53 protein-coding genes, 1 other RNA gene and 1 riboswitch (1 of these 55 cut by a window edge) are annotated in these 56,393 nt (G+C 70.9%); of the genes, 11 read left to right on the top strand and 43 right to left on the bottom strand.

The features are described from left to right. From C5H89_RS14215 to C5H89_RS14165, 11 genes are all read right to left on the bottom strand, one after another. Positions 1 to 597, bottom strand: partial view of a DUF3048 domain-containing protein gene (locus C5H89_RS14215; protein WP_162799381.1) — the 5' portion only. The gene continues 417 nt to the left of window position 1, outside the view; 597 of the gene's 1,014 nt are visible here — the first part of the coding sequence; it begins with the start codon at positions 595 to 597; its stop codon lies beyond the left edge, outside the window. Positions 598 to 724: 127 nt separating this feature from the next. Next, positions 725 to 1,396: a C40 family peptidase gene (locus C5H89_RS14210; RefSeq protein ID WP_162799380.1), complete on the bottom strand. Its 672-nt coding sequence runs from the start codon at positions 1,394 to 1,396 to the stop codon at positions 725 to 727. A gap of 7 nt (positions 1,397 to 1,403) precedes the next feature. Beyond that, a riboswitch (cyclic di-AMP (ydaO/yuaA leader) is annotated at positions 1,404 to 1,559 on the bottom strand. Positions 1,560 to 1,727: 168 nt separating this feature from the next. Beyond that, a complete protein-coding gene (fabG, locus tag C5H89_RS14205; protein ID WP_104107638.1) occupies positions 1,728 to 2,501 on the bottom strand; it encodes a 3-oxoacyl-ACP reductase FabG in 774 nt (257 codons plus the stop codon). A 104-nt stretch (positions 2,502 to 2,605) separates the two neighbouring features. Further along, positions 2,606 to 3,016: an HIT family protein gene (locus C5H89_RS14200; RefSeq protein ID WP_104107637.1), complete on the bottom strand. Its 411-nt coding sequence runs from the start codon at positions 3,014 to 3,016 to the stop codon at positions 2,606 to 2,608. Positions 3,017 to 3,061: 45 nt separating this feature from the next. Continuing rightward, positions 3,062 to 3,352 (bottom strand): DUF1905 domain-containing protein, encoded by a 291-nt coding sequence (locus C5H89_RS14195; protein WP_240181879.1) that lies wholly within the window; start codon positions 3,350 to 3,352, stop codon positions 3,062 to 3,064. Positions 3,353 to 3,392: 40 nt separating this feature from the next. Beyond that, a complete protein-coding gene (locus tag C5H89_RS14190; protein ID WP_205305037.1) occupies positions 3,393 to 4,655 on the bottom strand; it encodes a DUF6596 domain-containing protein in 1,263 nt (420 codons plus the stop codon). After that, entirely contained in the window at positions 4,652 to 5,077 is a 426-nt protein-coding gene (locus C5H89_RS14185; protein ID WP_104107707.1) for a YciI family protein, read from the bottom strand. The genes C5H89_RS14190 and C5H89_RS14185 overlap by 4 nt, the downstream gene beginning before the upstream one ends. A gap of 207 nt (positions 5,078 to 5,284) precedes the next feature. Next, a complete protein-coding gene (locus tag C5H89_RS14180; RefSeq protein WP_205305036.1) occupies positions 5,285 to 6,043 on the bottom strand; it encodes an alpha/beta hydrolase in 759 nt (252 codons plus the stop codon). 60 nt (positions 6,044 to 6,103) lie between these two features. After that, positions 6,104 to 7,471 (bottom strand): alpha/beta hydrolase domain-containing protein, encoded by a 1,368-nt coding sequence (locus C5H89_RS14175; protein ID WP_104107635.1) that lies wholly within the window; start codon positions 7,469 to 7,471, stop codon positions 6,104 to 6,106. A gap of 173 nt (positions 7,472 to 7,644) precedes the next feature. Then, positions 7,645 to 9,927: a catalase/peroxidase HPI gene (gene katG, locus C5H89_RS14170; protein WP_104107634.1), complete on the bottom strand. Its 2,283-nt coding sequence runs from the start codon at positions 9,925 to 9,927 to the stop codon at positions 7,645 to 7,647. Between the two features lie 49 nt (positions 9,928 to 9,976). Further along, positions 9,977 to 10,417, bottom strand: a complete 441-nt coding sequence (locus C5H89_RS14165; protein ID WP_275887127.1) for a Fur family transcriptional regulator — start codon at positions 10,415 to 10,417, stop codon at positions 9,977 to 9,979. Positions 10,418 to 10,566: 149 nt separating this feature from the next. Between C5H89_RS14165 and C5H89_RS14160 the strand changes: the two genes are divergently transcribed. Further along, positions 10,567 to 14,079, top strand: a complete 3,513-nt coding sequence (locus C5H89_RS14160; protein ID WP_104107633.1) for a reprolysin-like metallopeptidase — start codon at positions 10,567 to 10,569, stop codon at positions 14,077 to 14,079. Positions 14,080 to 14,159: 80 nt separating this feature from the next. On the opposite strand, the gene C5H89_RS14155 is transcribed toward C5H89_RS14160, so the two are convergent. From C5H89_RS14155 to C5H89_RS14140, 4 genes are all read right to left on the bottom strand, one after another. Next, positions 14,160 to 14,366 (bottom strand): twin-arginine translocase TatA/TatE family subunit, encoded by a 207-nt coding sequence (locus C5H89_RS14155; RefSeq protein ID WP_205305050.1) that lies wholly within the window; start codon positions 14,364 to 14,366, stop codon positions 14,160 to 14,162. After that, positions 14,366 to 15,088, bottom strand: coding sequence for a Rid family hydrolase (locus C5H89_RS14150; protein ID WP_240181878.1), 723 nt, complete (start codon positions 15,086 to 15,088; stop codon positions 14,366 to 14,368). The genes C5H89_RS14155 and C5H89_RS14150 overlap by 1 nt, the downstream gene beginning before the upstream one ends. Further along, positions 15,088 to 16,674, bottom strand: coding sequence for an FAD-dependent oxidoreductase (locus tag C5H89_RS14145; RefSeq protein WP_114149428.1), 1,587 nt, complete (start codon positions 16,672 to 16,674; stop codon positions 15,088 to 15,090). Before C5H89_RS14145 ends, C5H89_RS14150 begins: the two co-directional genes overlap by 1 nt. 154 nt (positions 16,675 to 16,828) lie before the next feature. After that, positions 16,829 to 17,245, bottom strand: a complete 417-nt coding sequence (locus C5H89_RS14140; protein ID WP_104107630.1) for an organic hydroperoxide resistance protein — start codon at positions 17,243 to 17,245, stop codon at positions 16,829 to 16,831. A gap of 52 nt (positions 17,246 to 17,297) precedes the next feature. On the opposite strand from C5H89_RS14140, the gene C5H89_RS14135 reads away from it, so the two are divergent. Continuing rightward, positions 17,298 to 17,753 (top strand): MarR family transcriptional regulator, encoded by a 456-nt coding sequence (locus tag C5H89_RS14135; protein ID WP_104107629.1) that lies wholly within the window; start codon positions 17,298 to 17,300, stop codon positions 17,751 to 17,753. Positions 17,754 to 17,757: 4 nt separating this feature from the next. On the opposite strand, the gene C5H89_RS14130 is transcribed toward C5H89_RS14135, so the two are convergent. From C5H89_RS14130 to C5H89_RS14100, 7 genes are all read right to left on the bottom strand, one after another. Beyond that, positions 17,758 to 18,786 (bottom strand): YihY/virulence factor BrkB family protein, encoded by a 1,029-nt coding sequence (locus tag C5H89_RS14130; protein WP_240181877.1) that lies wholly within the window; start codon positions 18,784 to 18,786, stop codon positions 17,758 to 17,760. 67 nt (positions 18,787 to 18,853) lie between these two features. Beyond that, complete coding sequence (locus C5H89_RS14125) at positions 18,854 to 19,363, bottom strand: hypothetical protein (protein WP_104107628.1); 510 nt, start codon at positions 19,361 to 19,363, stop codon at positions 18,854 to 18,856. Between the two features lie 57 nt (positions 19,364 to 19,420). After that, a complete protein-coding gene (locus C5H89_RS14120) occupies positions 19,421 to 19,726 on the bottom strand; it encodes a hypothetical protein (RefSeq protein WP_205305035.1) in 306 nt (101 codons plus the stop codon). Then, the gene (locus C5H89_RS14115; protein ID WP_104107627.1) at positions 19,723 to 20,937 is read right to left on the bottom strand and encodes a hypothetical protein; all 1,215 of its coding nucleotides are present in this window, start codon (positions 20,935 to 20,937) and stop codon (positions 19,723 to 19,725) included. The genes C5H89_RS14120 and C5H89_RS14115 overlap by 4 nt, the downstream gene beginning before the upstream one ends. Next, positions 20,934 to 22,133: an SPFH domain-containing protein gene (locus C5H89_RS14110; protein ID WP_104107626.1), complete on the bottom strand. Its 1,200-nt coding sequence runs from the start codon at positions 22,131 to 22,133 to the stop codon at positions 20,934 to 20,936. The genes C5H89_RS14115 and C5H89_RS14110 overlap by 4 nt, the downstream gene beginning before the upstream one ends. Positions 22,134 to 22,252: 119 nt before the next feature. Continuing rightward, complete coding sequence (locus C5H89_RS14105) at positions 22,253 to 23,311, bottom strand: ABC transporter permease (protein WP_104107625.1); 1,059 nt, start codon at positions 23,309 to 23,311, stop codon at positions 22,253 to 22,255. 211 nt (positions 23,312 to 23,522) lie between these two features. Beyond that, on the bottom strand, positions 23,523 to 24,014 hold the full coding sequence (locus tag C5H89_RS14100; RefSeq protein WP_240181876.1) for a GNAT family N-acetyltransferase: 492 nt from the start codon (positions 24,012 to 24,014) through the stop codon (positions 23,523 to 23,525). A 211-nt stretch (positions 24,015 to 24,225) separates the two neighbouring features. Between C5H89_RS14100 and C5H89_RS14095 the strand changes: the two genes are divergently transcribed. Both C5H89_RS14095 and C5H89_RS14090 read left to right on the top strand, forming a co-directional pair. After that, positions 24,226 to 24,435: a hypothetical protein gene (locus C5H89_RS14095; RefSeq protein ID WP_104107624.1), complete on the top strand. Its 210-nt coding sequence runs from the start codon at positions 24,226 to 24,228 to the stop codon at positions 24,433 to 24,435. Between the two features lie 157 nt (positions 24,436 to 24,592). Continuing rightward, the gene (locus C5H89_RS14090; RefSeq protein ID WP_104107623.1) at positions 24,593 to 25,312 is read left to right on the top strand and encodes a transporter substrate-binding domain-containing protein; all 720 of its coding nucleotides are present in this window, start codon (positions 24,593 to 24,595) and stop codon (positions 25,310 to 25,312) included. A gap of 176 nt (positions 25,313 to 25,488) precedes the next feature. Here the strand turns inward: C5H89_RS14090 and ssrA are convergent. Then, positions 25,489 to 25,858, bottom strand: a transfer-messenger RNA (tmRNA) gene (gene ssrA / locus C5H89_RS14085). A gap of 247 nt (positions 25,859 to 26,105) precedes the next feature. On the opposite strand from ssrA, the gene C5H89_RS14080 reads away from it, so the two are divergent. Further along, entirely contained in the window at positions 26,106 to 27,422 is a 1,317-nt protein-coding gene (locus C5H89_RS14080) for an HNH endonuclease signature motif containing protein (protein ID WP_104107622.1), read from the top strand. On the opposite strand, the gene C5H89_RS14075 is transcribed toward C5H89_RS14080, so the two are convergent. The 5 genes from C5H89_RS14075 to ftsE all read right to left on the bottom strand — a co-directional run bounded on the left by C5H89_RS14075 (position 27,404) and on the right by ftsE (position 31,882). Continuing rightward, the gene (locus C5H89_RS14075) at positions 27,404 to 28,351 is read right to left on the bottom strand and encodes an amidohydrolase family protein (RefSeq protein WP_104107621.1); all 948 of its coding nucleotides are present in this window, start codon (positions 28,349 to 28,351) and stop codon (positions 27,404 to 27,406) included. The genes C5H89_RS14080 and C5H89_RS14075 overlap by 19 nt on opposite strands. Position 28,352: 1 nt before the next feature. Beyond that, on the bottom strand, positions 28,353 to 28,832 hold the full coding sequence (smpB, locus tag C5H89_RS14070; RefSeq protein WP_104107620.1) for an SsrA-binding protein SmpB: 480 nt from the start codon (positions 28,830 to 28,832) through the stop codon (positions 28,353 to 28,355). A gap of 91 nt (positions 28,833 to 28,923) precedes the next feature. Next, complete coding sequence (locus tag C5H89_RS14065; protein WP_162799378.1) at positions 28,924 to 30,207, bottom strand: M23 family metallopeptidase; 1,284 nt, start codon at positions 30,205 to 30,207, stop codon at positions 28,924 to 28,926. Positions 30,208 to 30,261: 54 nt separating this feature from the next. After that, positions 30,262 to 31,173 (bottom strand): permease-like cell division protein FtsX, encoded by a 912-nt coding sequence (gene ftsX, locus C5H89_RS14060; RefSeq protein WP_101523815.1) that lies wholly within the window; start codon positions 31,171 to 31,173, stop codon positions 30,262 to 30,264. Positions 31,174 to 31,192: 19 nt separating this feature from the next. After that, complete coding sequence (gene ftsE / locus C5H89_RS14055; protein ID WP_104107618.1) at positions 31,193 to 31,882, bottom strand: cell division ATP-binding protein FtsE; 690 nt, start codon at positions 31,880 to 31,882, stop codon at positions 31,193 to 31,195. Positions 31,883 to 32,132: 250 nt separating this feature from the next. On the opposite strand from ftsE, the gene C5H89_RS14050 reads away from it, so the two are divergent. Next, complete coding sequence (locus C5H89_RS14050; RefSeq protein WP_104107617.1) at positions 32,133 to 33,164, top strand: aldo/keto reductase; 1,032 nt, start codon at positions 32,133 to 32,135, stop codon at positions 33,162 to 33,164. A gap of 62 nt (positions 33,165 to 33,226) precedes the next feature. Here the strand turns inward: C5H89_RS14050 and prfB are convergent, their stop codons facing one another. The 10 genes from prfB to C5H89_RS19520 all read right to left on the bottom strand — a co-directional run bounded on the left by prfB (position 33,227) and on the right by C5H89_RS19520 (position 39,878). Continuing rightward, a complete protein-coding gene (prfB, locus tag C5H89_RS14045; RefSeq protein ID WP_104107616.1) occupies positions 33,227 to 34,345 on the bottom strand; it encodes a peptide chain release factor 2 in 1,119 nt (372 codons plus the stop codon). Between the two features lie 72 nt (positions 34,346 to 34,417). Next, positions 34,418 to 34,987 (bottom strand): CAP domain-containing protein, encoded by a 570-nt coding sequence (locus C5H89_RS14040; RefSeq protein WP_104107615.1) that lies wholly within the window; start codon positions 34,985 to 34,987, stop codon positions 34,418 to 34,420. 122 nt (positions 34,988 to 35,109) lie between these two features. Then, positions 35,110 to 35,550 (bottom strand): Tad domain-containing protein, encoded by a 441-nt coding sequence (locus C5H89_RS14035; protein WP_104107614.1) that lies wholly within the window; start codon positions 35,548 to 35,550, stop codon positions 35,110 to 35,112. A 17-nt stretch (positions 35,551 to 35,567) separates the two neighbouring features. Further along, entirely contained in the window at positions 35,568 to 36,014 is a 447-nt protein-coding gene (locus C5H89_RS14030; RefSeq protein ID WP_104107613.1) for a hypothetical protein, read from the bottom strand. Beyond that, positions 36,011 to 36,463, bottom strand: coding sequence for a TadE/TadG family type IV pilus assembly protein (locus C5H89_RS14025; RefSeq protein ID WP_104107612.1), 453 nt, complete (start codon positions 36,461 to 36,463; stop codon positions 36,011 to 36,013). The genes C5H89_RS14030 and C5H89_RS14025 overlap by 4 nt, the downstream gene beginning before the upstream one ends. 1 nt (position 36,464) lies before the next feature. Continuing rightward, on the bottom strand, positions 36,465 to 36,659 hold the full coding sequence (locus tag C5H89_RS14020) for a hypothetical protein (protein ID WP_338418211.1): 195 nt from the start codon (positions 36,657 to 36,659) through the stop codon (positions 36,465 to 36,467). A gap of 95 nt (positions 36,660 to 36,754) precedes the next feature. Next, a complete protein-coding gene (locus tag C5H89_RS14015; RefSeq protein WP_104107611.1) occupies positions 36,755 to 37,696 on the bottom strand; it encodes a type II secretion system F family protein in 942 nt (313 codons plus the stop codon). Further along, on the bottom strand, positions 37,693 to 38,508 hold the full coding sequence (locus C5H89_RS14010) for a type II secretion system F family protein (protein WP_240181875.1): 816 nt from the start codon (positions 38,506 to 38,508) through the stop codon (positions 37,693 to 37,695). The genes C5H89_RS14015 and C5H89_RS14010 overlap by 4 nt, the downstream gene beginning before the upstream one ends. Positions 38,509 to 38,546: 38 nt before the next feature. Next, the gene (locus tag C5H89_RS14005) at positions 38,547 to 39,737 is read right to left on the bottom strand and encodes an ATPase, T2SS/T4P/T4SS family (RefSeq protein WP_240181874.1); all 1,191 of its coding nucleotides are present in this window, start codon (positions 39,735 to 39,737) and stop codon (positions 38,547 to 38,549) included. 12 nt (positions 39,738 to 39,749) lie between these two features. After that, the gene (locus tag C5H89_RS19520) at positions 39,750 to 39,878 is read right to left on the bottom strand and encodes a hypothetical protein (protein WP_275887126.1); all 129 of its coding nucleotides are present in this window, start codon (positions 39,876 to 39,878) and stop codon (positions 39,750 to 39,752) included. Between the two features lie 259 nt (positions 39,879 to 40,137). Between C5H89_RS19520 and C5H89_RS14000 the strand changes: the two genes are divergently transcribed. Further along, the gene (locus C5H89_RS14000; protein WP_104107609.1) at positions 40,138 to 41,259 is read left to right on the top strand and encodes a matrixin family metalloprotease; all 1,122 of its coding nucleotides are present in this window, start codon (positions 40,138 to 40,140) and stop codon (positions 41,257 to 41,259) included. A gap of 22 nt (positions 41,260 to 41,281) precedes the next feature. Here C5H89_RS14000 and C5H89_RS13995 read toward each other — a convergent pair whose 3' ends face one another. From C5H89_RS13995 to C5H89_RS13985, 3 genes are read right to left on the bottom strand one after another with little or no spacing between them, the layout of a single operon-like run. Next, entirely contained in the window at positions 41,282 to 41,971 is a 690-nt protein-coding gene (locus C5H89_RS13995) for a response regulator transcription factor (protein WP_104107608.1), read from the bottom strand. Positions 41,972 to 41,996: 25 nt separating this feature from the next. After that, positions 41,997 to 42,827, bottom strand: coding sequence for a hypothetical protein (locus C5H89_RS13990; RefSeq protein ID WP_104107607.1), 831 nt, complete (start codon positions 42,825 to 42,827; stop codon positions 41,997 to 41,999). Positions 42,828 to 42,844: 17 nt separating this feature from the next. Then, the gene (locus tag C5H89_RS13985; RefSeq protein WP_162799377.1) at positions 42,845 to 45,916 is read right to left on the bottom strand and encodes a PKD domain-containing protein; all 3,072 of its coding nucleotides are present in this window, start codon (positions 45,914 to 45,916) and stop codon (positions 42,845 to 42,847) included. Positions 45,917 to 46,109: 193 nt separating this feature from the next. On the opposite strand from C5H89_RS13985, the gene C5H89_RS13980 reads away from it, so the two are divergent. The 4 genes from C5H89_RS13980 (at position 46,110) to C5H89_RS13965 (ending at position 52,375) form a co-directional block, all read left to right on the top strand. Further along, a complete protein-coding gene (locus C5H89_RS13980) occupies positions 46,110 to 48,305 on the top strand; it encodes a hypothetical protein (protein ID WP_104107605.1) in 2,196 nt (731 codons plus the stop codon). After that, positions 48,302 to 49,234, top strand: coding sequence for a glycosyltransferase family A protein (locus C5H89_RS13975; RefSeq protein ID WP_104107604.1), 933 nt, complete (start codon positions 48,302 to 48,304; stop codon positions 49,232 to 49,234). The genes C5H89_RS13980 and C5H89_RS13975 overlap by 4 nt, the downstream gene beginning before the upstream one ends. 306 nt (positions 49,235 to 49,540) lie before the next feature. Continuing rightward, positions 49,541 to 51,076, top strand: a complete 1,536-nt coding sequence (locus tag C5H89_RS13970; protein WP_162799376.1) for a hypothetical protein — start codon at positions 49,541 to 49,543, stop codon at positions 51,074 to 51,076. Positions 51,077 to 51,115: 39 nt separating this feature from the next. Further along, complete coding sequence (locus C5H89_RS13965) at positions 51,116 to 52,375, top strand: phosphotransferase (protein ID WP_104107602.1); 1,260 nt, start codon at positions 51,116 to 51,118, stop codon at positions 52,373 to 52,375. Between the two features lie 6 nt (positions 52,376 to 52,381). Here the strand turns inward: C5H89_RS13965 and C5H89_RS13960 are convergent, their stop codons facing one another. Together C5H89_RS13960 and C5H89_RS13955 are read right to left on the bottom strand one after the other, a co-directional pair. Next, the gene (locus C5H89_RS13960; RefSeq protein ID WP_104107601.1) at positions 52,382 to 54,853 is read right to left on the bottom strand and encodes a polysaccharide biosynthesis C-terminal domain-containing protein; all 2,472 of its coding nucleotides are present in this window, start codon (positions 54,851 to 54,853) and stop codon (positions 52,382 to 52,384) included. Further along, positions 54,846 to 56,288 (bottom strand): hypothetical protein, encoded by a 1,443-nt coding sequence (locus C5H89_RS13955; protein WP_104107600.1) that lies wholly within the window; start codon positions 56,286 to 56,288, stop codon positions 54,846 to 54,848. Before C5H89_RS13955 ends, C5H89_RS13960 begins: the two co-directional genes overlap by 8 nt. Positions 56,289 to 56,393 lie beyond the last annotated feature (105 nt).

Here is a 56,393-nt window from a genome sequence, read left to right as displayed (position 1 = left end):
GAAGTAGTCCTCAGGACGCGAGGAGTCGACCTTGGCCAGGGTCGCGACCTCCTTGGTCCGCGCCATCAGGTTGTACGGCGCGGAGCGGGAGGGCTCCCGGAAGAAGCCCTTGGCCCCTTCCTCGAAGAACTGGATGCCCGCTGCGTTGATGCGGTTCTTGGTGATCTGCGCGGCACCACTGGTGATCACGGTCGCGTCGACGGGCGTGACGATGCCGACGTCGCTGGCCCGCATGGAGCGCACCGGCCCCACCACGTCCGGCAGCTGGCTGTAGAAGAACGCCGCCAGTCGGGTGGTCCCGCCCTCGACGAGCTCCTCGACCACCATGTCGGCCTTGCCCAGGCCCATCTGGGGCGCCGCGCTGGAGGTGTTGTCGATCTTGGTGACCAGTACCGGCAGGTTCTTGGCCGTGGACTTGCCCTCAGCTGCCGTCAGCCCGGTGAGCGGCCACGTCTGCGGCGCCGCCGGTGACTCGGTGGACCCAGCCGCCGAGGGGCTCCCCTCCGGCGTCTCCTCGTCGCCCCCTCCCCCGCAACCGGCGAGGAGCAGGGCTGCGCTGCTGAGGAAGGCGGTGGCCAGCGGGAGGGTGCGACGCACGGTGGGCTCCGATCGGGAGGAACGAGTGACTCGGGAGAAAGTGTGCGGGCGCACCGACCCCTTCGGGGTCAGGCGCGCCCGCACAATTGTCCATCTCTTCAGTTCGGATTGCGCCGGGGGGTGAGACTCAGGCGGCGCGCACCGTGCCGGCGAACCAGCTGCTGGTCCACGGCACCGAGACGCCCACCGGGGTGCCCGGACGGGAGGAGTGCACCATCAGCGGGACACCGCCACGGCCGCGGCCGACGAAGATGCCGACGTGGTAGACGCCGCCGCCGTTGGCGAAGAACATCAGGTCGCCGGGACGCATCGCGCCCTTGGCGATGCGCCGGGTGTGACCCGCCTGGGCGCCGGAGGTGCGGGGCATCCGCGGGAAGCCGGCACGCTTGTAGGCGAACTGCACCAGGCCGGAGCAGTCGAAGGCGTTCGGGCCGGTGGCGCCGTAGACGTAGCGGTCGCCGCGCTGGGCCAGGGCGATGCCCTTGGCCCGGCCGACCTTGCGGAGCACGGCCCGGCGGGCCTGGACCCGGGCCTTGCGGGCCTGGATCCTGCGGGCCTGCACCCGGGCCTTGCGGGCCTGGACGCGCTTGGTGGCCTTCGCGGCCTTGCGGGCCTGGACGGTCTTGGCCGAGTCGGCGGTGTGACCGGAGACCAGGCGGATGTCGGAGGCGGGAGCGGCCTGCGCCGCGGTGGTGGTGCTGGTCCCGGTGAGTCCGAGGCCGAGAACCAGACCGACGGAGAGGGTGCCGAGCATGAGTGAGCGGACGAGAGTGTGGAGCTTGCGAGGGGTCGCAGACATGGAGATGTGTTCCTTTCCCACGCCTGTGAGGTGAGCTGTCGGGTTGGAGCTGGAAAGTGCTCCGCCACCCATTGGGTGACTTCACCCCGAGCCGAGCGCGCAGCGCTCGGCGTGGAACCTGTGGGTCCCCCACTCCTGCCCGACTTTCTGATGAGTCTGGAGCTGCTCCCGGACGGGCAGGACTCGGCGTACCCGGGGCAGTTTCTATTTATTGAGGTCGGTAGTCCGACTAAAAAAAGGTACACACGTCAGGGGTGCACAAGTAAAGACGGGGAGACCCCGTCACGCTCAGGGCGTGACTGAGGTCTCCCCGTCCGGGAGGTTTACCAGGTCAGCTGACCAGCTTGGCGCCACCATCGACGTACAGCGTCTGGCCGGTGATGTACGACGCCTCGTCGCTGCACAGGAACGCGACGGCGGCCGCGATGTCCTCGGGGAAGCCGACCCGCTTGACCGGGTTGTTCTCGGCGTTGAGGCGGCGGAACTCCTCGACGTCCAGACCCAGCCGCGCGGCGGTGGCGTCGGTCATCTCGGTGGCGATGAAGCCGGGGGCCACCGCGTTGGCGTTGATGCCGAAGGGGCCGAGCTCGATGCCCAGGGTGCGGGTGAAGCCCTGGACGCCCATCTTGGCGGCGGAGTAGTTGGCCTGCCCCCGGTTGCCCAGTGCGGATACGCTCGAGAGGTTGACGATCTTGCCGTACTTCTGGGCGACGAAGTGCTTCTGGGCGGCCTTGGTCATCAAGAACGCACCCTTGAGGTGGACGTTCATCACCAGGTCCCAGTCCTGCTCGGTCATCTTGAACAGCAGGTTGTCGCGGGTGATCCCGGCGTTGTTGACCAGGATGTGCACTCCGCCCAGGTCGGCCACGATGCGCTCGAAGGCCGCGTCGACCGAGGCGGCGTCCGTGACGTCGCAGCCGATGCCGATGGCCCGGACCTCGCCGGCCGAGGAGGTGAGTCGGGCGGCGGCCTCGGACGCGGCGGCCTCGTCGAGGTCGATGATGGCGACGCTGGCCCCCTCCTCCGCGAAGCGCTGGGCGGTGCCGAAGCCGATGCCGCGCGCGGCTCCGGTGATGACTGCGACTCGACCGTCGAAACGACCCATGTCAGGGATCCTCCTCTGCTGCCTGCGCAGGGTCGGTCCCTGCGCCGAGGTCACTCTAGGTGCTGAGCGACGCCCTGGCTCCGGGCGGCTAGCACAACGCCGGCTCAGCCCAGGGCTGACCTGATCCGCTCGCCGTACGCCGCCCGATCGGCCTCGTTGGCGTACGTCGTCCGGGGCCAGAAGAAGCCCCGCAGCCCGTCGCCCTTGGTGCGGGGCACCACGTGCAGGTGCAGGTGCGGCACCGACTGGCTCACGGTGTTGTTCATCGCCACGAACGAGCCCTGGGCGCCGAGCCCGGAGACCATGGCACTCGCCAGCCGCTGCGCGACCTCCAGGAAGCCGTCCCGCAGGGGGGCGGGCAGGTCGGGCAGCGTGACCACGTGCTGGCGGGGCACCAGGAGGACGTGGCCCTTGAAGACCGGACGGGTGTCGAGGAAGGCGACGAGCTCGGCGTCGGCGTGCACCACCTCGGCCGGCGCCGCCCCGGAGGCGATGGTGCAGAACAAGCAGTCCATGGGCGGCACCCTAGCCAGGAGGCCCGGTGCAGGACCTGTGCCCGCTCAGACATCGATGCTCAGCCTGAGCCGGACCACGTCGCCCACCGCCACGCCCTCGGCGCGACGCACCAGGTTCTTGACCGGGACGACGTACCCCCCGTCCTTGGGGAACAGCGACGTCGTCCAGCTGGTGCCGCCGAGGCGGGCCGCCACCGGGATCATCCCCCAGCCGTAGGTGACGGCGCCGGCGGCAGCCGCCAACAGGTCGCTGTCCTCCTCGGGCACCGTGACGAAGTGGAACGGCGACGGACCGCGCCAGTGCCACACCTCACCGCTGAACTCGAGCTCCATCATCGCGACCATCATGGCCGCCGGTCCCGATGTGCGGAAGACCTCAGCACAGGTCCTCCAGCTTGCGGCCCAGGAGGGCCCGCTCCCGGTCGTTGCCGCAGCGCCGGAGCGCCTCGGAGAGCTCGGCGCGTGCCTCGCGCATCCGGCCCAGCCGGCGCAGCAGCTCACCGCGCACGCTCGGCAGCAGGTGCGACCCGGCCAGCGCTCCGGCGGCCACCAGCTCGTCGACCAGGACCAGCGCCCGGGCCGGTCCGTGGGCCATCGAGACGGCCACGGCGCGGTTGAGCTCCACCACCGGCGACGGCGCGATCCGGCCGAGTGCCTCGTAGAGCACCACGACCCGCTCCCAGTCGGTCTGCGCCACCGATCCGGCGACCGCGTGGCACTCCGCGATGGCGGCCTGGACGCCGTAGGGGCCCCATCCCCGGCCGGTGCGCGCGGCGCGCTCCAGCGCCGCCCGCCCTCGGCGGATCGCGGCCCGGTCCCAGCGGCGCCGGTCCTGGTCCTCCAGCAGCACCGCGTCGCCCGCGTCGTCCAACCGGGCCGGGAAGCGGGCGGCGGTCAGCTCGAGCAGGGCCAGCAGACCGTGGACCTCCGACTCCTCCGGCACCAGCCGCGACAGGACGCGGGCCAGCCGCACCGCCTCCCGGGCCAGGTCGGTGCGGATCAGCTCACCACCGGAGGTGGCGCTGGACCCCTCGGTGAAGATCACGTAGACCACGCTCAGCACCGCGCCCAGCCGCTCGCGCCTCTCCTCGGCGGCGGGTACGCCGAACGGCACCCGGGCTGCTGCCAGCGTCTTCTTGGCGCGAGTGATCCGGGCCTGCACGGTCGCCGTCGGGACCAGGAAGGCCCGGGCGATCTCGTCACTGCTCAGGCCGCCGAGGACACGCAGGGTCAGCGCCACCCGCGACTCGGGCGAGAGCACCGGGTGGCAGGCGGTGAACATCAGGGCCAGGACGTCGTCGTCGATCCGGTCCGGGTCCCAGGGCAGCTCGTCGGTCGCCGGTGCCGGGTCCTGGTGCGCCATCTCGGCGTACTTGCGCTCCAGCGCCGCCCGCCGCCGGTAGAGGTCCACGGCGCGGCGCCGCCCCACGGCGAGGAGCCAGCCGCCGGGGTTGCCCGGGATCCCCTCGCGGGGCCAGGTCACCAGCGCCTCCGCCAAGGCCTCCTGCGCCAGGTCCTCGGCCAGGGAGAAGTCGCCGGTGTGCCGCGCCAGCGTGCCGACGAGGCGGGCGGACTCGATGCGCCACACCGCCTCGACGGCCTGCCGGCCCTCGGCGGACCCGGAGGACGACTGCGTCACAGCTGGCCGGTCGCCTCCCGCCACGCACGCTCCCGCTTGATCCACTCGTTGTCCTGCGGGAACTCGTCGATGCTGGCCACCCGGCGGATCTCGGCCTTCATCCCCGGCCCCGCCATCGGTGCCCGCTTGGCCCACTCGACGGCCTCCTCCTGGGACGCGACGTCGAGGATCCAGAACCCGCCGAACAGCTCCTTGGTCTCCCCGTAGGGCCCGTCGGTGACCACAGGCGGCTGCGTGGAGTAGTCCACGACGACCCCCTTGGCCGCGTCGTCCAGGCCCTCCGCGGCGACCAGCACCCCGGCGTTGATCATCTCGTCGTTGTACCGGCCCATCACCTCGAGCATCTGGTCGAAGTCGAACTCGACGTCGGCGGCTTGCTCGATCGCCTCGTCGCTGGCCCGCATGATCAGCATGTACTTCATGGTGCTCTCCTCGTCGTCCGGGTCCGGTTCGGACCCTCTCACCATGGAGTCGAACGGGGAACCCTCCGGATCGACATCCTCCGGATCGGAATTCGGCGGGGTGCAGGAAACCCCGCCTGAGCGGGGATCCTGACGCTTCGAGGGGCATGCATGCCCCTCGAAGGTCCAGGACACCCGCCTAAGCGGGTATTCCTGGGGCTGGTGGGGTCAGACCCCGGTGGCCGCAGCGATCACCCGGGCGCACTCCTCGGGGTCGTCGATCATCGGCACGTGGCCCGCACCCGGCATGGTGACGTGCCGGGCCCCCGGGACGAGGCGATGCGCGGTGACCCCGTGCACGTCTGCGGAGAAGATCCGGTCCTGCTCGGGCCAGGCCAGGGTGAGCGGGCAGGGCACCGGGTCCAGGGGCGCGATGGACTCGGTGGTGGACAGCAGGTCGAGACCGGCCGGGCAGGCCAGCAGGTCCGAGGCGGACTTCCTTGCCTCCGCCGGGGTCAGCCGGTCGCCGTGGCTGGCGATGTCGCGCATGCTCAGCCGGCGCACGGTGGCCGACCTCAACGCCAGGGGCTGCACGGGCGCGCTGATCCGGGTCAGCTGCCTGACCCGGCGCAGCTTGCCGGCCCGCTTGGTCTGGTCCGGGGCTCCCGGGGTCCAGAACCCCGCCGGCGAGAGGGCACAGACAGTCAGTGCGCGGCCTCGCCGGGCGAGCTCGATCGCCATCCAGCCGCCGAGGCTGTTGCCGGCCACGTGCACGGCGTCCAGACCGAGGTCGTCGAGGAACCGCTCGGTGTGGTCCGTCAGCTCCGCCACCGTCGCGCGCCCGGTCAGGGCGGGGCCACCGGCGTGCCCGGCCGCTGTCGGTGCGTGTACGTCGTACCGCGGCGCGAGCAGCGGAGTCACCCGCGACCAGGCTGAGCCGGACATCATGACGCCGTGCAGCAGGAGCAGGGGTGGGAGCTGGGTCACAGGGGCATCATGCCGCACCGAACAGGGCGTTCGGTCAGAACCGATGTAGCCGGCTACCGCTCAGGGGACGTCCGCCGCCTGGGCGGCCGCCACCGCCGCGTCGCGGTCGGCCCGCGTCATGAACCCGGCCTTGAGCGCGGCATCGGCCTTCGCCGTGTACGCCGCGACGTAGGCCTCGTGCGTGGGGTAGAGCTCGGCCAGCCGGGCGTCGGTGAAGGGGACGGTGGTGCCGAACAGGACGCATAGGAAGCCACCGGTCAGCCCGGTGTTGCCCTGCCCGCTGTGGGTGGCCACGGGCACGTCGATGTCGGGAAGCCGCAGCCCGCCCTTGGCGTTGCCGTCGGCGTCCCGCTGGATCCAGTCGTCGACGATCTCCAGCGGCGGCGCCGAGGCGGGACGGATGCCTCGACGCACCCACCGCTCCAGTGCGGCGTACGCGGCGTTGGCGGCGTAGTGGAACGGGAAGTCGTTGACCGGTCGGGCACAGCCGAGCAGCTCGGCCACCGCCGTCGAGTTGGTCTCCCACCCGAAGGTGGCCTCGACGGTGTAGACGTCGGCGTGCGCGGCTCCCGCCACCTCCCAGGTGTGCACATTGCCGCGATCGGGCTGGCGCACGGCCTCCCAGCCGCCCAGGTCGCTCTCGGTCTGCAGTTGGAAGACGGGGACATCGATGTCCTGGCGGATGCGCGGGGCCAGGTCGGACATGAGGCCGTCGGCAGCCAGCGGCGCGGCCCTGGCGAAGCGGGAGTGGATCAGGTAGCCGTCGTAGACCCCGGTGGTCGGGGCGAAGGCGTTGACGTAGGTCGTCATCCGGAACGCCGACTGGGACTCCCCCGTGGCGATCACCCGCCGGGGGCGAAGCCCGCCCAGCAGCTGGGGGCGGGTGCGCACCGCCTTGCCGGCCTGGGAGTAGATGTCGTAGCTGAGGGCGTCGCGGGCGATGTCGAGGGCGCCGTAGCGCTCCGGGTTGAGCCTCTTGGCCGCCTCCACCCCCGCCCGTTGCGCGGAGACGCCGACCCAGGCGGCGCCACTGTCCAGGATCCGGTCGCGGGCCTGGGCGAAGCTGGGCGCGACGTCCGCGCCCGTGCTGACGTTGAGCCACTCCACCCACACGGTCCCGTTGAACTTCCTCGGGTCTGCGGGGCGGTTCACGATGAGGCGGGTCTTGTAGGGGAGGCCGCGCTCCACCACCTCCTTGCGCCACCTGCCGTCGGCGGCCCAGGTGCCGGCCGGAGCGTAGGCGTTGGCCTTTCCCGAGATGAAGTGCTCGGTCTCGAGGTAGCCGGCCGGCTCGGTGAGCACCGAGTTCGAGGGCTGCGGCGGCCCCGGGGGGGCGACGCTCACCTGCGGAGTGGGCACGAACAACGCCCAGATGCTCCACACGGTGGTGACTGCGCCGGCGATACGGCGTGCGCTGACGATCGACATGGTGACCCTCCCAAGATCCATGTCACGCGCGAGGCGCAACCCTCCAGTTGTATCGGCCAGCGACGCGGACCGCAACGGCTCCCGCGCACAGGTGCACACGGCGGTGCGCCCGAACGCGAACGAGCCCGGCCCCCGCTCATGCGGGTGCCGGGCTCGTCGTGGAGCGCCTGGGGTCAGGCCAGGTCGAACCGGTCGAGCTCCATCACCTTGGTCCAGGCGGCGACGAAGTCAGACACGAGCTTCTCCCGGGCATCGTCGCTGGCGTAGACCTCGGAGAGGGCGCGCAGCTGCGAGTTCGAGCCGAAGATCAGGTCGACCGGGGTCGCGGTCCACTTCACGTCGCCGGTGGTGACGTCGCGGATCTCGTAGACGCCCTCCTCCGCCTGCGACGCCTTCCACTGGGTGCCGGGGGCAAGCAGGTTGGCGAAGAAGTCGCCGGTCAGCACACCCGGCCGGTCGGTGAGCACACCGTGCTGGGTGCCGCCGACGTTGTTGCCGAGCACCCTCATGCCACCGAGCAGCACCGTCATCTCGGGCGCGGTCAGGTCGAGCATGTACGCGCGGTCCACCAGCAGCATCTCGGGCTGGAGCTTCACCCCGGGGCGCAGGTAGTTGCGGAAGCCGTCGGCACGAGGCTCGAGCACCTTGAAGGACTCGGTGTCGGTCTCCTCCTGCGTGGCGTCGGTGCGACCGGCGTGGAACGGCACCGTCACCTCGACACCCGCGTCGCGGGCGGCCTTCTCGACCGCGGCCGAGCCGGCCAGCACGATCAGGTCCGCCAGGGAGATCTGCGCGCCACCGGCGGCGTTGAACTCCGCCTGGATGCCCTCGAGCTTGTCCAGCACGCTCGCGAGCTGCTCGGGCTGGTTGGCCGCCCAGCTGCGCTGCGGCTCGAGGCGGATGCGAGCGCCGTTGGCGCCGCCCCGCTTGTCGGTGGAGCGGAAGCTCGCCGCCGAGGCCCACGCGGTGGAGACGAGCTCGGAGACGGTGAGACCGGAGTCCAGGACCTTGGCCTTGAGCGCGGCGACGTCGGCGTCGCTGACGAGCGCACCCTCGACGGCCGGCACCGGGTCCTGCCACAGCTGGGCCTCGGGGACCCAGGGGCCCAGGAAGCGCGAGACCGGACCCATGTCGCGGTGCAGCAGCTTGTACCAGGCCTTGGCGAAGGCCAGGCGGAACTCCTCGGGGTTCTCCTTGAAGCGACGCGAGATCTTGTCGTACTCCGGGTCGAAGCGCAGGGCGAGGTCGGAGGTGAGCATCCGCGGCTCGCGACGGGGGTCGCCCTCGTGGGCGCCGGGCACCATGTCGTTGCCCGCACCGTTCTTCGGGCGCCACTGGTTCGCGCCGGCCGGGGACTTGAACAGCTCCCAGTCGTAGGCGTAGAGGATGTGGAAGAACTCGTTGTCCCAGCGGGTGGGGTGGTAGGTCCAGGTGACCTCGAGGCCGGAGGTGATGGTGTCGCCGCCCTTGCCCGAGCCGAACTCGCTCTTCCAGCCCAGGCCCTGCTGCTCGAGCGGAGCAGCCTCGGGCTCGGGGCCGACCAGGTCGGCGTCCCCGGCACCGTGGGTCTTGCCGAAGGTGTGGCCGCCGGCGATCAGCGCGACGGTCTCCTCGTCGTTCATCGCCATCCGGGCGAAGGTGGCACGGATGTCGCGGGCCGAGGCCAGCGGGTCCGGGTTGCCGTTCGGGCCCTCGGGGTTGACGTAGATCAGACCCATCTGGACCGCGCCGAGGGCCTCGTCGAGCTCCCGGTCGCCGGAGTAGCGCTCGTCACCGAGCCAGGTGTCCTCCGGGCCCCAGAAGATCTCCTCGGGCTCCCAGACGTCCTCGCGACCGAAGGCGAACCCGAAGTGCTCGAAGCCCATGTCCTCCATGGCCACGGTGCCGGCCAGGACGAGCAGGTCGGCCCAGGAGATCTTCTGTCCGTACTTCTGCTTCACCGGCCACAGCAGGCGGCGGGCCTTGTCGAGGTTGGCGTTGTCGGGCCAGCTGTTGAGCGGAGCGAAGCGCTGCCCGCCGTCACCGGCGCCGCCGCGGCCGTCGTAGATGCGGTACGTGCCAGCGGCGTGCCAGCTCATCCGGATGAACAGCCCGCCGTAGTGGCCGAAGTCGGCGGGCCACCAGTCCTGCGAGGAGTGCATGAGCTCGACCAGGTCAGCCTTGAGGGCCTCGACGTCGAGCTTCTCGAACTCGCGCTTGTAGTCGAAGTCCTCGCCCAGCGGGTTGCCCTTGGCGGAGTGCGCGTGCAGGACCGAGAGGTCCAGCATGTTGGGCCACCAGTCCTGGAGGCTGTGCGGCCGGCCACCGGTCTTGGGGGTCGGCGAGTCGATCGCCGGGTTCTCGCTCTCGCTGCCCTGGGCGGTCGCCGAGTCGTGCATGACCGGGCAGCCGGCCTCGGCCTTGCGATCAACCCCCTGAGGGCTGGTGGGGGTGTCGTTGTCCTGGTTGTCGGTCATCAGGGCTTCCTTCCGGACTTACTGGTTGCTGGGGATTGCGGGTGGAGGGTCAGGCGGTGCGGACAGCCGCGCACTCGGGGCAGGTGCCCCAGTACACGACCTCCGCCTCGTCGACCACGAAGCCGTGGTCGTCGGAGGCGGTCAGACAAGGGGCATGGCCGACCGCGCAGTCCACGTCGGCGATGGCGCCGCAGGAGCGGCAGACCACGTGGTGGTGGTTGTCCCCCACACGGGCCTCGTAGCGGGCCGTGGCACCGGCCGGCTGGATCCGGCGCAGCAGCCCGGCCTCGGTGAGCGCACGCAGCACGTCGTACACGGCTTGGTGCGAGACGGTCCCGAGGCGGGCCCGGACGTGGCCGATCAGCGCCTCGGTGTCGGCGTGCGGGTGCTCGTGCACGGCGTTCAGCACCGCCAGCCGCGGCTGGGTGACCCGCAGCGACGCCTCGCGCAGGGCGGTGGGGAAGTCGGGTGCGGCCATGGGGAGCAGCATGGTCTCTTCTCTGGAACGAGTCAAGATTGACAAATTCATCGTCCCGGGCATCGCGAGACGCACGCCCACCATGTGAACTCCGTTACCTACCCGAAAAATGGCGTGTTTCACTCACTAAGACCACACAACTTCTTTCCCCGGAGTCACACATGACCCATGCGTCCCGCAGACGCCCCCTCGTCAAGGGGTTGATCTGCTCCTCCATCGCGGCGGCGCTCGGAGTGGGCGGCCTCGTGCTGTTCACCTCCCCTGCCGCCACGGCCAGCCCCGAGCCGGGCGACTACTGGTCGTCCTCGACCGCCAAGCCGGGCGCCAACCGTGAGGGCGACGCTCCGCGCGTCAACCCCTCCGACTACGCGGCCTTCACCCTCGACGGCAGCGCGCTGCGTGGCGAGCTCCGCGACGCGCCGCTCGAGCAGAGCACCGCGGCCGCCGAGACGGTCTGGGTCCCCTCGCCGGACGGCGACCTCGTCGCCTTCGCCGTCAAGGAGTCCCCGGTCATGGAGGCCGAGCTCGCGGCCGAGCACCCCGAGCTCCGCACCTACGCCGGTCGCGGCGTCGAGGACCCCACCGCCACCATCCGGTTCGACGTCACTCCCAACGGCTTCCACGCTGCCGTCCGCGGTGCCGCCGACGAGGCTGCCTGGTACGTCGATCCCGCCTGGAACGGCGACGACAGCCTCTACCTCTCCTACCTGGGCAGCAGCCTTCCCGTGCCGGAGAAGGGTCTGGTCGAGCCCGAGCTCGACGAGGACGTGGTCGAGCAGCTCGACGAGGAGCGCGCCGGCGAGCCCGCGGGCGACGAGGTCTCGCTGCGCACCTACCGCCTGGCACTGGTGACCGACCCGTCGTACGCCGCGTACTTCGGCACCGAGAACGTGCTGGCCGAGAAGGTCACGCTGATGAACCGGGTCAACCAGCTCTACAACGACGACCTGGCCATCCGGATGCTCCTCATCAACGACACCGACAAGCTCAACTTCGACACCGCCGCCAAGGCCACCGAGGCCGGCGGCCCGTGCGGTGACGCACCCTGCTTCACCACCACGCAGCTGGCCAGCTGCACCGGCGCGCTGCTGAACCGCAACCGGATCGTGCTGGGCCAGGTCGTCGGCGCCGGCAACTACGACGTCGGCCACATCGCGCTGGGCACCCCCGGCGGCGGCGTCGCCGGCCTGGGCGTCATCGGCGGCACCGGCAAGGCGCGAGGCTGCACCGGCCTCCCCCAGCCGGAGGGTGACTTCTTCGCGATCGACTACGTCGCCCACGAGATCGGCCACCAGTTCGGCGGCCCGCACACCTTCAACGGCACCGAGTACAACTGCGGCAGCAACATCGGCGGATCGCCGTGGGAGCCCGGCTCCGGCAGCTCGATCATGGCCTACGCCGGCATCTGCCAGCAGGACAACCTGCAGCCGCACAGCGACCCGTACTTCTCGCAGCGCAGCATCACCGACATCACCAACACGGTGCTCGCCGTCCGCCCCGACGAGGACGAGGTGCAGACCGTCTCGCTCCGCGGCTTCGACACCGACGGCGAGTCGTTCACCCTCTCCTTCGATGGCCAGACCACCGCTCCGATCGTGCGTGGCACCGAGTACACCACCGCGGCGATCGACGCGGCCCTCGAGGCCATCGTCGGCACCGACACCGTCACCGTGGCCGCGTTCGGCGGCAGCGGCGCGATCAACGACACCGGCTTCCAGGTGACCTTCAACGGCGGAGCCGTCAACGACGTCGACGTCGAGTCGCTGGTCCTCACGCCGGTCTCGGGCGACGTCACCGGCTTCGTCGGTGAGACCGCGCAGGGCGGCCCGGTCGAGAACGGCGGCCAGACCGTCACCCCGAGCGGCAACCGCACGCCCATCGCCACGGCCCCGGCCGACAAGACCATCCCGCTGCGGACGCCGTTCGCCCTCACCGGCTCGGCGACCGACCCCGACGGGGACGCACTGATCCACATCTGGGAGCAGAACGACCGCGGCGGCTCCACCGGCACCGCCCTGGGCAACCAGGTCAAGACCAACGGTCCGCTCTTCCGGATCTTCGGCACCCACGCGCCGGTCACCCCGGCCGGGACGCTGCAGATCAACTCGCCCGGTGAGAACATCGCCACGTCCGACCCGACCCGGGTCTTCCCGGACATGGGCCAGATCCTGTCCAACAACACCAACGCCAACGCGGCCACCTGCCCGGCGATGCCGGCGAAGCCGGCCACCGGCGGGGCGACCAACGTGTCCGTCCCGGTCGTGGAGTGCTTCGCGGAGTGGCTGCCCACCGCCGACTACGTCGGGGCCAGCCAGGCCGGCAACACCGAGCCGTCGCTGAACTTCCGGTTCACCGCTCGCGACCTCAACCCCGCGGGTGGCGGCTACGCCTACGACGACGTCAAGCTCACCCTCGACAAGGCTGCGGGTCCGTTCCTGGTCAGCTCCAAGAACACCGCAGGCGCGGCGGCCGTGTCCGGCCGTGGCGAGAACCTGACGTGGGCCGTCGCCGGCACCAACACCCCGGCGCTCGCCGAGAACGTGCGGATCACCCTGTCCACCGACGGTGGCCAGACCTTCGACCACGTCCTGGCCGAGAGCACCCTGAACGACGGTAGCCACCGCATCACCTGGCCGAACGTCCCCACGACCAAGGCCCGGATCAAGATCGAGGCGGTGGACAACTACTTCTTCGACGTCAACGACGCCGACTTCGAGATCAACGCCTCGCTCACGGTCACCGGTCCCACCCAGGACGCGGTCAGCGTCCGTACGGGCGACTCGGTCCCCGCGGTCGAGTTGTCGGCTGCGACCCGAGGCGGTGCCGGTGAGGAGCTCACCGCCACGGCGTCGGGCCTGCCCTCGGGCGTCTCGCTCGACCGGGTTGCCGTCTCCGACGTCAACACCCGACCGGGCACCGCCACCTGGCGGCTGACCGGGACCGTGACCGCGGCGCCGGGCAGCTACCCCGTCAGCGTCTCCGTCTCCGACGGACGTGACACGGTCACCGAGGAGCTCACCATCACGGTGACTCCGGCGGCCCAGACCCCCGGCACCCCCGGGACGTCGAAGGCCCCGGAGACGACGATCACCAGCGGCCCCTCCGAGGGCTCGATCGTCATGGACCGCAAGCAGACGCTCGAGTACTCCTCGGACGTGGCCGGCTCCACCTTCGTCTGCACGGTCGACGGTGACCCCGTCGACTGCGCGGCCGGTGACCTGACCAAGCGCTTCAGCAGCGGCACGCACCAGGTCACCGTGGCCGCCGTCGGTCCCGACGGCTCTGCGGACGCCACCCCGGCGACGCGGTCCTTCACCGTGCCGCTGAACGACGCGCAGCTGACCCGCAAGGGCACGTGGAAGCGTGTGAAGAACAAGCACGCCTTCGGTGGTGGCTTCCTGGTCTCCAACGACAAGAACGCCAAGCTGGTGACCCGGGTCCGCAACGCGACCAGCATCTCGCTGGTCGTCGCGCCGACCCCCAAGGCCGGCACCGTCAAGGTGTTCCTGGGCGGCAAGAAGGTGCGCACCTTCAACCTGAAGGGTGCCAACGCCTTCAACGAGCTGCGCACGATCACGTTCAAGAAGGCGCGTACCGGCAACGTCAAGATCGTGGTGGGCAAGCGCAAGCCCATCCGGATCGAAGGCCTCGCCGTGGGCACCGACGTGAGCTGATCGACACCGCACCACCGCACCACAGCACGCGAGAGGGCCCCGACCACAGATGTGGTCGGGGCCCTCTTCGTCGCTCCCGCTCAGGAGGAGCGGACCTCCTCAGGCACCGAGGTCGGGACGGGCGGCGGCGGTGCCAGCTCGTCCGTGTCGCGACTCCTGGTCTCGTCGCGGAAGATCCGCAGCGCCTGACCCGTGCCGCGCGCCAGGTCGGGGAGCTTGCGGGCCCCGAACATCAGCAGGAATACCGCGAACAGGATGGTGAGCTCGGTGGCTCCCAGGTTCGGCATCAGTGCCACCCCCACTTCTTCTTCTTCTTCTCCGGGAAGGCGGCGTCGACCTCCACCTCGACCAGCCAGCCGTTGACCGGCAGGTTCTCGATCTCCAGGGCGAAGCGCGACGGCCGGGCCGGGTTGGCCACCATCGGGGGCGCGGGCAGCGCCGTGCCCAGCGGCACGGGGACCGGCTGGCCGTTCGACAGGCTGGTGTTGGCGAAGAACTGCCGGTAGGCACGGTTCCAGCCGGCGAAGTCCATCTTCTCCTCCCCCGCCGGGTTCTGGAGGAAGACCCGCATCGTGATCACGTCGTCGTAGCTCAGGCCGACCCGGGCCAGGTTCTCCCCGATCCGGCGCAGCACGTTGAGGCCCTGGGCCTCGGTGATCGTCACGCCCGGCGGCAGGGCGCCGCCGACGAGGTCGACCGGGTCGACGTAGCGCTGCTCCGTGCCGGCCGGCGCTGCGGTGTTCAGCGCTCCCGGTCCCAGCCCGCTGGTCTTGTAGATCGCCGTGTCCTTGCCGATGGCGACCCCCTCGGCGATGGAGGGGTTGTCCTGCCCGGCTGGCAGCACCGACACCGTGGTGCCGGGCCGCGGCTCACCCAGCATCGTGCCACCGGCGACAGCGGCGGCCGGGGCCACCACCGCAGCCGTCACCACGACCACCACCGCGGTCCTCGTCCGGTGCCGGGCCCGGGTCGTCCTGCTCGTCCTGCTCGTCCTGGTCATCTCGCTCATCAGGCCATCACCCTCTCGTGGATCTGCGCGACGGTTGCTCGTGCCGACGTCATCGCCCCGTGCTGCCACGCGATGGCGTGGCTGAGGTGGTCGCCGGCGAAGTAGATGTTCGCGGTGGGCCCGAGCAGGCTCTGGTAGCCGGCCCCGGTCTGTCCCCCGACCGCGGAGGGCCAGCCGACCCACGCCGCTTCGGAGAACTTCGCCGACGCCCAGTCCTGGCTGAAGTGGCTGTGCACCTTCTCGCCGTACACGTCGCCGAAGATCTTCTTGCCCTGGGTCACCGCCTCCCGGAAGCGCTGCTCGGGGGTGAGAGCGCCGTAGAAGTTCGCGTTGGCACCGGTGTTGTAGTAGCCGATCATCGTGCCGCGGCGCCCGTTGTAGCCGTAGGAGGGGTGCCAGACGTTGCCGACGTTGGTGTTGGCGTTGGTGATGCCGCCGTAGATGCGGAAGTCCTCCTCCCACCAGCGACGCTCGTACTCGATGCCGATCTTCCCGGCGTTCGTCTTGCTCACCGAGCCCAGCGCGGTGACCACCTCGGCCGGCAGGTTGCTGGGGATGCGCGCGGCGATGTGCGGCGGCATGGTGTTGACCGCGAAGTCGCCGCTGACCTTCCGGGTGCCCTCCGGGCCGCGGTAGAGCACCTCGACCCCGTCGGTGGTGTTGCGGTACTCCACGATCTCGGCGTTGTAGCGGACGTTCCGGATACCGACCGCGGCGGCGAGGGCGTAGGCGATGCGGTCCATGCCGCCCACCGGCTGGAACATCATCATCGCCTGGTCGAAGCCCATCTCGAAGGAGAAGTAGTTCCCCAGCGTGGAGCGGAACAGGTCGGAGATGTCGTACTGCGGCAGCGGCGTTCCCGCCTCCAGGTGCGCCCCCGGCTGCGGGTCGTAGCCACGTCGCCCCCCGCCGACGTACTCGTTCGCGGAGTTGATCGCGCCGAAGCTGCGCAGGTAGGAGATCAGCGCCTCCTTGTCCTCCGGCGTCAGCTCGGCGTCCAGGGCTCCCTGGTCGGTGGCCTTGGCCAGCAGCTCGGCCGTGTAGCCGTAGGCGTCCGCCTTCACCGCCCGCTGCCGCACCGGCACGCCGTTGAGCGCGCCCGGCACGTTCTCCCGGTAGAGGAAGGCGTCGGCGTTCTGGTTGGTGAACACCTCGATCGGGACGCCCAGCTCCCGGCAGTAGTCGATGGTGACGTGCATCTGCGGGATCCGGCCGGGCCCAGCGTTCATGTACTGGTCGCGGGAGAACCGGGCCCGCTGGGTGCGGCCGTTGAGATCGGTGTGGGTGTCACCCCCGCGCACCGTCCAGTTGCGGCCGCCGGGCCGGTTGCGGCCCTCCAGGACCGTGACCGAGTAGCCACCCTTGAGCAGCTCGTAGGCGGTGGTCAGGCCGGCGATCCCGCCGCCCATGACGATGACCTTCTTCCTGCCGTGCCGCTGCAGCCCGCTCCTGTCCAGAGGGGTGAACGGCGGCGTCTCCGCGCTCGCCGCGGGGCTGAGCCCGAGGGCTCCCATGGTGTTGAACATGACGCCTGCGCCGCCGGCAATGCCGACGTTGCGCAGGAATCCACGCCGTGTCTGTGTCAATGGAACCTCCGAGATCGCCCGCTGCGGAGCAGCGTGTGTTCGGGGAGGCTAGGAGTCCACGGTTACCGCCGTGCACCATGAACGGTCACGGGGATGTTTCCGACCGGACGCCGGACGAACAGTTGTGTGTCGCCGATCTCACCGGCTCCGGGGATCAGGCGACGGTGAGGGTGACCTCGATGTTGCCCCGGGTGGCGTTGGAGTAGGGGCAGACCTGGTGGGCCTGCTCGACCAGCTTCTCGGCTTCCTCGCGGGGAACCGAGGGCAGCGTCACCTCGAGCCCGACGGCGAGCTGGAAGCCGCCGTTGCCGTTGTCACCGATGGAGACGTCGGCGACGACCTCGGACTCGGCCACGTCGGCGCCCGCCTGCTGGGCGACCAGCCGCAGCGCGGAGTGGAAGCAGGCGGCATAGCCGGCGGCGAAGAGCTGCTCGGGGTTGGTGGCGCCGCCCGCTCCGCCCATCTCCTTGGGGGTGCGCACGTCGGCGACGAGGATGCCATCGGTGGACTCGATGTGACCGTTGCGGCCGTCTCCGGTGGCGACGGCGCTGGCAGTGTAGAGAGTCTTCATGCCAGGAACTGTATTGTGTGCAATTGATTAGGGCAAGAGGTATTCTCGGGCTGTGGACACCGACTATCCCCAGCTGGAGCTGGACCGCCAGCTCTGCCTCCCCCTGTACGCCGCGTCGCGAGCGGTGACCCGGCGCTACACCGAGCTGCTGGCCGAGGTGGGGCTGACCTACCCGCAGTACCTCTGCCTGCTCGGCCTCTGGGACGCCGACGGCCCGCTGACCGTGGGAGACCTGGGGACGCGACTCCACCTCGACTCCGGCACTCTCACTCCCCTGCTCAAGCGGATGGAGTCGATGGGGTTGGTGACCCGGACCCGCGACGTGGTCGACGAGCGTCGGGTGCTGGTCTCGGTGACCGCTGCGGGCCGGGCGCTGCGGGACCGGGTGGCCGACGTGCCGACCCGACTGGTGGCCGGGATGGGGATGAGCGAGGCCGACGGCCACGCTCTGCGCCGACTGCTCGACCAGCTGCTCGAGCAGCTGGAGCCCGGGCGCACGCGGCGCTGAGGCGTCACCGCGAGGACGCTTCGTCCTCGTCCGGCACGGAAGTCGATGCCTCGTCGGGTTGGGAGCGCTCCTCCCACCAGACGGCCACGTGCTCGAAGCCCTTGTGACGCTGCATCCTGGCGTAGGAGGCGTAGGCGCGGCGGTCGGCGTCGGTGAGCTGCACGTTGTCGGTGAAGGGCGTGAGCAGGGCGCGTGGCCACAGCCGCCGGGCGAGCACGACGTTGATCTCCATCGCCAGCACGGCCATCACCGCCCCGATCCACAGGAAGCCCACGAGCCCCAGGACCAGGCCGAAGGTCTTGGCCATGGAGCTGGCGTCGACCAGCACGTGCTCCACGTACCGGGCCCCCACGATCTGCAGCCCCTGCCACATGATCGCCAGGGCGAAGCCTCCGGGAGCGGCGCGCGTGTAGGAGTGCTGGCCGGTGGCCGCGAACCGGAACAGCACGGTGAGGAAGGCGCCCACCACCACGATCGTGACGAACGGCAGTGAGAGCCTGATCCAGCTGTGGAGCGTCTCGCTCAGGACGTCGGTCGTGCTGGCCACCGTCGCCAGGACCGACACGGTGACCAGGGAGAGCCCGGCGGTGAGGAGCAGCAACAGCGTCTTGACCCGGGCGTAGATCGGGTTCGGCCGGCTGTTGCGGGGCACTCCCCACACCACGTGCTGGGCGTTCTGGAGCGCCTGCCCCAGACCGAGGCTGCCGTAGAGGGCTGTGAGCCCGCCGATCGCGACCCCGGTGAAGGAACCCTGCAGCCCTTCCGGCCGGCCCAGCTCGTCGCCGATGATCGGGAACTGCGCCAGCGCCGAGTCCAGGATCGCCTCCTGCCACTGCGGCTCCCCCCGCAGCACCAGGCCCAGGATCGAGGAGCCCAGCAGCATGAGGGGGAAGATCGCGACGAAGGCGTAGTAGGTCAGCGCGGCGGCCAGGTAGGGGCACTGGTCGTCGAAGTACTTGTAGACGACAGCGAGCGGGAAACCCACCACTCGGTGTCGCCGCTGGAAGTCGTCCATCGCTGACACCGCGCCCACGCTCGCAGGCTACCTGCACTCCCCCGCCATCCGGCGCTCCGCGAGCCTGGGGACCGCGCGGCGCGGATCAGTCCTGGGTGACCGAGAGCTTCTTGGTCAGGTCGGCCTGCTTGGACGAGCTCGCCTTGCCGGAGCCCAGGGACGCCTTGACCTTGAGCGTCCCCGCGTCGGGCACGCACGCCCGGGAGATCGTCGTACGGATGGTTCCGCGCTTGAGGTTCCACGTGGTCGCCGGAGCACAGGCCGCCGGCACCACCATGCCGTTGCTCTGGCGCTCGTACCACTGGTCCTTGACGCCGCCCTTGGCCGCGCGGTGGCTGGTGCCGGCGAACGACGTCGTCGCGCCATAGACGTCGTAGGCGAAGAACTGGGTGTCCCGCTTGCCCAGCGACCTGACCTTGACGGTGATGACCACCTCGGTCGAGGTGTGGGAGACCTTGAGCCGGGTCACGTCGAACCTCGCCGGCGCGTCGCCTGCCTTGTCCTTGATGCTGCCGGTCGCCGCGTGGGCGGACGGCCCGAGCGACACCGTGGCGAGGGCGAGCAGGGCTGCGACGAAGCTGGCGGACTTCTTCATGGGACCTCCGGGTCCAGGGCGGTTGGGAGCCGACACGCTAGCGCAACGGCCGGGGGGTCAGCCTGAGCGCTGCACGCGCTCTCGGTGGTCGGAGACGTTGTCGCCCGGGATCTTGGTCCGGGTTGTCCCGCGCACCGTGTCGACCTTGCGTTCGTCCCCGGTCACGGGCTGCGCCTCGATGAGGGTCTCCCTCTCGAAGCTGTGCGACTTGTCGGTGTTGCGGTAGTAGCGGAAGAGCCCCCAGTAGACGCCGACGGCCCCGGCGGGTCCGAGGAGCAGCAGCGCCATCAACCCTCCGGACTGGGTGGAGGTCTCCAGGGTCCTGATGGCGGGGTACGCCAGCTCCAGGGCGAGGGCGTTCACGAGCCCGCCACGATCGCGACGGCGACGGACTCGAGCACCGTGCCGGTGGTCAGGGCCGCCAGGGTGAGCCGCCAGTGCGAGACCGGAACACTGCCCATGGTCTCGCCGGTGCGTCCGTTGACGGCGATGTAGTGGACCATCGAGCGTTCCCCTGCCTCGTGGTAGTAGGAGTAGAGCCACACCGGGAGGTACATCGAGAGCCACCTCGTCCCGTGCACCACGACGTTCTCCGTCTCCCAGCGCACCCCACGGTCGTACCTGCTCACCGAGTCGCGCACCTGCGACCGGGTGATCGAGAGCAGCTGTTGCTCCAGCACGGGCACCAGCGCCGACACGTCGGTGTCTCGGCGCTCGGAGGTGTAGCCGACCAGGTAGCTGGCGTTCCACTGCACCGCGTTCTTGGTGTCGAACGGCAGGATCGTGTTGATCACGTTGTTGGTGTTGACGAACGCGCTCATGTTGGCGCGCTCGCTCGAGGACTCCAGGGTCAGGTCGTCGGCGGTGAAGTCGACGCGCCGGTCGATCTGGTAGACGTCCGCGTCGTAGACGGTCTTCTTGTTGTCACCGGTGCCGCGGGTGTACCGCCGGGTCTGCACCTCCCCGACACCGTGCACGTCGCCGCTGGCGTTGCTGTCGACGACCATGTAGGGCAGGTAGACGCCGACCACGTTCTCGGGCGTGAACTCCCGGGTGAACCGGCGGAGCGCGAACAGCTTCCGCTTGCCGGCGAACTCCTTGATGCGCTCCACCGCCTGGTCGCGAGTGATGCTGAACGGCAGTACGGCGTCCGGCACGGCACCGTTGGGCAGCTGCTCGTTGACGCTGAGCACGTGCCGGCACCAGTGACAACGCGACGACGTGGCCTCGGCGGTGTTCACGACCACCTCGGCCCCACAGCCGGAGCACTTCATGGTGAGCATGTCGGCGTCCGCGGTGATGTCGGAGGCGCCCGAGGCCACCGTCGTGCCGGCGAGGTCGCGCAGCGCCTGCTCCGCGGAGACCATCGGCTCGATCTTCTCCTCCGCCCACTCGTGACGGCAGAACAGGCAGATCAGCATCGACGTCGAGACCCGCAGCTGGATCTCGGTGGACCCGCACGCCGGGCAGCGGTTGACGCCGTCCTCCAGCTGCTCGTTGGCGGTCTCGATCACCGGGTCGGCAGGGACCACCGGCTCCTCCGGGTCCACACCCACGGACGCCTCGGTGCTCACAGGCCGAGTGCCTTCGCCTTCGCGGCGTCGTAGTCAGCCTGGGTGATCAGGCCGGCGTCGAGCATCTGCTTGGCCTTGGTCAGCGTCGCCATCGGGTCCTCGGCGGAGGCTGCGGGCTGGGCCGCGGGAGCCGCCGGGGCGGGCTGGGCAGGCGTGGACTGGGCGCCCACGCCGGGCACCGGCTGCTGCAGGCCGCCGATACCGGCGCCGCTGGCCGCCATGCCCATCCCGATCAGGCCGCCGGGGCCGGCGTTCTCGCCGGCCGACTCGAAGCCGGCGGCGACGGACGCCTGCAGGTTGGAGTTGCCACGGGCACCGGAGAGGGCGTCGGCACGCTGCACGTTGCGCAGCAGCTCACGGGTGGACTCGTCGTACTCGATGGAGACGATCGCGACCGAGACGATCTCCAGCCCACGGCCGGTGCTCCACCCGTAGTTCCCCTCGACGGCGGCCGACAGGCTCTGGGCGAACCCGATGGAGTCCTGCTGGATCTTGGTGATCCGGTTGCCCTTCGACGGGTCGTTCGTGTACATCGAGAATGCCGGCGCCAAGGAGCCGACGACCTCGTTGAAGAGCTGGGAGGCGGCGTCGTTCTCCACGTCGGTGAAGTCGAAGACCCGGCCGGGCTCCAGGTAGGTCGCCGGCACGAACGCCTTGATGAAGAGGATCGGGTCGGTGATGCGCATCGTGTAGGTGCCGCGGGTGACCGCGCCGACCTGGGCGTTCATGTAGGCGTCGTCCCAGTAGATCTCCGACTGGGTGCCGAACCGGTTGTTCGGCAGCTCCTTGAGCGCGACGAAGTAGGCGCGCTGCTGGGAGCTGGGGCGGCCACCGAACTTGAAGCGCTCCCACGAGGTGGTGACCAGCGGACCCAGGCCGTCGCCGGCGAAGATCGACTGGGAGTCCTGGGCCTCAGAGTTCCACTCGTAGGCCCCGGGCTCGGCGGCGAAGCCGGTGATGGCGCCGTCCTGCATCAGGACCAGGCCGTAGCCCTCGGGCACGATGATCTTGCTGCCGTTGGTGATGACGCCGTCGGAGCCCTTGGTGTTCGAGCCGCGTCCGGCGTTGGTCCCGCTGGCCGCGGCCGCGAAGAGCGCGGCGGTGGGGGCCAGGCCAGCGGGGACCGTGTAGAAGTCCTTCCACTGGTCAGCCAGGGTTCCCCCGAGTGCGCCGGTCGCTGCCTGAATGAGTCCCATGGATCGCCTTCCGCCTGCATCTGGTCAGAACGGCTCACCCTAGCCGCGCGCGAGCGACGCGGAAGCCTATTCAGGGACGAGAGACACGACCGGTCTCGGTGGTCCGGATCCGCCGAAGGTCAGGCGCTCATCAGCAGCTCCGGACGCCGTCCACGACCGGCGATGAGCAGGGTGAGCACGATGCCGACCACGGCGTACGCCCCTAGCACCAGCAGCGGGCGGGTCATCGCGTCGGAGTCGAAGTAGACGATCTGGCGCACCCCGTCCACCCCGGCACCGGTGGGGATCCAGTCTCCGACGACTCGCCAGAAGGTGGGCATCACCCCGGCCTGGAAGGCCCCGCCCGCGCTCGGGTTGCCGATGATGACGATCAGCAGCAGCGTCACTCCGATCCCGATCACGCCGAAGAGCGCCTCGAGTCCGATCGCCACCGCGGCGATCGAGAACGACACGGCGGTTCCGAGCAGGCCGAGTTGCCAGAGATGCCCGGTCTGGGCGTCCAGCAACGGACCGACGATCAGGGCGCCGCCGAAGCCCGACGCCAGGGCGTACGGGACCAGTGCCGCCAGCCGGAGAGCCGCGGTGCGCAGCGACCGGGGTCGGTCACCGCGCGCGAGGGCCACCACGGTCGGGAACAGGTACGCGCCGACCGCCCAGCCGACCACGAGGTAGAAGCCGGTGAGCCCGCGGGCGTCGCCGCTCTGCAGCGGGACCAGGTCGTCCTTCTCCACGGTCCGCTGCTGCTCGGCCACGACCTTGGTGAGCACCGCGCTGGCGGCCTCCTCGATCGAGACGCCTCCTCCGGAGGCGATGAGCAGCAGGTCGCTGCTCTGCTCGGGGCGCAGCACCAGGGCCGCCACCTCGTCGCCGTTGCGGACGTCCTTGCGGGCGTCGGCCTCCGAGTCGGCAAGGGAGGCGTCCAGCGGGTCGTCGGCGAGCTTGTTGAGCTGGTCCACCAGCTGCTGACCCTGGGCCTCGGCGGCCTGTGGTGCCACCACCTGCACCTTGAGCTCATGCGGCTTCGGATCGTGGAAGGCGGCGACGTAGCTGAAGATGAAGGCGAACTGGAGGAACAGCACGCCCAGGACCCAGGCCACCGCCCGGATCATGGACTGCTTCGGGTCGATCGCCAGCGTGTCCTGAGGGTGCTGGGGATCCTGGGTCCGTTCGGCTGTCATGGCCTCTCCTTTGCCGTTGCGCCGGTTCCGCGCGAACGTGGCGCGGAAGCCGTACGGCGAAGCAACTGCCCTGGCCCGAGCCCCACTGCCCTCTTGACTGTAGGGGCGTTCCCGGACGCTGACACGGGCCAGAAGGCCCGGGTACCGATGCCCTGGGGACAACACGAGAGGGCTGGCGAGACTCCGCGGCGGTGCGGGTGGTGGTGAGGTGCTACAGCTCCAGCTTGAAACCCTCATGGGAGGCGGTGAAACCGAGCGCCGAGTAGAAGCGGTGGGCCTCGGGACGCTGCTTGTCGCTCGTGAGCTGAATCAGTGCACAGCCCCGGCGCTCAGCTTCGCCCCTCGCCCACATGAGAAGAGCCCGGCCCAGACCGCTGTTGCGGAGGTCGGCGTGGACGCGGACTCCCTCGACCTGCGCCCGGAGCGCGCCGCGACGAGAGAGCCCCGGGATGAAGCTCAGCTGCATCGTTGCCACGATCCTTCCGCCGGTCTCGGCGACCACCAGGAGGTGGGCATCATCCGCGTCGAGTGACTCGAAGGCTTGGGCATACGGCCGTAGCCCGGCAGCACCTTCGATGCCGTCCCGCGCAGCACCCAGCGGGTCGTCGGCCAACAGCTCCACGATGCTCGGAACGTCCCCAATGACCGCTCGCCGCAAGCTCGCGGTGCCGTCGGTTGTCTGCAGCACTCCTAGTTCGGTCACGTCGTCGATGGTGCCCTACCCGCGGCAGGCACCCGGCGGTGACGGTGAGGGCTGCGCGGGTTTGGCGGAGCCGCACACGGGGCAGACCGCTAGGACGCAGTCCGTCCCAACGACCTCCTGGATGCCCCGATGACCCTTGCCACCCCGCCCCGCACCGGCCTCGGGCGCATCGTGGCCGACCTGCCCACGACCGCGGGCGGGGAGCGCTGACATGGACATCGTTCTGGTGCTCGCCCTCGCAGGCTTGGCCATCATCATCGTTGTCGGGTCCTGCGTGGGCATCTTCCTGTGGGTCTTCGCCAAGATCCGCAGCGGCCAGTACGTGGTTCGCTCGCCGCGCAACTCGCGAGAGTTCGAGACCGACCCCTTCCTGTTCAACAACAGCATCCACACCACGAACGACGGGCCCAGCAACACCTGACTGAGTGTGTCCCTTTCGGGCCATACGGGTTTCCTTGTCTACCGGTTCCGACCCAAAGCCCGGGCGCCTGGACGACCAGACGGATGTCCGCACCCCCGACCGCCGGAACAGCACCCGGACCGGAACGTCACCGGACACGAGCGACAAGGCTGGCACCATGCGGCTCGTGGACATCACCAACGAACTCGCTCCAACCGGCACCCTGCGTGCGTCAATCAACCTCGGCAACCCGGTGCTCGCCCAAGGCACACCAGACGCTCCTGGCGGCGTCACCGTAGACATCGCCTGTGAGCTCGGCTCTCGGCTCGGGATCCCGGTCGAGCTGATCTGTTTCGACGCGGCGCGTGACTCGTTCGAGGCGATGTCTACGGGGCGGGCCGACATCTGTTTCCTTGCCGTCGACCCTGCCCGCGAGGAGACGGTCGCGTTCACCGCGCCGTATGCAGTTATCGAGGGGGTCTTCGCGGTCCCCGACGCTTCACCCCTCACCTCGGCTGACGACGTCGACCGACCGGGCGTCCGGGTCGGGGTCAAGAGGGGGTCCGCCTACGACCTGTTCCTCACCCGCACCCTGGCGCACGCGGAGGTGGTCCGCGGCAGCGAGGGCACCTCGGTGTTCACCGAGCAGCAGCTGGAGGTCGCTGCCGGCATCCGTCAGCCAATCGTCGACTTCGTTGCCACCTATCCCGGGACCCGGCTGCTCGAGCCGTGCTTCATGGAGATCCAGCAGGCCGTGGGCACCACGCGGACCCGCAGCCCCCAGACAGTCGGATTCCTGCACACCTTCGTCGAGGACCTGAAAGCCACCGGCTTCATCGCCGAGGCGCTCGTCCGATCAGGTAGACGCGACGCGACAGTCGCTCCGCCCGCCGCGTGAGGTCGGCGCAGACGGATTGCTTGTGACGGACTGGGCAGAACACGCACGTGAGCCGCTCCGACGGTGTCGAAGCGGCTCACGTTCAAGAGGGCTGCGTCTCGGCGGTGTGACCCACCGGGACCGGCAATTCTGCGAAGATCTGCGCGTTCTTCTGCGAAGACCCCGTGGTGGTGGTGTGGTGGAGCTGCGGGGAATCGAACCCCGGTCCTCGAGCGCCGATCCAGGTCTTCTCCGGGTGCAGTCTGTGTTGTCGCTTTTCTCGGCCCCGGCGCTCGCACAGACACGTCGCCGACAGGCCCAGTCAGGAAAAAGTCCCGATCACCCCTCCTGACAGGAAGCGATCAGCAAGTCTCCTAGATGAGGCCTGGGTCCGGGACGGAGACGGATGCCCGGTCAGACCCTTCGATCACTGCTCAGGCAGCGAGAGCGAAGTCGTTGCGATTAGAGTTGGCAACTGTGTTTTCCAGCGATCGTTTACGAGATGACGCTGGCTTCTCGACCCGCTTCCCCTGGAACTAACGTCCCAAGTCGAAACCGATCAGCCCCTCTTGAGTTGTGTCGTGCAGTCTACGGTGCCCAACCGGCAAAGCACGACCGGTATTCCACCGTGGGCGCGGCAGGGGAACTCTTGTGCATCTATTCGAACATGTGTACGATGAAGTCAGTGCACCGGGATGCCGGTGCCCGACGGGGTGACCACGGTCTCCCGGCATGGATAGGCCCTCGATGATGCGCGGCTCCAGACCGTTGCTGTCGACGGATTCACTGTCGTCGTCATGCCAGGAGCCGGTCCATGGAGCCTTCGTCCTCGAGTGAACACCCCGTGCTGGCGTGCACCGACGCGATCGTGGCGGCGCTGCGAGATGTCGCCGGCGCGGACCCGCTCTTCATGACCGTGGCCCAGAAGCGGCAGGCCCTCCTCGCCCTGGATCAGGCCACGACCCGGCTGCACGCCCTCCAGCTCCGGGTCACCGCTGCGTCTGCCGACGTCGCCGACGCGGAGGGACACCGCGACATCGCGGCTTGGCTCACCGCACGCACCCGCGGCCATCGAGCCACCCACCGGCGCACCCAGTGCCTGGCCAACGCCATCGAGCACCGGTGGCACGCACTCGGCCGAGCGCTGGACGAGGGCCGGGTCAACCCGGACCAGGGGCACGCCATCGCTCGCGCCCTGGACGACCTCCCCACGGACCCCGCCAGCGGAGTCACCTCCGTGATCCGGCACCAGGCCGAATCCCACCTGGTCGCCCAGGCCCGCCACTTCGGTCCTGCGGAGCTGGCGCGCCTCGGCGCCAAGATCCTCGAGGTCGTAGCGCCGGACCTCTTCGAGGACACCGAGCGCAAGAAGCTCCTGGACGAGGAGCGTAGGGCCCGCACCGGATGCACGATGTCGATCCGCGACCTCGGCGACGGCACTGCCCTGATCAAGGCGCGGGTCCCGAAGTCCGTCGCCACCCGACTCCAGAGCACGCTCGAGGCCTTCACCTCCCCGCGCCAGCGGGGCACGGGGTCCTCCAGCACAGGAGCATCCGGCAGCGGAGCGCCCGGCCCAGGATCGTCCAATGCAGGGGCGTCCAGCCTGTTGGGCGAGAAGGTGCCCTATCCCACGCGGCTCGGTCGCGCCTTCTGCGCTCTCCTCGAGGGGCTCGACCCCAGCCGGCTCCCGCTGCACGGTGGCGACGCCACCACGCTGGTCCTCACCATGGACCTGACCGCCCTGCTGGAGGGCCTCGGGACTGCCACCCTGCAGAACGGCGAGCGGATCAGCGCCGGAGAGGCCCGGCGGCTCGCCTGCACCGCGAAGCTGGTGCCCGCCGTCCTCGGCACCGCCTCAGAGCCCCTCGACCTCGGCCGCAGTGCCCGACTCTTCAGCCCCGCGCAACGCCGAGCCCTGGCGGTGCGCGACAAGACCTGCCGAGCGGCGGACTGCGACATCCCCGCCACCTGGTGCGAGGCTCACCACCTCACACCGTGGAGTGCCGGTGGCGCCACCGACCTGGCCGACGGCGTGCTGCTGTGCAGCCACCACCATCACCGCATCCACGATGACCGGTACCTGCACAAACGCCTCCCCAACGGGGACATCCGCTATGCCCGGCGCCGGTAGGAGCGCTGGAACAGTGCTGCGCCGTTCTCCCAGCAGACGGCCCGCAACCAGTCGTCCCCGAGGTCGAGTCGCTCCAGCGACTCGAGCTGGTGCAGGTAGGGGTAGGGGATGTTCGGGAAGTCGGAGCCGAGCAGCACCTTGTCCTCCAGGTCCGCCAGCCGCGGCAGCAGGTCCGGCGGATGCACCCCGCCCATGCCCGCGAAGAAGTCGGTGAACGCCATGGTGGTGTCGAGTCGGACCTGCTCGTACGCCTCGGCCAGCGCCAGGAACTCGGCGTACTCCGGGGCGCCCATGTGGGCGATGACCAGCGCCAGGCGCGGGTGCCGCGCCAGCAGCTCGGCGACCGGTCCCGGCCCCGTGTACGGCGTGGCGATAGGGCCGGAGCCCGCGTGCAGCACCACCGGCGTCCCGGCCTCGGCCAGCACGCCCCACGCCTGGTCCAGCAGCGGGTCCGTGACGTGGAAGGCGCCCACCTGCACGTGGACCTTGAAGACCTCCGCGCCGGACTCGATGCGCCTGCGCACGTAGTCGGCCGCTTCCGGCTCGGGGAAGAACGTGGCGCAGTGCAGCGCTTCCGGGGTGCGGCTGGCGAACCCCGCCGCCCAGTCGTTGAGGAACTCCGCCATGTCGGGCTTGTGGGCGTAGGGCAGCGCGCTGAAGTGCCGCAACCCGAAGGAGCGCAGCACCTCGACCAGCGCCTCCTCGGTGTCCCGGTAGCGCAGCGGCCACGGTCGCCCGATCAGCGGACCGGCACTGTCGAACTGCGCCCGGACCTTCTCGATCACCCGCGGCGGCAGGAAGTGGGTGTGGACGTCGAACAGTCCAGGGAGGCCCTGACGGCGGATCCAGTCCCGTACCTGCGCGGCCTCGGCGGCGAGCACCGCCCCCGTGGCTGGCGGGGTGGGACCAGCAGGAGCCTCGTGCGCCACGTCAGTCCTTGAACCCCTTGAGGCGACGCTGGACCGCCTGCTCCTTCTCGCGGTTCGCCTGGCGCTCCGCGAGAGAGTGCCGCTTGTCGTAGGCCTTCTTGCCCTTGGCCAGGGCGATCTCGACCTTGGCGCGCCCGTCCTTGAAGTACAGCTGCAGCGGGACCAGCGTGTAGCCGGAGTCGGAGACCTTGCGCTCGATCTTGGCGATCTCGGCGCGGTTCAGCAACAGCTTGCGCTTGCGGCGCGAGGCGTGGTTGGTCCAGGTGCCCTGGGTGTACTCGGGGATGTGGATCTGGTGGAGCCACACCTCTCCCCCGTCGACCTCGGCGAACCCGTCGACCAGCGAGGCTCGACCCTGCCGCAGGGACTTGACCTCGGTCCCGACCAGGACGATGCCCGCTTCCCACGTGTCATCGATGTGGTAGTCGTGACGCGCCTTCTTGTTCTGCGCGATCGGCTTGGTGCCCTGCTCCTTGGCCATGGGGACATCCTCTCAAGCGCGTCCAGGGGATTGGCGGTGGGCGGCTACCTTCGCCCAGGACCCACAGCCGAAGACCTCACCGCCGAGGCCCTCACAGCCAGTTGCGCGGGTCGACGGTGCTGCCGTTGGCCATCACCGTGAAGTGCAGGTGGCAGCCGGTGGACCAGCCGGAGTCACCGACGTACCCGATGACCTGGCCGCGGGTCACCCGGGCGCCGACTCCGACGGTGTAGCTGGTGGCGTGGTTGTAGATCGTGGCGAGACCGACCCCGGAGACCGCGCCGTGGTCGACCACCAGGCGGCGGCCGTAGACGGTGCTGGAGTAGGAGGAGACCACCCGGCCGTCGGCTCCGGCGTACAGCGGCTGCCCGCAGCCGGCTGCCCAGTCCTGGCCGTCGTGCAGTCCCCAGTAGCCGTAGATCGGGTGGCTCCGGTAGCCGTACGGCGAGGAGAGGGTCCCGCTGACCGGGGAATCGAGGAAGCCGCCGGAGTTGCCCGGCGACGCCGGGCCCTGGTCGCGCTGCTTGGCACGCTGAGCCCGGAGCGCGGCGAGAGCACGACGACGCAGCATGTCGCTGATCTTCGCCTCCTCCTGCTCCAGCTCCGCCAGGGCAGCCTCGTCGGCCCGCTTGGCACGCACCGCAGCACTCTGAGCGGTGGCGCGCGCCCCTACGAGGGAGACGACGGATGCCTTCGCCGCTGCCGCCTCGGCCTCCAGGCTCTGCATCACGACGAGGTGGTCGGCCGCTGCCTGGCGCTTGAGCGCCACCGCCTCCTTCGCGTCCTCGACCTGCTGCTCGCGCATCTTCAGCAGCACCTTGGCCGCCTGCAGCTCCTGGAAGACCCGGGCCTCCCGGTCCACGATGCCGTCGCGCAGCTCGTTCTGCCGCGTGAGGTCAGCCGGTGTCTGGGAGTCCAGCAGCGAGGCGAACGCCAGGAGCTGGGGGTCGCCCTGCTGGTAGAAGTCGGTGACCGTGGCGGTGACCTGATCCAGCTGGTCGTTCATCAGGCCACGGCCCAGCGCGAGGTCCGTCTGCGCCTGCTCCAGGGCAGCCGTCGCCTCGTCCAGCTCGACCTGCATCTGGGCGTCGCGCACCGCGGCGTCCGCCGCCTTGCCCTCAGCGGCCGCGAGTGCCACCTGGGCACCAGCCAGCTGGTCCCGGGCCGCCGCGAGCTTGGCAGTGGCGCGCTGCATGCTGCGGCTGGAGGCGTGCAGCTCGGACTGGGCGGACTTGATGTCCTTCTGGACCTTGCGCTGCTTGTCCTTGAGGTCGTCGGCGTACGCCGAGGGGATGGTGGACACACCGACGGCCATGGTGGCGGCCAACGCGGCCGACACCATCCGTCGGCGCGCGGTACGGGGGAAGTGACGCACCAGGCTGCCTTAGGTGTTCGGGGAAGTGAACCCGTCGACCGTATCGGAGCGAGGTCAGACTTTGAGGTATTTGCGGGTCAGCACGAGTGTCGGCAGCACGGTGAGGATCGGTCCGAGGACCGCGACGGCCAGCACGGCGATGCCGTACTCCCCCGTGCCGATCCAGGGCATGAACTTCAGGTCGTCGCCCGCGCGCTCGTGGATGCCGAACCACATGAAGGCCGCTAGGGCGCCGGAGGCGAGCACCACCCCCGCGAGCGCGGTCACCAAGGCCTCCAGCAGGAACGGCAGCGCGATGTAGAGCGTGGAGGCTCCGACCAGCCGCATGATCCCGATCTCCTTGCGGCGAGCGAAGGCTGCGAGCCGGATCGTGTTGCCCACCAGCAGCAGCGCGGCCAGCACCAGGAATGCGGCGGTGCCCAGCGCCCCCCACTTGAGCGCGTTGATGGAACCGTAGATCGGCGCGAGCGTCTCGCGCATGTCCCGAATGCCGGAGACCCCGTCCAGCCCGCGCACCGCGGACATGATGCCGTCGTACTGCTCGGGGTCGTTGAGCTCGATCCAGACCGACTCGGGCATGTCGTCGGCCGTCGCGGCCGGGTTGGGACCCTCGAAGCGCTCAGGGCCGAGGAGCTCCTTGACCTTGCCGAACGCCTCCTCCTTGGACTCCAGGTGGTAGTCGGCCACCTCGGGGTTCTCCTCGACGACCTTGACGATGGCGTCGCGCTGCGCGCCGGTCACCTCGCCGGTGCAGGCGGCGTTGGAGTCCTTGGCCTTGCACAGCCACACGGTGATCTGCAGCTGGCTGCCCCAGTGGTCGGCAGCCTTGTTGGCCTGCTGGTTCAGCAGCACGCCGAGACCGACCAGGGTGAGGGAGACGAACAGGGTCAGGATGACGGCGAGGTGCATGGACAGGTTGCGTCGCAGCCCCTGTCCGAGCTCGGAGAAGACGTACCGCAGCTGCATGGTGTGGGAGTACCTCTCGTCAGTTCTGGGCGCCGTAGACGCCCTGGGCCTGGTCGCGGATCACGCGGCCGTGCTCGAGCTCGATGACACGCTTGCGCATCTGGTCCACGATGCCGGCATCGTGGGTCGCCATCACCACGGTGGTCCCGGTCCGGTTGATCCGGTCCAGCAGCTTCATGATGCCCACCGACGTGGTGGGGTCCAGGTTGCCGGTGGGCTCGTCGGCGATCAGGATCATCGGCCGGTTGACGAACGCGCGGGCCACGGCGACGCGCTGCTGCTCGCCGCCGGAGAGCTCATCAGGCATCCGGTCACCCTTGCCGTCGAGGCCGACCAGCTCGAGCGTCTCCGGCACCAGGTCCTTGATGTCGGCACGCGAGCGGCCGATCACCTGCAGGGCGAAGGCGACGTTCTCGGTCACGGTCTTGTTGGGCAGCAGCCGGAAGTCCTGGAACACGGTGCCGATGTCCCGGCGCAGCCGCGGCACCTTCCAGCTCGCGAGGCGGTTGATCTCCTTGCCAGCCACGTAGACGCGACCCGAGCTCGGCCGGTACTCGCGGAGCACCAGGCGCAGGAACGTCGACTTGCCGGAGCCCGACGATCCCACCAGGAAGACGAACTCGCCCTTCTCGATATCGACCGAGGCCTGGTCGAGAGCGGGATGGGCGTGTCCGGGATAGGCCTTGGTGACCTTCTCGAATCGAATCACGTGGACCGAGGGTACGCGAGGGGACCAGTCCGTGGCGCCGCCCCGCCGAAAGGGTCCCGCTGGGTGTTGCGAGGCCCACATCGCCGCGGTGGACGATGGCCCTGCGCGGACCCAGAGGGCACGCAGTCCGCCTAGCGGATGGGAGCAACCACCGTCGTCGAATCCCGAGTAGATTACTAGACTTAATACCGAGGGTTAGGCAGGATCCCGTTGATGCACGGGCGAGTGCCTCGACGGAGAGGAAGCACAGATGAGCGAGCACCGCCTGCTGGGCACCACCGGCGTCCACGTCAGCCCCCTGACGCTGGGCACCATGATGTTCGGGGCCTGGGGCAACACCGACCACGACGCCTCGGTCCGGGTCATCCACCGTGCCCTGGACGCCGGCATCAACACCGTCGACACCGCCGACGTCTACTCCCGGGGCGAGTCGGAGGAGATCGTGGGCCGCGCGCTCAAGGGACGCCGCGACGACGTGGTGCTCGCCACCAAGTTCCACGGCGCCATGTCCGACGACGACCCCAACCAGGGCGGCAGCTCGCGGCGCTGGATCATCCGGGCCGTCGAGGACTCCCTGCGCCGGCTCCAGACCGACTACATCGATCTCTACCAGGTGCACCGACCCCGGCCGGAGATCGACATCGACGACACGCTCTCCGCCCTCTCCGACCTCGTCCACCAGGGCAAGATCCGCTACCTCGGCACCTCGACCTTCCTCCCCTCCCAGGTCGTGGAGGCCCAGTGGACCGCCGAGCGGCGCGGCCGCGAGCGCCCGGTGACCGAGCAGCCGCCGTACTCGATCCTGGCGCGGGAGGTGGAGCGCGACCTCCTGCCCACGGCCCAGAAGCACGGACTGGGCATCCTGCCCTGGAGCCCTCTCGCCGGCGGCTGGCTCTCGGGCCGGTACCGCCGAGGTGAGCAGCCGCCCGTCTCGAGCCGCCAGCAGCGCCAACCAGCGCGGCACGACGCGGACCTGCCGGAGAACCGCGCCAAGCTGGAGGCCGTCCACCAGCTCCAGGACCTCGCAGACGAGGCCGGACTGTCGCTGATCCACCTGGCGCTGGCGTTCGTGCTCCGCCATCCGGCCGTCTCCTCGGCCATCATCGGGCCCCGCACGCTGGAGCAGCTGGAGTCCCAGCTGGGCGCTGACAAGGTCTCGCTCTCCGACGACGTGCTGGACCGGATCGACGAGATCGTGCCGCCCGGCACCACCCTCAACGAGGCGGACCGGGGTTACGCACCGCCGGCCCTCGTGGAGCCGGGCCTGCGCCGCAGGCGCTAGTCCAGCTGCACGGACGCCGTACGGAGCACACGGGGGTGGCTCCGTACGGCGTCTCGCCTCGACTAGTCGGCGTCGTCCTGGTCGGTGCCGCGGCGCCAGCGGATGCCGGCCTCGAGGAAGCCGTCGAGGTCGCCGTCGAAGACCGCGCTCGGGTTGCCGACCTCGTAGCCGGTCCGCAGGTCCTTGACGATCTGGTACGGGTTGAGCACGTAGTTGCGCATCTGATCACCCCAGCTCGCCTGCACGTCGCCGCGCATCTCGTCCAGGTGCGCCTTCTCCTCGGCCTTCTTGCGGGCGAGCAGCTTGGCCTTGAGCACCACCATGGCGCTGGCCTTGTTCTGCAGCTGGCTCTTCTCGTTCTGGCAGGAGACGACGGTGCCCGTGGGCAGGTGGGTCAGCCGCACCGCGGAGTCGGTGGTGTTGACCGACTGGCCGCCCGGGCCGCCGGAACGGTAGACGTCGACACGGATCTCCTCGTCGGGGATCTCGATCTCGTCGGTCTGCTCCAGCACCGGGACCACCTCGACGGCGGCGAAGCTGGTCTGACGGCGTCCCTGGTTGTCGAAGGGGCTGATCCGCACCAGGCGGTGGGTGCCGGCCTCGACGGAGAGGTTGCCGTAGGCGTACGGCGCGTGGATGGCGAAGGTGGCGGACTTGAGCCCGGCCTCCTCGGCGTAGGAGGTCTCGAAGACCTCCACGGGGTAGTTGTGCTGCTCGGCCCAGCGGGTGTACATCCGCATCAGCATCTCGGCGAAGTCCGCGGCGTCCACTCCCCCTGCACCGGAGCGGATGGAGACCAGCGCCTCGCGCTCGTCGTACTCGCCGGAGAGCAGGGTGCGGATCTCCAGCGACTCGACAGCCTTGTGGATCTTGGCCAGCTCCTTCTCGGCGTCGGCGAGCGACTCCGCGTCGCCCTCCTCCTGGCTGAGCTCGAGCATGATCTCCAGGTCGTCGATCCGGTCCGAGAGCGCCATGAACCGGTCCACCGTGCCCTGGAGCGTCGAGAGCCTGCCCGTCACCCGGGTGGCGTTCGCCTGGTCGTCCCACAGGTCGGGGGCTGCCACCTGGTCACCGAGGTCGGCGATCTCCCGACGCATCTTGTCCAGGTCGAGCACCTGCTCGATGGTGTGCATGGTCGCCTGGAGCTGCTTGATCTGCGCGTCGAAATCTGGGCCTGCCACGGCGGCAACACTACGGCGCCCCCGGTGACCCTGTCGAAGCCTGGGTCACCAGGCGTGGCGTGGCGTCCGGTCTCAGCGGCCGAAGACCTGGGCGGCGTACCAGCGCCCGTCCGAGCCCTTGGCGGCCCCCACGGCCATCAGCCGGAACTCGGGCCGCAGGATGTTCTCCCGGTGGCCGGGTGAGTTCATCCAGCCCTGGTTGACCACCGCCCGGCCCGAGGAGTAGCCGTAGGCGACGTTCTCCCCGACGCCGCGGAGCCCGCACGCGTCCAGGATGGGACCGAGCTCCTGGTGGTACATCTGCTCCTCCGCGGCCATCCGGTTGGCGTGCCGGGTGGCGAAGCCCGTCAGGCACTTGTTGCGCCGCAGGATCCGCAGGTCCCGCGACGACCGCTGGCGGTTGGTCGCCCCGTGGGCTGCGCGCGAGTAGGCGCTCCCCTTGGCCGTGCGCGCCCCCAGGAGCGCCGCGGCGCGCGCTGCCGGGTACGAGCTCGTGCCGGTACTGCTGCCGGTACTGCTGCCGGTACTGCTGCCGACGGTGCTGACTCCGGCCGGCGTACCGACCGCAGGGGTCGCGCCCGCGACAGCCGCGGAGCCGAGTGGCAGCACGAGCGTGAGGAGCACGGTGGCGAGAGAGCGCATGAGATGTCCCAGCGTGGTGCGTGAGGTCGGGTGGAATGTCTGATCGGGTGCGGTGTGTCGCGCGCCACACTACTGCTCTGCAGGGGCACGTCCCGAGCGCCGCGGGCCTCAGCGCTGCACCGTCAGCGCTGCACCGTCACTGCGGCGCTTCCGGTGGCACCGATGGTGGCGCGCTTGTCGACTCCCGGCACGCGCAGCGGCAGCTCCAGCGGGGCGCGCAAGGTCACCCGGACCACGCCCGCGTCGCGGTCCACCAGCACCTCGTGACGCAGTCCGGGATAGCGCTGGTCCGCCCCCACCGCGACGAGGTAGGCGCTGACGGCCTCGTGGACCTGGCTGCCGACCTGCTCGAGCCGCTCCTCGGGTACGCCGCCCTGGTAGGTCCCCACCGACCCGAGGTCGGCCCCGCGGAGCGCGGCCCCGTCAGCCAGCGAGTCGAGGGACTGGCGTTGCAGGAACGCTGCCGAGGCGTCCACGACGGTGGCCACCGCCAGCAGCAGCACCAGGAAGAACCCGATGATGAGCAGCGAGACCTGTCCCGTCTCCCCTCTCGGGCGCGGCATCCACAACGTCCTGGACATCAGGGGCCGGCCTGGATGTACTGCCCGACCGGGACCGTGTGCCGGGCGTCCAGCGCGAAGCTCGTCTGGCCGTCCTTGAGCGCCTCGGGGAACAGCGGCAGGTCGATGCCCGAGGAGATCTCGACGGTGATCAGGGAGGTCCCGTCGTGGCAGTGGCCCCTGCCGGTGGTGCAGGTGACGCGCACCCGCAGCGGCATCTCGTCGGCTCCCTGGTCGTCCAGGGTCTGTCGCGCCACGGTCCTGGCACGGGCCATCCCCGTCTCGTCGTCCGGGGCGAGGGCATAGGCGCGTCCGGCGGCACGCGCCGCGGCGCTGACCGCGAAGGCCCCCCGCTGGACCTCGAAGACCGACACGATGATCCACACCAGCGGCACGAGCAGCAGGATCCCCAGCCACACGAACTCCACCAGGGCGCTTCCCGACTCGTCCCGGCGTCGCGGCTTCACCCCGCACCCACCGGCTCGGCTGTGCCGGCGACTCGGGCGCCGCCGTCGGGGTCGGGGTCGGGCTCGATGATCGCGTTCCCGCTCACCTGGAACGACACCCCGGGTCCGCCCAGACCCAAGGCCGGCACGGTGACGTCGATGGTCATCCGGTACGCCGGGGCACCCTCGATGTCCACCACCTCGATGGTGGGGTCGGCCGCGAAGTCCTGGGAGACGACCCCCTCGATCTGTTCCCTGGCCTTCGCGATCCCGTCCTCCGGGCTCGACTGCCAGGTCGCGGCGTACCTGGCCCCCTCCGCGGCCGCCGACGCCATGGTGTTGCGCACGTGGAGCACCAGGGCGAGCTGGAGGATGCCCAGGAACAGCGGGAGCAGGATCACCAGGACCAGCACGAAGTCGACGACCGCCGCGCCCTGCTCATCCCGGTGGCCCGGCGTCCGGGCAGGCACGTCAGCCCTTGACACTCGTCAGGGCGGTACGGAGCATCTCCTGCAGCTCGGTCTTGGCGAGGCTGCCGATGACGGTGACGATCCCGGCCGTCATCACCACGATGAGCACCCAGCCGGGCACGTCGCCCCGCTCGTCACGGACTCGGTCGCGCAGGGACGCCGTCAGGCGCAGCATCAGCAGGGTCATCTGGTCCATGTCTCTTCTCCCGTTGGTCGTGCTGTCGTGGTCTGGTGTGCGGGTCGTCCGGCGTCAGTGGTCTCTGCAGTCGTGGGTCGTCACGGATCGCCTCTTCACGAGGTGGTCAGCCGCAGCCCGACCAGGCCCGGGTAGAAGGCGAAGAGCACGGTCACGGGGAGCACCAGGAAGACCACCGGCACGAGCATGAAGACCTCACGGCGTGCCGCGCTCTCGATCAGCTCGCGGCGCCCCGCTTCGCGTACGTCGGCCGCCTGGGCATGCAGCACGTCGGCCAGCGGGGTGCCCCGGTCGATCGCGACCGCCACGCCGTCGGCGAACCGGGCGACGATCGGCAGGCCCGTGCGCACCGACAGTCCGTGGAACGCCAGCGCCACCGACTCCCCGGTCCGGATCCCCGCGAGCACCCGGGCCAGGTCGCCGGAGAGCGCACCGGTGCTGCGCTTCACGACCCGGTCCAGCGCGGACACCGGGCTCTCCCCCGAGGCCACGGCGAGGGCCAGCAGCTCGGCGATGATCGGGAACTCCGCGAGGATCTCCCGCTCCCGGGACGTGGCCTGGTGGGTCAGCCACTGATCCCGCGCCAGCACGCCGGCGGCCCCGGCGAGCAGACAGGTGAGCAGGGCGAGCACCGGGCTCGACGGGCCGGAGAGCGCCCGCAGCACTTGCCACGCCGCGACGGCCGCGAAGGCCATCACGCCCCACATGACCTGGGAGATCCGGAACTCGTGCACCGTCTTGTCGAGGTCGGCCCGCTCCAGCCGCCGCCGTACGGACGGGGCGCCGCCCAGCACGCGCTCGACCAGCGTCGCCGCCTGTCGCAGGCTCGGACCGAAGACCCCGCCAGCCACCGACATCGGCGAGGACGGGGCGGGGCGCAGGCTCGCGGCAGGTCCCGCCTGCGGCAGGTCGCGGACATAGGGCAACACCCGGACGGAGAGCTGGGTACGACGGATCGCGGTGATCCGGGAGGCCGCGAGCAGCAGGCCACCGGCGGCCAGCAGACCCAGGAGAGCACCCGTGAAGGTCGGGCTCATGACAGGATCCGCCGCTCCACGGGCAGCCGACCGATCCGCATCATCACGGCGTAGGCGCCGCAGCAGAGCCCCGCGCCGATGGCCAGCACCAGCGCACCGGACGGAGTCGCGTAGCGGCCGATGAGCTCGGTCTGGGCGGACATCATCAGCAGCACCACCCAGGGGGCCGCGACCGCGAGACGGGCACCGTTGACGGTCCAGGCCTGCCGGGCCTCGAGCTCGGAACGGGTCCGGGCCTCCTCGCGGAGGTAGGTGGAGAGGTTGCGCAGCAGGCGCCCGAGGTCTCCCCCACCGACCTCGCGCGCGATGCGCAACCCCTCCACCATCCGGTCCCCCACCGGGTCTGCCAGGCGCTCCTTGAGCCGGTCCAGGGACTCCCCGAACCGTCCCGTCACCTGGTAGTCCAGCGCGAACTGCGCGAAGGTCTCGCGCAGTGGCTCGGGCCCCGACGTCGCCAGCGCTGCCAGCCCGTCGGGGAGGGAGAGACCAGCACGCACCGCCGAGGCCAGGTTGTCCACCGCCTCCGGCCAGACCTCGGCGAACTCCCGCTGGCGGCGGCGGCCACGACCGGCGAGCACGGCCAGCGGCAGGTACGCCGCCATCGCGGCGAAGGCCACCGCGACGGGCAGCGCACGGGAGAGGATCTGGACGAGCACCAGCACGCAGAAGGAGAGGACCAGGCACAGGCCCAGCAGGCTGGCGACCGAGGTCTGACCCATCCCGGCTCGGGCGAGGAGCTGCTCCAGCCGGCCGGCACCCCGGGCTCGAGCCCGGGGGCGGCGGGGCAGGAAGAACGCGGACCAGATCAGCATTGCCCCGACCCCGAAACCGAGTCCCACCAACGCGCCCATCACAGGGCTCCGGACTGGCTGGCGACCCGGGCAGACCGGGCCGTTCGGGTGGCGCCCTGCAGGATCTCGTGGACGTCGACGCCGATGCGCTCGAACCGCTCGATCCGGTGCGGCATCCCACCGGTCCACCGCAGCTCGCCGCCCCGGCGCTCGAAGACCGGCTCGATCTCGATGACGTCGTTCTCCACCCGGCCGGGCACGGCCACGATCTCGTTGACCCGGCGCACCCCACGCACGTCGATGCCCAGGTGCACCACGAGGTCGACCGAGCTGGCCACCGTGGGTACCACGAACCGTCCCGAGATGTTCTCCCCGGCCAGCAGCGGCAACGTGCACATCTTGACCAGCGCCTCGCGGGCCGAGTTGGCGTGCAGCGTGCACATCCCGGGCAGGCCGGAGTTGAGGGCGAGCAGCAGGTCCAGGCACTCGGCCGCCCGCACCTCCCCCACGATCACCCGCGACGGCCGCATCCGCAGCGCCTCCTTGACCAGGTCCCGGAGCCGGATCTCGCCGGTGCCCTCCAGCCCCGACTGCCGGGTCTGCATCGGCACCCAGTCCGGGTGGGGGAACTTGAGCTCGAAGACCTCCTCGACTGTGATCACCCGCTCCCCACCGGGGATCGCGGCCGCCAGGCAGTTGAGCAGGGTGGTCTTGCCGGCCTGGGTCCCGCCTGCCACCAGCACGTTGAGACCCGCGCGCACCGAGGCCTCGAGGAACGCCGCGGCCGACGGGGTCAGGCTGCCGAGCTCGACGAGCTCACCCAGCCGTGCCGCCTCCAGCCGGAACTTGCGGATGTTGACCGCGGTGAACCCCCGGCTGATGCCCTCCAGCACCACGTGCAGCCGATGCCCTTGCGGCAGCATGGCGTCCACGAACGGCATGCTGAGGTCGACCCGACGCCCGCTCGACTTGAGCATGCGCTCGACCAGCTCGGTGACCTGGGTCCGGGTCAGCACGAGGTTGGTGAGCTCGTGTCGCCCGTGCCTGGCCACGAACACCCGGCTGGGGTCGTTGATCCAGATCTCCTCCACGTCGGGGTCGTCGAGGAACTGCTGCAGCGGACCGAACCCGGCCACCCGCGCCACCAGCTCGCCCACCAGGGCGTCGGGCTCGGCGACCGGCGCCACCACTCCGGTCAGAGACCGCTCGTCGTGCTCGCGGACCAGCCGTTCCGCGAGACCACGCACCACCTCGACGTCCCGCTAGGGGTCGACCCTCTGCTGCCGGACCGCGAGCCGGAGCTGACCGTCGAGCAGCTCGATGACGTCGTGCGGGGCCACCAGAGCGCCCGGCACGTGGCCCCGCTTCGATGCCGCAGACGTCCCCACCATGAGCGGTCCTCCCGAGTCGGCACTGCGACGCCGAAAACGCTAGTGGGACGCGGGCACCGGCATCGGGGGCGTCCACCTCGCCTGTGGACAACGGCGGCGACCTCCGGCTGGTTCACGCCTGAGACGGCGGGCGCAGGGCCACGAGCCCCGGAAAGAACCCCGATATTGATGAGCCGTCCGGCGGCCCCACGAGCACGATGTGGCCTACCTTTGGTCGCACACGGGCTCGTCCCGCCACCTGCAGCGAAGGAGCCCGGCGATGACGTCCCGCTCGCCGGCCCGGACCGGGTGGACCGCTCCGTCCCTGGTGACCGCGCTGGCTCTCGTCCTCGCGGCGATGGGCGCCACCCTCGGCCCCGCACCGGCCCAGCCGGCCTACCCCAGCGGCTCCCGGGACGAGGTCGAGCTGGTCTCCGACGGCATGCGGGTCCCGGCCCCTCGGGCCGGTCCCGGCATCGAGCTCCGCGCACCCGCGCAGGTCGGCACCGGCGGGACCATCGTCATCTCCGGACGGATCCGCAGCGCCCCCCGGTCGCGCACGGTCCGGCTCGCCCTGCGCGGACCCGGCGGCTGGCAGGAGCTCGCCCGCAAGCGGTCGACCCGGGCCGGGCTGTTCCGGCTGCGGGCCTTCGCGGGCGACGTGGACACCACCCTCCTGCTCCGGGTCCAGGTCTCCGCCCCACGGCTGCGGGTCTCCACCCTCAGGCTGCGGGTCGGCGTCGTGGCGTCCAGCACCGGCGAGACCCCGGTGGCCGAGACCCCCACCTCGGACCCCCAGACTCGCTACGACCCCACGGACCCGACCCAGCCCGCGTCGGGCTCACCCAGCGACTGGAGCTACCTGCTGGACACCTCGAGCGCGAGGTGGGACCCGTGCGCACCCATCGGCTGGGGGTACGACGAGGCGGGCGCCTATCCCGGCGCCCTGCTGGACGTGACGACCGCCCTCGCGGGCGTGGCCAGCCGCACCGGACTGACCTTCGCCTACCAGGGCACCGTGGGCGAGCAGCTCAACATCAGCTGGTCCACCGAGGCACAGGACGTGCGCCTGGCCGGCAACGTCGCCGGCTACGGCGGCGCCAGCGCGGTGTCGCTACCCCCGGGCAGCGCGGACGTGGAGCACCAGCTGGTGCGCGGTCGCATGGTGCTGGACTCCGAGGCACGCCTGCGTCCGGGGTTCCGCCTGACCGGGACCCCGACCTGGGGACAGGTGATGCTGCACGAGCTGCTGCACGTCGTGGGGCTCGGGCACGCGACCGGGCCGGACCAGCTCATGTACGGCGTCGCCACCTCGGAGAACCACCGGCTGGGGGCAGGCGACCTCGCCGGCCTGCGTGCCGTGGGCTCGGGCGGCGGCTGCCTGCCCGACCCGCCCAGCTAGTCCGCCCAGCTAGTCCGCCCGGCTAGCCCGTGTGCGTCAGGTTGAGCTCCGTGGCCTGCTGGTACGCCGCCACGGCAGCCAGCTGGGACTTGACGTTGAGCTTCTGGCGGATGGCCCGGACCTGGCTGCGCACCGTGCCCTCGCTGACCCCGCCGCTCTCGGCGATGGTCTTGATGGAGAGCCCTTCCTTGAGCTTCTCCAGCACCTCCCACTCCCGCGGTGAGAGCGCGGAGATCCGCAGGATCAGCGAGCGCTTGGAGTTGCCCAGCCGCTCCCACTCGGCCAGCACCTGCTCCCGGGCCGTCGGGGACATGCCGAGGCCTCCCCGGGAGACCGCGAGCAGCGCCTGGGTCAGCACGTCGAGCCCGGCCGACATCGGCACGATGCCCTGGCACCCGGCGGCGATCAGCGCCCCCCACCGGGCGGGGTCGCGGGAGCCGGTGACGATCAGCCAGCGCATCCGGATGGACTCCACCAGCGCCAGGGCGTCCCGCCACTGAGCCAGGTCGTCGATCTCTGCGACCACCAGACCGACCCCGGCACGGAAGCGCGAGATCTCCCGGCGCACCTCCATCAGCTCCTGGCGGCTGCGGGGGCAATGGATGCTCTCGATCTCGAAGGAGCGAGCGGACAGCGCCACCTCGATGGCCTCGCCCACGAGGTGTCCCTCGGCGATGACGATGACCTTGGGGGCCGCCCGATCCGCGTTCATCTCGCGCCTGGTCCGCGATGGGTGGTCACGAGACGTCCCAGAAGACGTTGTCCAGCGCGCCGTTGAACTGGTCGCTCTGCGTCGCCTCGATCCGACCCCGCCCGTCGACCTTGGCAGCGATACCCACCGGCACCGACCTGCGGAACGACACCGTGCCGACGGGCGTGGCGGTGTGCCAGGACTCCGGTCGTGCCTGCCCGGGTGCGCTCATCGAGAGGGTGAGCCGGCCGTGGCGCAGCTGGCAGTGCACGCGCGTCCACAATCCCGGGACGAGTGGCCGGCCGGCCCGGACCACGGCCGCGCCCTCGCTGCCCTTCACCCGGCAGGAGGGAACGCCCTTGTCCAGCTGGAGCTTGACCTGCGAGGCGTCGCGGTACAGGCCGCGCTGGATCACGTTCGCCCCGTCGTCGGTCGCCGAGGTCCCGCCCTTGGCGTCCAGCTGCACGTCGGCGCCCCACCGGAAGGCACGGTCTCCCGGTGCCAGGGTGTCCTCGCTGCGCGGCCGGACCGTGATCGCCACGGCCGCCACCGGACCCTTGGTCGCGAAGGCCGGGGTACGGGCGGCGTACCCGGAACGACCCGCCACCTTCTCCAGCCGACCCTTGCCCACGGTCCTCACCTTGACCCTGAGCTTGGCGGTGCCCGAGTTCTGCGGAGCGGTCAGGGTGGCGCCCTCAGGTGACAGGCCCTCGTCGAACTCCAGCACGAGCTCCCCGCGAGGGCCGGGCAGGGCGCCGGCCGACGCGGTCTCACCGGCTGCGGTGCAGCCGCTCAGCACCGGGCTCAGGACGAGCAGGATGAAGGCGCCGACTGCTGTGGTCGCCCTGCTCGACAGTCGCCCCGATGCGTCTGCCATCCGTCTCCTCCCTCGACTCACTCCAGACCGATGACAGTCGAGAACATGATCGACCGCGCCAGCTCGACGGTCGTCGAGCCGGTCAGCCCACCCGCCGGACCTGCCGAGACGGGACCGCCGGAGTCAGACACCGTAGCGACTACTCGCCCACCCCCGCCACCGGAAGAGCTCGCCCTGGCCACCTGACCGCCGATGCCGCTCCAGGAGGCCTCGACGGAGGTCTTCAGTGCCCAGTAGGTCGACACCCAGCCGCCACCGGTCGGCACTGTCACCCTGGGCGAGACGTGCCGGTCGCCGCGGGTGGTGTCGATGACGCCCTTGTGGTCGGCCACGACGGCCCTGCGTCCGCCGGTGCCGCGGTAGGCGACGACCGACAGGTCGCCCTTGGCGGCCGCGCCGAGCGCGACCAGGACCGTGCTGTTCGCATCGGTCGCCTCCGCGCGCCTGGAGTACGACCGTGCGACCAGGCCGCCGTCGGTGTGGCTCTCCAGCAGGCTCCAGCCGGCCGGGTCGGTGATCGGGACGTCGGTGTTCAGCGCCAGGTGGAGCACCAGCAGGTCGCCCTCGCGCACCGCGGCCGGGACGGTCACGCGGTGCTTCCCGGCGTTCGCGTTCGCGGCCGCTGCACCGACGAAGTCCACCCGCTGCAGCGTCGCCGTCACGTCGTGGGTCACCGAGACGGCGACCCCGTCGGTGTCCGTCACGGTCAAGGTGACAGGTCGAGTGCCCTCGCTGGCATACACGTGGGTGGGCGTCGCGCCGGAGCCGTAGGTGCCGTCACCGAAGTTCCACGCGTGGGTGAGAGCCCCGTCGGGGTCGCTCGAGCCGCCACCGTCGAAGCTGCAGGCCATCCCCTGGCAGGACACGGTGAACACGGCGGTCGGCCGCTGGTTCACCCGGGTCACCTGGATGCTCTTGGTGGTGGTCGAGGTGTCGCCGCGGCTGCTGGTGACCGTCAGCCGGACGGTGTAGGAGCCGGCCGCGGCGTAGGCGTGGGACGGCGTCGCCCCGGTGCCGGTGCTGCCGTCGCCGAAGTCCCAGGCCCACGAGGCCACCGACCCACCTGGCGTGACGGTGGAGGTGCCGTCGAAGTCGCACCGCAGGCTGGTGCACGCGTTGGCGAACGAGGCCTGCGGGGGCATCGGGGCACCCCGACCCTGGCTGTCCTGGAAGAGGAACAGCGCGCGGCCGCTCCAGCTCACCTGGTCCACGGTCGGGCCGGAGACCAGCGCGGCCGTGCCGGCCACCGGGGCGCCGGCGGGACCGTTGTCTTGCCAGTCGATGCTGCGCAGCGCGCCCGCCGTGTCCGACCAGTAGAGCTTGCCGTCGGCGAAGAACATCCCCCGGACGGAGGAGAAGCTGAGGCCCGTCACGTTGCCCGAGGCCACCATCCGCTTGCCGCCCACGACACCGCTCTCCGGGGTGAAGTAGCGGTACCGGAGCTCGTTGGTGCCGCTGCGGGTGAAGTAGATGCGGCCGTTCTCGTAGAACATCCCCGTGGTGTTGCGGATGTCGTCGCTCCAGGCCGTGTCGGCCCGGATCTGGTCACCGGTGTTGACCTGCACCACCGGCCCGAACGTGGTGCCGTCGAAGGTGCGGCGGGTCAGCTTGCCGTCGGACTGGGCGACGTAGAGCCAGCCGTTGATCATGAAGGCGCCGTTGACGGTGCTGGCCGAGAGCCCGGGGACCGCCCGAGCTGCTCCTGCCACACCGCCGCGATAGCTGCGCGCGGTGACCGCGGTGCTCCCCACCGTGTAGACGTCGTTCGGCAGCTCGCCGGAGCGGATCGCCGGGAACGTCGTGCCGCCGGCGGGCAGGCGTGCCACGCGGCCCTTGTACTGGCTGGCACCGGAGCCGATCCGGTCGGTGTCCGAGGTCACCCAGAGGCCGGTGGGGGTCACCAGGAAGTCGAAGACCCCGATCCCCCGGGTGCGTCCCGGGTTCCAGGAGTAGGGCAGTCCGTTCGAGGGGTCGAGGGCCGCGATCCCGGCCCGGGCCACGGACCCCGCGGCGCCGGCGTCCTTGCCGTTGGGGTTGTTCTGCCAGCGGAAGTGGCCGCCGACGTACACGACCGAGTCGGTGATCTCCACCCCGTACGTCGTGTCCCCGCCGGTGTAGTTGACCCAGGAGGGCGGGGCCGTGGGGCCGGTCGCGTAGGTCTCGAAGCGGGCGGTCATGTCGCACGCCGACTCCGGTCCGCCGTAGCCGCCGGTGGTGCTGACCACGAAGAAGCGCCCGTCCGGGGAGTAGTCGACGTCGCGCATGTAGGTGTCGAAGCCGGTCGCGCACGCGGAGTTGAAGAAGCGCGTGTTGAAGGTGGTCTCGCGGGCCGTGTCACCACTGATGTCGAGCTGGAAGAGCTGGTGGCGGACCACGCCCTGGAGCGTGTCGAAGTTGCCCACGGCCACCAGCCGGTCGCCCGCCGAGGTGACGTCGATCTTGATCACCTGGGTGTTGCCCCCGCTGTGGATCCCGCCCACGGTGAGGTTCATGAACGGCAGGAACGCGCCGCTGCGGGCGTCCACCGTGGCCAGCGCCACTTGGTTGTGGCCCGCGACGTGGGTGAACTGTCCCGCTAGCCAGAGGCGCCCGTTGACGAGCCGCAGGTCCTTGACCTGACCGGAGATCTTGCCCGCGTCGAAGGGCAGCACCGCGCCGTCGGAGATCCGCACCTGCGCCAGGTTCTTGCGCGCCTGGCCACCGATGGTGGTGAACTTGCCGCCGACGAAGACCGACTGCCCGTCGGGCGCGGGGATGACCACGTTGACGACCCCGTCGGGCTGCGGCACGAACGTGGTGCTCAGCGCTCCGGTGGTGGCGTCGAAGGCGAGCAGGTTGGTCCGTGCCAGCTCGGCGGTGGCACCGTCGTTGCGGGCCTTGGTGAAGTTGCCGCCGAGCACCATCCGGCCAGCGACCTGGGCGACGGAGAAGACCTCGCCGTCCAGCACGTGCGGCGTCCGGGAGGCGGCGACGTCACCGACCAGCTGTCCGCCGGGCTGCACCACCGCTGTCGCCGGCGGAAGCCCGATGAGACCCGTCACTGCGGCGATGCCGAGGATCGCGAGACGCCGGCCAACTCTGATGTTCAATTTCCCGCCCCAGGTCTGACACGCAACAGCAACGACACGATCCGTCGCAGCACGCGACGCATCCACGACCGTCCCCCCGAGTCGGTGGTCTGGAGGGAATCTAGGGCCGAGATGGCCGTTCTCAGCAGCCCGCAGCCCCGATTTCCCCTCAATTGATGACGCTTGTCCGCCACCTCAGGACATCATTGGGGGCATGGCGCAGCTGGGGGGAGTCGCGTCCCGTCCCGGAGCGCCTTCCGCCGCGGCCCCGAACGGGCAGCCAGCGGCCTCCCCGACGGCGTACGACGGGCCCGGGCAGCCCGGCCCGACGACCCCTCGGTCGCGCCGCCGCAACCGGTTCGGGCCCGGCTGGCCGCTGGTCGCGATGCTGGTCGGCTGGCCGCTGTGGTGGCTGCTGGGCCTGGGCGAGGCGGTCCCCCTGCTGGTGGCCGTGGTGATGGTCGTCCAGCTCTCCCGGCGACCGGAGGTCCACCTGCCCCGCGGGTTCGGGTGGTGGCTGCTCTTCCTGGCCTGGGTCGTCCTGGGCGTGACCATGCTCTGGGTCGACGCCCCGGGCGCCGTGCCCGGAGGAGGCGCCTCGCGCCTGGTCATCTTCGGCTTCCGCCTGTCCTGGTACGTCGCGTGCACCGTGTTCGTGGTGTGGATCACCACGATGCCGCGCCGGGAGGTCCCCGACCGGCTGGTCCACGCGTGCGTGGCCTGGATGTTCGCGGTCAGCACGGTGGGTGGTCTGGTGGCGCTGGCGATGCCCACCCTGGAGCTGCGCACCCCCTTCGAGATGGTGCTGCCCGCAGGGCTGCGGAGCAACGGCTTCGTGCAGTCCCTGGTCCACGTCCAGGTCGCAGACCTGCAGGCGGTGCTGGGGAGCACCGGCGCCCGGCCCAAGGCGCCGTTCGCCTACACCAACACCTGGGGCAGCGTGATGGCGCTGTCCCTGGTCTTCGTGGGGGCCTGGCTGGCGGGCAAGCGCGGCCTGTCCCGGGTCCGCGGCGACCTGGTCGCCCTGCTGGTGCTGGTCGCCGCCGTGCCGCCCATCCTCTACTCCCTCAACCGCGGGCTGTGGGGATCCCTCGCGCTGGGGGCGCTCGGCCTGGCCGTCCTCGCGGCCGCCAAGGGGCGACCGGCGCTGCTCGCCGCCTTCCTCGCGCTCGGATCGCTGGCGGCCGTGGTCGTGCTGGCCACCCCCCTGGGCGACCTGGTCAGCGACCGGCTCGACCACCAGCACAGCAACGACCGTCGCGGCGAGCTCCTGGTGCTCACCACCGAGTCGGTCACCGAGGGCTCCCCCGTGCTGGGCTTCGGCAGCACCCGCGACGTGCAGGGCAGCTTCGCCTCCATCACCGGGGCTGCCACCCCGGACTGCCCCGGCTGCGGCGTGCCGCCGCTCGGCACCCAGGGACAGCTGTGGACGGTGCTGTTCTCCCAGGGCTGGCCCGGGCTGGTCTTCTTCGTCTCGTTCGTCGTGCTCGCGCTCGCCCGGTCCGCACGCTGCCGCTCCCTCAACGAAGCCGTCTGCACCTTCGTGGGCGCCTTCTTCCTCCTCCAGCTGCCCATCTACGACACGCTCGGGCTGCCGATGGTGATCCTGATGATCGCGATCGGACTGGTCGCCCGGGAGCAGCGCGAGCAGGCGGGACGCGGCCTGCCGCGGGCGCTGACCACCGGGCGCCGGCTGACCCAGGAGCTGCGACGCGGGACCGCCGCGATCCTGGTGTGCACTACCGTCGGCGCCGCGCTCGGGCTGACCGTCGCCGTGCTGGCGGCGACGCCCCGGCATGTGTCCAAGGTCTTCATGGCCATCACCCCTGCCCCGGTCTACCTCGACGCCGAGGTCGACCAGGAGGAGGACGCCGAGCTCGCCCGCGAGACCGAGACGAAGGAGATCACCGTCGACACCGAGGCCGCACTGCTGATGTCGGAGACCACGTTGGAGAGCGCCGCTGTCGAGGTGGACACCACCCCGTCCAAGCTCCGCGAGGGACTGGCAGTCACCGCGGAGCCGAACTCCAGCGTCCTGGTGCTCCACCTCACGTGGCCCGACGTCGAGGAGATCCCGGCGCTGGTGCCCGCGATCACCGAGGCCTACTTCCAGGCCCGCCGTGACTACCTCGACCAGCGTCGCGAGGACCTGGTCGCCAAGTTGCGCGAGCAGCTGCGGACCCTGGAGGACACCAGTGCGTCCGCGTCCGAGACCCGCGTCAGGCTGCTCGGCGCCATCACCGACCTGGGCCGCGACCGCGGCGAGGTGGGTGAGGTCGTCCGCCAGAGCCCGCCGACCTCCGCCCCCCGCGGGTTCGAGGTGCCGACGATGTCCGGAGCCGCGCTGGGACTGCTGGTCGGCGCGGTGCTGACCACCCTGGTGCCGCCACGTCCTCGGAGGAAGCGGTGAGTCCGCTGCACCCGGGGCACGAGGCCGCCCTGCCCGACGTCGACGTCGTGGTGGCCACCCGCAACCGGCCCGACCTCCTCGCCCGTGCCCTGGCGGCCATCGCGGACCAGGACTACGCCGGGGTGGTGCGCACCTGGGTGGTCTTCGACCAGTGCCCCGTCGACACCTCGGTGACCCGCGACGACGTACGGCGTCCGGTCACCGCCCTGGACAACCCGCGAGCACCCGGGTTGGCGGGCGCCCGCAACAGCGGCGTGCTGGCCGGCAGCGCCCCGCTGGTCGGGTTCTGCGACGACGACGACGAGTGGCTGCCCACCAAGATCACCGCACAGGTGCACGAGCTGGAGTTGACGGGGGCCCCCACCTCGGTGACCGGCATCGTGGTCGTCTATCGCGACTCCCAGACCTCCCGGGTCGCGACCCGCGACGAGCTCACCCTGGCCAACCTGGTGCGGCACCGGGTGATGGCGGCACACCCCTCCACGGTGGTGGTGCGCCGCGAGGCGCTGCTGGGCGGGATCGGCCTGGTCGACGAGGAGATCCCCGGCAGCCACGGGGAGGACTACGACTGGATCATCCGGGCGGCTCGCCACGGCTCGTTCGCCGTCGTGGAGCAGCCCCTGGTGCGGGTCCAGTGGGGGCAGTCGATGTTCTCCCAACGGTGGCCCACGATCGTCGCGGCCACGGACTACTGGCTGGCCAAGCACCCGGAGTTCCACGCCGACTCCCAGGCCCTGGGGCGCCTCCAGGGCCAGCGCGCGTTCGCCCTCGCCGCCATGCGCAGCCCGGGGGCGCGCTCCGCGATCATGGAGACCATGCGCACCCGGCCCCGGGAGCTGCGGGCCTGGCTGGCTGCCGCCGTGGCGCTGCGGGTCGTCTCCGCCGAGCGGCTGATGGACCTCGCGCACCGGAACGGCCGAGGCATCTGACGCCTGGGACTTGACAGCGGCCGAAGGCGGCTGATCGAGGGACCGCGTGTGAACCGGTCGCCCGGTCCTCTCTTTAACACGGCGCTGACCTGCGCGGACACGTTTTTCGGCTGTCCTGAGGGGCAGTTGCGGGCCATTTCAATAGCCCTAACTACGTACCCCAAATAGGGGACAATCGCCGGACGGGGTACCGCATATTGGGGTACTTTTCCTTCAGGCCAAGGTGTCTCTCTTCTCACACCCTCGGCTCGTCGGCGGTGGCCTCTCACCAGCGCCGCCCCGCCCTCGACGAAGGTTCGGATCCCAGTGACGAAACCACATTCGGTGTACGAGCGCGCCCTTTTCACGGGCCTGATGCTCGTCCTGCCCACCGGCCTGCTGCTCGCGTCGCCGTCACTGGCCAGCTCCGACACCACAGCCACTCCCCTCGTCAGCGCTGCCGCGCCAGCCGAGGGCGCGGACACGGTCTACGACCAGACCTTCGAGTTCGGGACCAAGGGCTGGAGCACCAGCCGCCGGACGAGGCTGACCCAGGTGACGAACGGCCGCGGCTCCTCCGCCGCGGTGCGACTGCACGCCCGCCGCCCGGGCAGCGTGATGGCCACCGCCACCGCCTCCGCCCGTCGCCTGGCCGGCAGCGAGCACGTCGTGAGCGCCTGGCTGCGCTCCCCCCGCGGGGTGGTTCCGGCCCGTCTCGTCGTGAAGGAGGTGGAGCCGGCCACGGGCCGCACCCTGAGCACCGAAGGCGACCGGATCAAGGTGGGCCCGGTCTGGAAGCGCGCCTCGGTCGACATCGTGCGCAGCTCCGAGACCTCCGTGCTCACCGTCGAGGTCCGCGCCCGGCAGTCCCGCAACGACCGCATCCTGCTGGACGACGTCAAGATCCGGCGCCGGGCCGGGTCCGTCCCGACGCCGAAGCCGACCCCCACCCCGACCCCGACCCCCACGGGCGTCCCTGATGACACCGCCGGGGTCCTGAGCAACGGCTGCACCTTCAGCACCCGGGGCCTGCCCTCCTGCGGCTCCTACATGGGAGCTGCCTACGGCTCCAACACCGACCCTGCATCGATGGAGGCCGCCACCGGCGCCCGGCTCGGCGTCCGGCGCACCTACTTCCAAGGCAGTCAGGTCGACAAGGCGGTGGCGGTCTCCAAGAGCGACATCGCCGCGGGCCGGCTGCCGTGGATCAGCTTCAAGCTGCCGATGTCGTGGGAGGACATGGCCGCCGGCAAGGGCGACGCCTGGGCCCTGGACCTGGCGCACAAGCTCGCAGCGCTCGACGGCCCGGTGTGGGTCGCGTTCCACCACGAGCCCGAGAAGGACGGCAACATCCTCGCCTGGCGCGCCATGCAGGAGCGTCTGGCACCGCTGGTACGCAGCGCCGCGCCGAACGTCGCCTACACGGTGATCACCACCGGGTGGAACCAGCTCTACGGTCCGGCGGAGTACCAGCTGGGCAACATCTGGCCCCGCAACGTGAAGATCGACGTGGCCGGGTTCGACGTCTACAACTTCCACCTGACCACCCGCAGCGACGGCAGCAGGCTGACCAAGCCCGACCGGATCAAGGCCGACTACTTCGACAAGCTCGGCGCTTGGGCCAAGGCCAACAACACCGCCTGGGCGCTGGCCGAGACGGGTCAGACCGATGAGTCCTTCGCCCTCGACCCGGCCTGGATCCCGCGGACGCACGCCGAGATGACGGCGACCGGCGGCGTGGCGATGGCCTACTTCAACACCGCGCTCAACAGCGGTGGCAACACCTTCCCGGTGGCCAGCCAGGCCAAGATCGCGGCCTTCGCCGCCGCCCAGCAGCAGGCGCCCGTCCTCCCCAGGCGGTGATTCGCCCCGGCAGCAGCTCCGGGCCGACACAATGACCCAGTGACCCAAGACGACCCGACCGCTCCGACCGCTCCGACCGCTCCGTCGGGCACCCCCCGGGAGGGAGCCGGCGAGCACGAGGCGATGACCGCGCTGCTGCGCACCGTCGAGCTGCTGTGGCCCGGCGCCGAGGTCTCGCGGGTCAGGGCTCGGCAGCCCGACCGCCGAGCCGTGGCCGAGCTGGCGGTGCTGGGAGGCGCGCACGGTCCGCGTCTGCTGCTTCCGGTCGCCGCCGCACCGGCCTCGCGATCGGTGCTGCGCTTCAGCAGCGCCGCGCGCTCCACCGAGGTCGCGGCCCGGATCGCCGGGGCGACTGCGCTGCGGCTGGGAGGCGCCGGGCTGCTGAGGGACCGGATCCGCGTCCACCAGGCCGGTTCGGCCCCGACGCCGTCGCTGGCAGACCACCTCGGCGAGGTGCTGGGGGTCGGGCGGGTCAGCTTCAGCCTCGGCATCGGTCCCGCGCGGGTCAACCGCAAGCCGGTGCTCCAGCTCTTCGGGCCGGACGGCCGATCGGTGGGGTTCGCCAAGCTCGGGGTCTCCCCCACCTCCCGCTCCGACGTCTGTGCCGAGGCCGCCGCCCTGGCGACGCTGGGCGGCAAGGGCTTCCGGAGCCTGAGGGTGCCCGCGCTGCTGCACGTGGGCGAGTGGCGCGACCTGGTGGTGCTGGTCCAGGAGCACCTCGCCGTCGGTCCCGCCGCCGCGCTCCGAGCCCGGGGCGGCGCTCCGGTGGAGGCGATGGCCGAGCTCGCGGACGCGTTCGAGGAGCCGGCCACCGAGATGCCGCAGCTGCCCTGGTGGGACACCTGCCGCGGTCGCGCGGCGCGGTCGTTGGACGCGCGCGCCGTCCAGCGCTTCGAGTCGGCGCTCGACTCGCTCGCCGACGGCTTCGGGGCTGCGGTCCCGGTCGGCGCCTGGCACGGCGACTGGACGCCGTGGAACATGGCCCCCGGACCACGCGGCACCAGCCTGGTCTGGGACTGGGAGCGCTTCGAGACCGGCGTACCGCGCGGGATGGACCGGCTGCACCACGCGGTCAACGCCGCGACGCTGGCCCGGGGCGGCACCCCGGAGGTGATGCGCGCCGCCCTGGTCGAGGCAAGCGGCGAGCCCGCCCCGCGGACCCAGCAGTACGCCGTCGCCGCGGCGTACCTGGTGGGTGTCACCGCCCGCTACCTGGAGATGTCCGGCGCGGCCGGCGGCGAGCTGATCGTGGAGCGGACCGAGGCGTCCCTCACCACCCTCGAGCGCTGGGTGGGCTGACCAGGCCTAGGAGCTCTCCTGGTCCTGCCGGCGCCAGGCCGGTGGCCCCCCGAGGAACGCCTCGAGCTCGGCGTCGGAGTCCTCGAAGCGCTGGAGCAGGGACTCGCGCCGCTGCCGGGGCAGACGCGGTCCCCCGGGACGGGCGTTCCAGCGCTCGACCCGCTCCGGCAGGTAGACCGGGATGCCCAGGCCGCGCTGAAGCTTGGCGTACTCCCGGGCGGGGTCGTCGAAGAACGCGTCGGCGTCCACCACGTGTACCCGCTCGGCCCCCATCGTCTCCACGAACCGGCTGATCTGGCGGCCGTACTCGCCCCGGGCGAGGTAGGCGTGGTGCCGGTGGGTGTAGCTGCGGTAGCCGGGGTCGCCCACCAGACGGTCGACCTCGCCGTCGAGACGCTCGCCCTCCACGGAGAGGGCCTCGTCCAGCGGGAGCTCCTCGAAGCCACGGGCCAGCTCGTGGCGGTGCGCCGACATGGCCCGCTCCACGGGGTCGCGCACCAGCACGACCACCTGGGCCCGGGGCAGGGCTGCGGCCAGCCGCTCGGCGGCCAGCGGGTGGAAGAGGTAGTAGCCGCTGCACTCGAACGCCATGGCCTCGGGACCGGCGAGCAGTCGCCCGGTCAGCTTCAGCGGGAAGTGCGCGCGGTACCACCGCGACCCCCTGGCGAAGTTGTCGTCGAAGTAGCCCGTGCCCTTGTCCTGGGTGGGACGCACCAGGTGCGGGTGCGACTCCAGCATCCGGAACAGCGTGGTGGTGCCGCAGCGCTGGGCTCCGACCACGACGACGTCGGGCTGCATCCTGAAGTCGGCGGTGAGCCATCCCCAGGCGAACGCGACGCACCGCAGCGTCCGCACCAGCCACTCCGGGGCACTGCGGCGCAGTGTCGAGGTGTACTTCCTGACCCCCATGAGTTCGTCTCCTTGCTTGCGTGGCTTGCGTGCCACGGTGCGGCCCAGGACGTCGAGCTGGAGCTGGCGACGCAGCAGCACGACGCCGACCGAGTAGCTGAGGACTGCCACTGCGGCGGACGCCGCCCAGGGCACCCCGAGCGGGGTGAGCAGCAGGACCGGGAAAGCCACGGTGAGCAGGCACAGACCACAGGCCAGGAATACCACCGGGGCGCCGCTCGCGACGCCCAGGTCGCGACGGACGTAGAACAGGGCCAGGGCAGCCTTGACGAGCACGGCGCTCCCCCAGGCCACCGCGGCGCCGGTGATCCCCCAGACCGGGATCAGCGCGAAGCAGAGCGTCAGGTCGACGACCAGCGCCACCACGGTGTTGACCATGCTGGTCGCGCTGCGACCGCCCATCACCAGCAGCGTGTCGACCGGCCCCGTCACGACCGAGACGAGCATCACCGCCGTCATCACCACCACCACCCAGCGCGCCTGGGACGCGTCGTAGTCGGCGCCGAAGAGCGCCAGGTACGCCGACGGTGCGCAGCCGACCACCAGGTAGAGCGGCCAGGACAGCAGCACGTTCCAGGCCGTGGCGGTCTGGTGGACCACGGTGAGGTTGCGGTGGGAGCCCTCCAGCAGCAGTGTGGTGAACCGCGGCTGCAGGACCTGGGTGATCGCCGTCGTGGCGATCTGCCCCAGTGCCACGAACCGGGTCGCAGCGGCGTACAGCGCGGCGTCGACCGGGCTCAGCAGCGCCGCCACCAGCACGATGTCGATCTTCTGGATGCCCAGGCGGGCGAAGACCGAGAGCGCGCGGGGCCAGGTGAACGACCAGAACTGCGCCGTCGGTGCCGGCAGCGGCGCCAGGTCGGCCGGAAGCCGGTCGGCGACGAACCGGCGCAGGGCGACCAGCGACCACACCGCCGAGACGGGGTACCAGGCGAGCCACGCCGCCAGCAGCCCGACCTCGTCGGCGCCGGTCAGCCCCGCCAGCAGGACCGCCAGCACCTGGGCCAGCGAGCGGCCGATGCGATCCACCACGACGGTCTCGTGCATCCGCCCGAAGGCGCGGGTCCCGGCCTGGGCGTACTCGGCCAGGACCGCGCACGGCAGCGCGACGGCGACCAGCAGCAGCAGGTCGGGACCGGCCGCCCCCCAGCCGAAGAGCCTGCCCAGGGGCTCCGCCGCCAGAGCGAGGACGACGGCGGTGCCGACCGAGGTCCAGATGACCGCGTTGCGCGCGCTGCGCATCAGTGCGGGAAGCGCGCCTGCCTCACCGTCGTGCTCGAGACGCTGGGCGAAGCGGGCCAGACCGGCCTCCACCCCGAGGCCGGTCAGGCCGGCCAGGATGAGGAAGACCGCGCTCGCTGCGAAGAAGACGCCCGACTCGTGGCTGTCGAAGACGCGGGCGACGATCAGCACCAGGCCGAACGTGGTCACCGCCGAGACGACCGAGCCGACCAGGCTCAGCCGCGCGCCGCGCGCCACCTGGCGCAGGTGGCCCTGGGCAGAGTCCCCACTGCCGGGACCGCTGCCGGCACCGATCTCGGCGTCCACCTCAGCCGGGGTCTCAGTCATGGGAGCGCTTGCCCGCTCCGTGGACCAGCACCAGGCCGATGACCTGGCCCCCGGCGCCCCAGACCACGGACCGCGCCGCGCTGATGTCGTCCAGGGTGGTCTGGCCCGCCAGGACCTCGAGCAGCACCCCGTGGGTGTGGCGCACCACCGCGTGGGAGACCGCCTCTGAGGAGGACCCCGCGTCGAGCAGCACCACGTCGCACCGCTTGCCCAGGTCCTCCATGGTCACCGACATGTCAGGCGAGCCGAGCAGGTCGGCCAGCCGCTCGGGCGAGCGGCCGGGGGCGACCTTGGACAGGTGCGCGGTGACCGGCAGGGTCACGTCGTCGACGGCGGCGCGGTCCAGCACCAGGTCGGAGAGCCCCTCCCGGTCTCCGTGCCGGCCGACCAGGTCGACCAGCATCACCTCGTGCCGAGCCCGGGCGATGCTGCGGCCCAGGCCCTCGATCACGCGCACCTCCCCGTCGGCCCCCACCACCGCCAGGGTGAGGGGGCGCTGCGGCAGGGCGGCCAGGATCGCCGCCCGCAGTCCGGCGGTGGCCAGGTCGTCCCCGTCGCCGTCGGCAACCACCTCGCCCAGCACCGGGACGCCGACGTCGACCAGGTCGGTGACCGCTCGGACCCGGGGGTCACGGCGGGCGCGCACCGCGGCATAGGCCAGGCAGCCGGCGATCCCCAGCAGCAGCCCGAGTCCTGCCATCAGCTCGCGCGTGCCCACCGGCCCCGGCTTGGGCAGGGCGGCCGGCGTGACCACCTCGCCCGGGTCGGCGCGGGTCGCCTGCAGCGCCGCCAGCTGGGCGCGCAGCTCGCCCAGCTGCGTGGTCCCGTCGATGACCTGCTGGCGCAGCAGCACGGCGTTGGCGGAGGCGGGGTCCTGACCCCCGAGCTGCCTGGTCTTCTTCGTCAGGTCGGCCTGTCCCTCAGCCACCTGCTCGGCGACCTGGTCGGCGAGGATGCTGGAGGCGGCCCGGGCGCGCGACTGGCGGAACTCCAGGTAGGACTCCGCGACGGCCTGGGACCGCGCCAGGGCGTCGTCCGCGGACTCCGAGGCAGCGGTGATGCGCAGGATCTGGGTGTTGGGCGGCACCTCGACGGTGATGCCGTCCAGCAGCTCGGCGGGCGTCAGGTCCAGACCCAGGTCGGTGATGACGTCGTCGGCCACCGTGTCGGAGCGGACGAGCTGAGCCTCGGTCTCCAGGTTGACCAGGTCGCTCCCGGCGCCGTCGGGGCTGAAGGGGTTGCCGGCCAGCGGGCTGATCAGCACCACCGACGTGGCCTCGTCGACGGCCCCCTGGCGGGCGCCGTACCAGCCGCCGGCCAGCGTGGTGCCCAGGCAGACCAGCAGGGAGGCCGCGAGTCCCGACCGCAGCCGCGCCCGCAGCGAGCGCGCCCACGGCTGGTCGCGAGTCGGGGGCACCTCGAAGAGCGCACTCACTCGTCGCAACCCCTATCAGTGCCGTGTGCGGGCCGTGCTGTCCGGGCCTCTGGGCGGTTCGTGCCCGGTGGACTCAGTGGCGGTGGACTCAGTGCGGTGGATGGT

This window comes from Nocardioides sp. 616, from assembly GCF_002930065.1.
Classification (GTDB): Bacteria; Actinomycetota; Actinomycetes; order Propionibacteriales; family Nocardioidaceae; genus Nocardioides; species Nocardioides houyundeii.
Note: the sequence above shows the minus strand (reverse complement) of the source record. Positions and strands in the feature narration are given on the sequence as shown.

What these genes read in the sequence shown, in the direction of transcription:
- C5H89_RS13990 (WP_104107607.1), bottom strand. Translation starts at nt 42,827, where the DNA reads ATGGCAGACGCATCGGGGCGACTGTCGAGCAGGGCGACCACAGCAGTC.
- C5H89_RS14150 (WP_240181878.1), bottom strand. Translation starts at nt 15,088, where the DNA reads ATGAGCGAGATGACCAGGACGAGCAGGACGAGCAGGACGACCCGGGCC.
- C5H89_RS14195 (WP_240181879.1), bottom strand. Translation starts at nt 3,352, where the DNA reads ATGATGGAGCTCGAGTTCAGCGGTGAGGTGTGGCACTGGCGCGGTCCG.
- C5H89_RS14020 (WP_338418211.1), bottom strand. Translation starts at nt 36,659, where the DNA reads ATGGACCAGATGACCCTGCTGATGCTGCGCCTGACGGCGTCCCTGCGC.
- smpB (WP_104107620.1), bottom strand. Translation starts at nt 28,832, where the DNA reads ATGGCCAAGGAGCAGGGCACCAAGCCGATCGCGCAGAACAAGAAGGCG.
- C5H89_RS14210 (WP_162799380.1), bottom strand. Translation starts at nt 1,396, where the DNA reads ATGTCTGCGACCCCTCGCAAGCTCCACACTCTCGTCCGCTCACTCATG.
- C5H89_RS14160 (WP_104107633.1), top strand. Translation starts at nt 10,567, where the DNA reads ATGACCCATGCGTCCCGCAGACGCCCCCTCGTCAAGGGGTTGATCTGC.
- C5H89_RS14200 (WP_104107637.1), bottom strand. Translation starts at nt 3,016, where the DNA reads ATGGACTGCTTGTTCTGCACCATCGCCTCCGGGGCGGCGCCGGCCGAG.
- C5H89_RS14125 (WP_104107628.1), bottom strand. Translation starts at nt 19,363, where the DNA reads ATGAAGAAGTCCGCCAGCTTCGTCGCAGCCCTGCTCGCCCTCGCCACG.
- fabG (WP_104107638.1), bottom strand. Translation starts at nt 2,501, where the DNA reads ATGGGTCGTTTCGACGGTCGAGTCGCAGTCATCACCGGAGCCGCGCGC.
- C5H89_RS14050 (WP_104107617.1), top strand. Translation starts at nt 32,133, where the DNA reads ATGAGCGAGCACCGCCTGCTGGGCACCACCGGCGTCCACGTCAGCCCC.
- C5H89_RS14110 (WP_104107626.1), bottom strand. Translation starts at nt 22,133, where the DNA reads ATGGGACTCATTCAGGCAGCGACCGGCGCACTCGGGGGAACCCTGGCT.
- C5H89_RS14175 (WP_104107635.1), bottom strand. Translation starts at nt 7,471, where the DNA reads ATGTCGATCGTCAGCGCACGCCGTATCGCCGGCGCAGTCACCACCGTG.
- C5H89_RS14140 (WP_104107630.1), bottom strand. Translation starts at nt 17,245, where the DNA reads ATGAAGACTCTCTACACTGCCAGCGCCGTCGCCACCGGAGACGGCCGC.
- C5H89_RS14095 (WP_104107624.1), top strand. Translation starts at nt 24,226, where the DNA reads ATGGACATCGTTCTGGTGCTCGCCCTCGCAGGCTTGGCCATCATCATC.
- C5H89_RS14165 (WP_275887127.1), bottom strand. Translation starts at nt 10,417, where the DNA reads ATGCTGCTCCCCATGGCCGCACCCGACTTCCCCACCGCCCTGCGCGAG.
- katG (WP_104107634.1), bottom strand. Translation starts at nt 9,927, where the DNA reads ATGACCGACAACCAGGACAACGACACCCCCACCAGCCCTCAGGGGGTT.
- C5H89_RS14015 (WP_104107611.1), bottom strand. Translation starts at nt 37,696, where the DNA reads ATGAGCCCGACCTTCACGGGTGCTCTCCTGGGTCTGCTGGCCGCCGGT.
- C5H89_RS14040 (WP_104107615.1), bottom strand. Translation starts at nt 34,987, where the DNA reads ATGCGCTCTCTCGCCACCGTGCTCCTCACGCTCGTGCTGCCACTCGGC.
- C5H89_RS14155 (WP_205305050.1), bottom strand. Translation starts at nt 14,366, where the DNA reads ATGCCGAACCTGGGAGCCACCGAGCTCACCATCCTGTTCGCGGTATTC.
- C5H89_RS14000 (WP_104107609.1), top strand. Translation starts at nt 40,138, where the DNA reads ATGACGTCCCGCTCGCCGGCCCGGACCGGGTGGACCGCTCCGTCCCTG.
- C5H89_RS19520 (WP_275887126.1), bottom strand. Translation starts at nt 39,878, where the DNA reads ATGGTGGGGACGTCTGCGGCATCGAAGCGGGGCCACGTGCCGGGCGCT.
- ftsX (WP_101523815.1), bottom strand. Translation starts at nt 31,173, where the DNA reads ATGCAGCTGCGGTACGTCTTCTCCGAGCTCGGACAGGGGCTGCGACGC.
- C5H89_RS14185 (WP_104107707.1), bottom strand. Translation starts at nt 5,077, where the DNA reads ATGAAGTACATGCTGATCATGCGGGCCAGCGACGAGGCGATCGAGCAA.
- C5H89_RS13960 (WP_104107601.1), bottom strand. Translation starts at nt 54,853, where the DNA reads ATGACTGAGACCCCGGCTGAGGTGGACGCCGAGATCGGTGCCGGCAGC.
- C5H89_RS13995 (WP_104107608.1), bottom strand. Translation starts at nt 41,971, where the DNA reads ATGAACGCGGATCGGGCGGCCCCCAAGGTCATCGTCATCGCCGAGGGA.
- C5H89_RS14080 (WP_104107622.1), top strand. Translation starts at nt 26,106, where the DNA reads ATGGAGCCTTCGTCCTCGAGTGAACACCCCGTGCTGGCGTGCACCGAC.
- C5H89_RS14105 (WP_104107625.1), bottom strand. Translation starts at nt 23,311, where the DNA reads ATGACAGCCGAACGGACCCAGGATCCCCAGCACCCTCAGGACACGCTG.
- C5H89_RS14035 (WP_104107614.1), bottom strand. Translation starts at nt 35,550, where the DNA reads ATGCCGCGCCCGAGAGGGGAGACGGGACAGGTCTCGCTGCTCATCATC.
- C5H89_RS14010 (WP_240181875.1), bottom strand. Translation starts at nt 38,508, where the DNA reads ATGCTGATCTGGTCCGCGTTCTTCCTGCCCCGCCGCCCCCGGGCTCGA.
- C5H89_RS14090 (WP_104107623.1), top strand. Translation starts at nt 24,593, where the DNA reads ATGCGGCTCGTGGACATCACCAACGAACTCGCTCCAACCGGCACCCTG.
- C5H89_RS13980 (WP_104107605.1), top strand. Translation starts at nt 46,110, where the DNA reads ATGGCGCAGCTGGGGGGAGTCGCGTCCCGTCCCGGAGCGCCTTCCGCC.